The sequence below is a fragment of the Halovenus rubra genome (genome assembly GCF_026586665.1).
Classification (GTDB): Archaea; Halobacteriota; Halobacteria; order Halobacteriales; family Haloarculaceae; genus Halovenus; species Halovenus rubra.
On sequence record NZ_JAODIY010000010.1, the window covers coordinates 226,381 to 282,576 of the forward strand.

At 56.3% G+C, this 56,196-nt stretch carries 62 protein-coding genes and 1 pseudogene (1 of these 63 only partly in view); 31 read left to right on the forward strand and 32 right to left on the reverse strand.

The annotated features are described in order from the left end of the window. The 4 genes in view from N5098_RS10385 to N5098_RS10400 are tightly spaced (each overlapping or abutting the next) and all read right to left on the reverse strand, a layout consistent with a single transcriptional unit that may run on beyond the window. On the reverse strand, positions 1–190 hold the start of the coding sequence (locus tag N5098_RS10385; protein WP_267637796.1) for an ABC transporter ATP-binding protein. 647 nt of this gene lie to the left of the window's left edge; the window shows 190 of its 837 coding nt (coding positions 1–190); it begins with the start codon at positions 188–190; its stop codon lies off the left edge, out of view. Beyond that, the gene (locus tag N5098_RS10390) at positions 187–1,008 is read right to left on the reverse strand and encodes an ABC transporter ATP-binding protein (RefSeq protein ID WP_267637797.1); all 822 of its coding nucleotides are present in this window, start codon (positions 1,006–1,008) and stop codon (positions 187–189) included. Before N5098_RS10390 ends, N5098_RS10385 begins: the two co-directional genes overlap by 4 nt. Continuing rightward, positions 1,001–2,344, reverse strand: a complete 1,344-nt coding sequence (locus tag N5098_RS10395; RefSeq protein WP_267637798.1) for a branched-chain amino acid ABC transporter permease — start codon at positions 2,342–2,344, stop codon at positions 1,001–1,003. The genes N5098_RS10390 and N5098_RS10395 overlap by 8 nt, the downstream gene beginning before the upstream one ends. Beyond that, complete coding sequence (locus N5098_RS10400; RefSeq protein WP_368408016.1) at positions 2,341–3,498, reverse strand: branched-chain amino acid ABC transporter permease; 1,158 nt, start codon at positions 3,496–3,498, stop codon at positions 2,341–2,343. The genes N5098_RS10395 and N5098_RS10400 overlap by 4 nt, the downstream gene beginning before the upstream one ends. Before the next feature lie 153 nt (positions 3,499–3,651). On the opposite strand from N5098_RS10400, the gene N5098_RS10405 reads away from it, so the two are divergent. From N5098_RS10405 to N5098_RS10420, 4 genes are all read left to right on the forward strand, one after another. Beyond that, positions 3,652–5,481, forward strand: a complete 1,830-nt coding sequence (locus N5098_RS10405; protein ID WP_267637800.1) for a HAMP domain-containing protein — start codon at positions 3,652–3,654, stop codon at positions 5,479–5,481. 174 nt (positions 5,482–5,655) lie between these two features. Further along, the gene (locus N5098_RS10410) at positions 5,656–7,953 is read left to right on the forward strand and encodes a methyl-accepting chemotaxis protein (protein WP_267637801.1); all 2,298 of its coding nucleotides are present in this window, start codon (positions 5,656–5,658) and stop codon (positions 7,951–7,953) included. A 52-nt stretch (positions 7,954–8,005) separates the two neighbouring features. Beyond that, positions 8,006–8,140: a hypothetical protein gene (locus N5098_RS10415; protein WP_267637802.1), complete on the forward strand. Its 135-nt coding sequence runs from the start codon at positions 8,006–8,008 to the stop codon at positions 8,138–8,140. A gap of 52 nt (positions 8,141–8,192) precedes the next feature. After that, positions 8,193–8,723, forward strand: a complete 531-nt coding sequence (locus tag N5098_RS10420; RefSeq protein WP_267637803.1) for a type IV pilin domain-containing protein — start codon at positions 8,193–8,195, stop codon at positions 8,721–8,723. A gap of 11 nt (positions 8,724–8,734) precedes the next feature. On the opposite strand, the gene N5098_RS10425 is transcribed toward N5098_RS10420, so the two are convergent. Both N5098_RS10425 and N5098_RS10430 read right to left on the reverse strand, forming a co-directional pair. Then, positions 8,735–10,195: an RtcB family protein gene (locus N5098_RS10425; RefSeq protein ID WP_267637804.1), complete on the reverse strand. Its 1,461-nt coding sequence runs from the start codon at positions 10,193–10,195 to the stop codon at positions 8,735–8,737. Between the two features lie 165 nt (positions 10,196–10,360). After that, positions 10,361–10,687, reverse strand: coding sequence for a hypothetical protein (locus tag N5098_RS10430; RefSeq protein ID WP_267637805.1), 327 nt, complete (start codon positions 10,685–10,687; stop codon positions 10,361–10,363). Between the two features lie 272 nt (positions 10,688–10,959). Between N5098_RS10430 and N5098_RS10435 the strand changes: the two genes are divergently transcribed. From N5098_RS10435 to N5098_RS10475, 9 genes are all read left to right on the forward strand, one after another. Then, the gene (locus tag N5098_RS10435) at positions 10,960–11,754 is read left to right on the forward strand and encodes a GIDE domain-containing protein (RefSeq protein WP_267637806.1); all 795 of its coding nucleotides are present in this window, start codon (positions 10,960–10,962) and stop codon (positions 11,752–11,754) included. A gap of 64 nt (positions 11,755–11,818) precedes the next feature. After that, positions 11,819–12,412: a chemotaxis protein CheC gene (locus N5098_RS10440; protein ID WP_267637888.1), complete on the forward strand. Its 594-nt coding sequence runs from the start codon at positions 11,819–11,821 to the stop codon at positions 12,410–12,412. A gap of 150 nt (positions 12,413–12,562) precedes the next feature. Further along, positions 12,563–14,458, forward strand: a complete 1,896-nt coding sequence (locus N5098_RS10445) for a 2-oxoacid:acceptor oxidoreductase subunit alpha (RefSeq protein WP_267637807.1) — start codon at positions 12,563–12,565, stop codon at positions 14,456–14,458. 30 nt (positions 14,459–14,488) lie between these two features. Next, positions 14,489–15,421 (forward strand): thiamine pyrophosphate-dependent enzyme, encoded by a 933-nt coding sequence (locus tag N5098_RS10450; RefSeq protein WP_267637808.1) that lies wholly within the window; start codon positions 14,489–14,491, stop codon positions 15,419–15,421. A 104-nt stretch (positions 15,422–15,525) separates the two neighbouring features. Further along, positions 15,526–15,954 (forward strand): HTH-type transcriptional regulator LrpA1, encoded by a 429-nt coding sequence (lrpA1, locus tag N5098_RS10455; RefSeq protein ID WP_267637809.1) that lies wholly within the window; start codon positions 15,526–15,528, stop codon positions 15,952–15,954. 189 nt (positions 15,955–16,143) lie between these two features. Further along, positions 16,144–17,682: a DHH family phosphoesterase gene (locus N5098_RS10460; RefSeq protein ID WP_267637810.1), complete on the forward strand. Its 1,539-nt coding sequence runs from the start codon at positions 16,144–16,146 to the stop codon at positions 17,680–17,682. Between the two features lie 81 nt (positions 17,683–17,763). After that, positions 17,764–18,564: a CBS pair associated ParBc domain-containing protein gene (locus N5098_RS10465; RefSeq protein WP_368408013.1), complete on the forward strand. Its 801-nt coding sequence runs from the start codon at positions 17,764–17,766 to the stop codon at positions 18,562–18,564. Between the two features lie 54 nt (positions 18,565–18,618). After that, positions 18,619–20,319 (forward strand): acyl-CoA mutase large subunit family protein, encoded by a 1,701-nt coding sequence (locus tag N5098_RS10470; protein ID WP_267637812.1) that lies wholly within the window; start codon positions 18,619–18,621, stop codon positions 20,317–20,319. Between the two features lie 76 nt (positions 20,320–20,395). After that, entirely contained in the window at positions 20,396–22,735 is a 2,340-nt protein-coding gene (locus N5098_RS10475; RefSeq protein ID WP_267637813.1) for a DUF7527 domain-containing protein, read from the forward strand. A gap of 74 nt (positions 22,736–22,809) precedes the next feature. Here N5098_RS10475 and N5098_RS10480 read toward each other — a convergent pair whose 3' ends face one another. Further along, entirely contained in the window at positions 22,810–23,115 is a 306-nt protein-coding gene (locus N5098_RS10480; protein ID WP_267637814.1) for a hypothetical protein, read from the reverse strand. A 255-nt stretch (positions 23,116–23,370) separates the two neighbouring features. On the opposite strand from N5098_RS10480, the gene N5098_RS10485 reads away from it, so the two are divergent. From N5098_RS10485 to N5098_RS10500, 4 genes are all read left to right on the forward strand, one after another. After that, entirely contained in the window at positions 23,371–24,738 is a 1,368-nt protein-coding gene (locus N5098_RS10485; RefSeq protein ID WP_267637815.1) for an adenylosuccinate synthase, read from the forward strand. 120 nt (positions 24,739–24,858) lie between these two features. Then, positions 24,859–25,224, forward strand: a complete 366-nt coding sequence (locus tag N5098_RS10490; RefSeq protein ID WP_303651904.1) for a dihydroneopterin aldolase family protein — start codon at positions 24,859–24,861, stop codon at positions 25,222–25,224. A 16-nt stretch (positions 25,225–25,240) separates the two neighbouring features. Continuing rightward, entirely contained in the window at positions 25,241–25,924 is a 684-nt protein-coding gene (locus N5098_RS10495) for a lipoate--protein ligase family protein (RefSeq protein WP_267637816.1), read from the forward strand. A gap of 24 nt (positions 25,925–25,948) precedes the next feature. Continuing rightward, positions 25,949–27,253 (forward strand): dihydroorotase, encoded by a 1,305-nt coding sequence (locus N5098_RS10500; protein ID WP_267637817.1) that lies wholly within the window; start codon positions 25,949–25,951, stop codon positions 27,251–27,253. A gap of 21 nt (positions 27,254–27,274) precedes the next feature. On the opposite strand, the gene N5098_RS10505 is transcribed toward N5098_RS10500, so the two are convergent. Genes N5098_RS10505 through N5098_RS10515 form a run of 3 tightly spaced genes read right to left on the reverse strand, consistent with a single transcriptional unit; the run spans position 27,275 to position 28,661 of the window. Then, on the reverse strand, positions 27,275–27,877 hold the full coding sequence (locus N5098_RS10505) for a uracil-DNA glycosylase (RefSeq protein WP_267637818.1): 603 nt from the start codon (positions 27,875–27,877) through the stop codon (positions 27,275–27,277). A gap of 59 nt (positions 27,878–27,936) precedes the next feature. Beyond that, positions 27,937–28,485 (reverse strand): endonuclease dU, encoded by a 549-nt coding sequence (locus N5098_RS10510; protein ID WP_267637819.1) that lies wholly within the window; start codon positions 28,483–28,485, stop codon positions 27,937–27,939. Beyond that, positions 28,482–28,661, reverse strand: coding sequence for a DUF5786 family protein (locus N5098_RS10515; protein ID WP_267637820.1), 180 nt, complete (start codon positions 28,659–28,661; stop codon positions 28,482–28,484). The genes N5098_RS10510 and N5098_RS10515 overlap by 4 nt, the downstream gene beginning before the upstream one ends. Positions 28,662–28,911: 250 nt before the next feature. Between N5098_RS10515 and N5098_RS10520 the strand changes: the two genes are divergently transcribed. Further along, positions 28,912–30,063 carry an aminotransferase class V-fold PLP-dependent enzyme gene (locus N5098_RS10520; protein WP_267637821.1) on the forward strand — a complete coding sequence of 384 codons (1,152 nt, stop codon included), beginning with the start codon at positions 28,912–28,914 and terminating at the stop codon, positions 30,061–30,063. A gap of 163 nt (positions 30,064–30,226) precedes the next feature. Here N5098_RS10520 and N5098_RS10525 read toward each other — a convergent pair whose 3' ends face one another. The 3 genes from N5098_RS10525 to N5098_RS10535 all read right to left on the reverse strand — a co-directional run bounded on the left by N5098_RS10525 (position 30,227) and on the right by N5098_RS10535 (position 31,839). Next, positions 30,227–30,490: a hypothetical protein gene (locus N5098_RS10525; RefSeq protein WP_267637822.1), complete on the reverse strand. Its 264-nt coding sequence runs from the start codon at positions 30,488–30,490 to the stop codon at positions 30,227–30,229. Between the two features lie 531 nt (positions 30,491–31,021). After that, positions 31,022–31,591 carry a DsrE/DsrF/DrsH-like family protein gene (locus N5098_RS10530; RefSeq protein WP_267637823.1) on the reverse strand — a complete coding sequence of 190 codons (570 nt, stop codon included), beginning with the start codon at positions 31,589–31,591 and terminating at the stop codon, positions 31,022–31,024. A 2-nt stretch (positions 31,592–31,593) separates the two neighbouring features. Then, a complete protein-coding gene (locus N5098_RS10535; protein WP_267637824.1) occupies positions 31,594–31,839 on the reverse strand; it encodes a sulfurtransferase TusA family protein in 246 nt (81 codons plus the stop codon). 235 nt (positions 31,840–32,074) lie between these two features. Here N5098_RS10535 and N5098_RS10540 point away from each other — a divergent pair, with 235 nt between their 5' ends. From N5098_RS10540 to N5098_RS10565, 6 genes are all read left to right on the forward strand, one after another. Next, positions 32,075–33,268 carry an MBL fold metallo-hydrolase gene (locus N5098_RS10540; protein WP_267637825.1) on the forward strand — a complete coding sequence of 398 codons (1,194 nt, stop codon included), beginning with the start codon at positions 32,075–32,077 and terminating at the stop codon, positions 33,266–33,268. Between the two features lie 8 nt (positions 33,269–33,276). Next, positions 33,277–33,828, forward strand: coding sequence for a YeeE/YedE family protein (locus N5098_RS10545; RefSeq protein ID WP_267637826.1), 552 nt, complete (start codon positions 33,277–33,279; stop codon positions 33,826–33,828). A gap of 1 nt (position 33,829) precedes the next feature. Further along, positions 33,830–34,288, forward strand: coding sequence for a YeeE/YedE family protein (locus tag N5098_RS10550; protein ID WP_267637827.1), 459 nt, complete (start codon positions 33,830–33,832; stop codon positions 34,286–34,288). Between the two features lie 24 nt (positions 34,289–34,312). Then, entirely contained in the window at positions 34,313–35,494 is a 1,182-nt protein-coding gene (locus tag N5098_RS10555) for an inorganic phosphate transporter (RefSeq protein WP_267637828.1), read from the forward strand. 582 nt (positions 35,495–36,076) lie between these two features. Continuing rightward, on the forward strand, positions 36,077–36,430 hold the full coding sequence (gene trxA / locus N5098_RS10560) for a thioredoxin (protein WP_267637829.1): 354 nt from the start codon (positions 36,077–36,079) through the stop codon (positions 36,428–36,430). A gap of 49 nt (positions 36,431–36,479) precedes the next feature. Next, positions 36,480–37,088, forward strand: coding sequence for an MBL fold metallo-hydrolase (locus N5098_RS10565; RefSeq protein WP_267637830.1), 609 nt, complete (start codon positions 36,480–36,482; stop codon positions 37,086–37,088). A 32-nt stretch (positions 37,089–37,120) separates the two neighbouring features. On the opposite strand, the gene N5098_RS17800 is transcribed toward N5098_RS10565, so the two are convergent. The 4 genes from N5098_RS17800 to N5098_RS10580 all read right to left on the reverse strand — a co-directional run bounded on the left by N5098_RS17800 (position 37,121) and on the right by N5098_RS10580 (position 39,966). Continuing rightward, complete coding sequence (locus N5098_RS17800) at positions 37,121–37,507, reverse strand: DUF8106 domain-containing protein (RefSeq protein ID WP_465261600.1); 387 nt, start codon at positions 37,505–37,507, stop codon at positions 37,121–37,123. 157 nt (positions 37,508–37,664) lie between these two features. Then, positions 37,665–37,814: a 50S ribosomal protein L40e gene (locus tag N5098_RS10570; RefSeq protein WP_267637831.1), complete on the reverse strand. Its 150-nt coding sequence runs from the start codon at positions 37,812–37,814 to the stop codon at positions 37,665–37,667. Between the two features lie 61 nt (positions 37,815–37,875). Further along, positions 37,876–38,940 (reverse strand): alpha/beta fold hydrolase, encoded by a 1,065-nt coding sequence (locus tag N5098_RS10575; protein ID WP_267637832.1) that lies wholly within the window; start codon positions 38,938–38,940, stop codon positions 37,876–37,878. Positions 38,941–39,243: 303 nt separating this feature from the next. Continuing rightward, entirely contained in the window at positions 39,244–39,966 is a 723-nt protein-coding gene (locus tag N5098_RS10580) for a sensor domain-containing protein (RefSeq protein WP_267637833.1), read from the reverse strand. A gap of 359 nt (positions 39,967–40,325) precedes the next feature. Between N5098_RS10580 and N5098_RS10585 the strand changes: the two genes are divergently transcribed. After that, positions 40,326–40,799: an 8-oxo-dGTP diphosphatase gene (locus N5098_RS10585; RefSeq protein WP_267637834.1), complete on the forward strand. Its 474-nt coding sequence runs from the start codon at positions 40,326–40,328 to the stop codon at positions 40,797–40,799. 28 nt (positions 40,800–40,827) lie between these two features. Here N5098_RS10585 and N5098_RS10590 read toward each other — a convergent pair whose 3' ends face one another. Beyond that, on the reverse strand, positions 40,828–42,252 hold the full coding sequence (locus N5098_RS10590) for a sensor histidine kinase (RefSeq protein WP_267637835.1): 1,425 nt from the start codon (positions 42,250–42,252) through the stop codon (positions 40,828–40,830). 145 nt (positions 42,253–42,397) lie between these two features. Here N5098_RS10590 and N5098_RS17600 point away from each other — a divergent pair. Both N5098_RS17600 and N5098_RS10605 read left to right on the forward strand, forming a co-directional pair. Continuing rightward, positions 42,398–42,792: pseudogene (locus N5098_RS17600) on the forward strand (PaaI family thioesterase). A gap of 129 nt (positions 42,793–42,921) precedes the next feature. Then, positions 42,922–43,956 (forward strand): S1C family serine protease, encoded by a 1,035-nt coding sequence (locus N5098_RS10605; protein ID WP_382230946.1) that lies wholly within the window; start codon positions 42,922–42,924, stop codon positions 43,954–43,956. Between the two features lie 169 nt (positions 43,957–44,125). On the opposite strand, the gene N5098_RS10610 is transcribed toward N5098_RS10605, so the two are convergent. The 8 genes from N5098_RS10610 to N5098_RS10645 form a co-directional block, all read right to left on the reverse strand. Beyond that, the gene (locus tag N5098_RS10610) at positions 44,126–44,335 is read right to left on the reverse strand and encodes a hypothetical protein (protein WP_267637839.1); all 210 of its coding nucleotides are present in this window, start codon (positions 44,333–44,335) and stop codon (positions 44,126–44,128) included. A 70-nt stretch (positions 44,336–44,405) separates the two neighbouring features. Next, positions 44,406–44,903: an SHOCT domain-containing protein gene (locus N5098_RS10615; RefSeq protein ID WP_267637840.1), complete on the reverse strand. Its 498-nt coding sequence runs from the start codon at positions 44,901–44,903 to the stop codon at positions 44,406–44,408. Positions 44,904–45,165: 262 nt separating this feature from the next. After that, positions 45,166–45,315: a hypothetical protein gene (locus N5098_RS10620; protein WP_267637841.1), complete on the reverse strand. Its 150-nt coding sequence runs from the start codon at positions 45,313–45,315 to the stop codon at positions 45,166–45,168. Between the two features lie 13 nt (positions 45,316–45,328). Further along, positions 45,329–46,615: a phenylacetate--CoA ligase PaaK gene (gene paaK, locus N5098_RS10625; protein ID WP_267637842.1), complete on the reverse strand. Its 1,287-nt coding sequence runs from the start codon at positions 46,613–46,615 to the stop codon at positions 45,329–45,331. 69 nt (positions 46,616–46,684) lie between these two features. Further along, the gene (locus N5098_RS10630; RefSeq protein WP_267637843.1) at positions 46,685–46,906 is read right to left on the reverse strand and encodes a hypothetical protein; all 222 of its coding nucleotides are present in this window, start codon (positions 46,904–46,906) and stop codon (positions 46,685–46,687) included. A 29-nt stretch (positions 46,907–46,935) separates the two neighbouring features. Continuing rightward, positions 46,936–47,520: an HD domain-containing protein gene (locus tag N5098_RS10635; RefSeq protein WP_267637844.1), complete on the reverse strand. Its 585-nt coding sequence runs from the start codon at positions 47,518–47,520 to the stop codon at positions 46,936–46,938. A 2-nt stretch (positions 47,521–47,522) separates the two neighbouring features. Beyond that, positions 47,523–48,236 (reverse strand): EthD domain-containing protein, encoded by a 714-nt coding sequence (locus N5098_RS10640; RefSeq protein ID WP_267637845.1) that lies wholly within the window; start codon positions 48,234–48,236, stop codon positions 47,523–47,525. A 67-nt stretch (positions 48,237–48,303) separates the two neighbouring features. Then, on the reverse strand, positions 48,304–49,140 hold the full coding sequence (locus tag N5098_RS10645; protein ID WP_267637846.1) for a fructosamine kinase family protein: 837 nt from the start codon (positions 49,138–49,140) through the stop codon (positions 48,304–48,306). A gap of 148 nt (positions 49,141–49,288) precedes the next feature. On the opposite strand from N5098_RS10645, the gene N5098_RS10650 reads away from it, so the two are divergent. Further along, positions 49,289–49,810, forward strand: coding sequence for a gamma carbonic anhydrase family protein (locus N5098_RS10650; RefSeq protein WP_267637847.1), 522 nt, complete (start codon positions 49,289–49,291; stop codon positions 49,808–49,810). 162 nt (positions 49,811–49,972) lie between these two features. Here N5098_RS10650 and N5098_RS10655 read toward each other — a convergent pair whose 3' ends face one another. Both N5098_RS10655 and N5098_RS10660 read right to left on the reverse strand, forming a co-directional pair. Beyond that, positions 49,973–51,688 (reverse strand): radical SAM protein, encoded by a 1,716-nt coding sequence (locus N5098_RS10655; RefSeq protein WP_267637848.1) that lies wholly within the window; start codon positions 51,686–51,688, stop codon positions 49,973–49,975. Between the two features lie 47 nt (positions 51,689–51,735). Then, complete coding sequence (locus tag N5098_RS10660) at positions 51,736–52,533, reverse strand: ZIP family metal transporter (protein ID WP_267637849.1); 798 nt, start codon at positions 52,531–52,533, stop codon at positions 51,736–51,738. Positions 52,534–52,620: 87 nt separating this feature from the next. Between N5098_RS10660 and N5098_RS10665 the strand changes: the two genes are divergently transcribed. After that, entirely contained in the window at positions 52,621–52,860 is a 240-nt protein-coding gene (locus N5098_RS10665) for a hypothetical protein (protein WP_267637850.1), read from the forward strand. 108 nt (positions 52,861–52,968) lie between these two features. Here N5098_RS10665 and N5098_RS10670 read toward each other — a convergent pair whose 3' ends face one another. The 4 genes from N5098_RS10670 to N5098_RS10685 form a co-directional block, all read right to left on the reverse strand. Further along, positions 52,969–53,256, reverse strand: a complete 288-nt coding sequence (locus N5098_RS10670; RefSeq protein WP_303651905.1) for a GIY-YIG nuclease family protein — start codon at positions 53,254–53,256, stop codon at positions 52,969–52,971. Next, a complete protein-coding gene (locus N5098_RS10675; protein WP_267637851.1) occupies positions 53,249–53,497 on the reverse strand; it encodes a hypothetical protein in 249 nt (82 codons plus the stop codon). Before N5098_RS10675 ends, N5098_RS10670 begins: the two co-directional genes overlap by 8 nt. Before the next feature lie 47 nt (positions 53,498–53,544). After that, positions 53,545–53,760, reverse strand: coding sequence for a DUF7561 family protein (locus N5098_RS10680; RefSeq protein WP_267637852.1), 216 nt, complete (start codon positions 53,758–53,760; stop codon positions 53,545–53,547). Between the two features lie 77 nt (positions 53,761–53,837). Continuing rightward, positions 53,838–54,014, reverse strand: coding sequence for a hypothetical protein (locus tag N5098_RS10685; protein WP_267637853.1), 177 nt, complete (start codon positions 54,012–54,014; stop codon positions 53,838–53,840). A 259-nt stretch (positions 54,015–54,273) separates the two neighbouring features. On the opposite strand from N5098_RS10685, the gene N5098_RS10690 reads away from it, so the two are divergent. Further along, complete coding sequence (locus tag N5098_RS10690) at positions 54,274–55,143, forward strand: MBL fold metallo-hydrolase (RefSeq protein WP_267637854.1); 870 nt, start codon at positions 54,274–54,276, stop codon at positions 55,141–55,143. Between the two features lie 61 nt (positions 55,144–55,204). Further along, entirely contained in the window at positions 55,205–56,113 is a 909-nt protein-coding gene (locus N5098_RS10695; protein WP_267637855.1) for an acyltransferase, read from the forward strand. Positions 56,114–56,196 lie beyond the last annotated feature (83 nt).

Genomic DNA, 56,196 nt, shown 5'->3' on the forward strand with positions numbered 1-56,196 from the left:
CGAGAATCTGGAGGTCGCCGTACCCCGCATCAAGATCTCGTACTTCGAGAATCGACTCCTCGGGCGCGGCCGCAATTGGGTCCGTCTTTGCTGATACGTCTTCACCAGTGTCGGTTGTGGCCGTCTCGTTTGTATCTTCGATTGTCGACGCCGCTTCAGTCGGTGACTCGGTGGTATCCTGTTCGCTCATATATCTTCACCCAGGTACGCTTCAATAACCTGATCGTTCGATCTGATATCTTCTGGGTCACCATCAGCGAGTAACTTCCCTTGGTGCATGACGAGCACTCGCTCACAGTTCTCCATAATGATGTCCATGTCATGCTCGACCAGCAAGAACGTATAGCCATCTTCACGGAGAGAATGAATCCGGTCGAGAAGTTTTTCTTCCAGCGTCGGGTTGACACCGGCCATCGGCTCGTCGAGCAACAGCATCTCTGGCTCGGTCATCATCGCTCGTGACATCTCAAGGAGTTTTTGTTGCCCGCCAGACAGGTTTCCAGCCTCCTCGTAAGCGAGATGGTCAATTTCGAAGAATTCGAGTGTCTCCCAGACACGCTCGCGCACCTCGTATTCTTGCTCGACGACACCACTTCGTGCACCCGGCATAACAGAGCGCCACAGTGTCTCGCCGCTCTGTGCTTTCGGTGCGAGCATCAAATTCTCAAGCACGGTCATCTCCGATAACGCACGCGCAATCTGGAACGTTCGGACCATGCCGCGGTTCGCAATCTGTTCGGGCCGCATTCCGGTAACCTTCTCGCCCTGGAAGTAAACCTCTCCACCTGTCGGATTGAGTGCACCGGTGATACAGTTGAACGTCGTCGACTTGCCGGCACCGTTTGGCCCGATAAGTCCGGTAATCGTCCCACGTTGTACGTCGAAGCTTGTGTCGTCGACCGCGACGATACCGCCGAAACGTTTTTCGAGGTTCTCCACCCGAAGCGGTGCATCCTGATCGACGGTGGTTGTCTCCGTATCTGTCGTTGTTTCTACAGTTTCACTCATCGTTGCCCTCCTGTTTGCCGAGGTTGACTGCAGCGGCGGTTTCGGTCCGGTCACCGAACATGCCGTTTGGCCGTTTCTGAATGATGACAATCAACACAACTCCGAGCAACACGAACTGGAGTGGTGCGATGTTATCAATGGCGTACGCGAGGAACGGCTGGAACGAGAAGTCTGCCAGTGGCGCGATGGCCCCGTCGAAGGTACCGGGCGCATTACCAAGGTTGAACCGTGCGCTGATAATCGCACCAACTTGGCGTGGCCCTTCAAACAGCAGCCCCACGAACAGAAGCGAGCCGACGACGCTGCCAGTGTTTGATCCCGACCCACCGATAATCAGTGCGATAAACGCGTAGAACGTGATGACCGGCCGGAAAGAGTTTGGATTCGCAAACCCTTGGCTCCCCTGCCAGAGAATGCCGGCAAGGCCCATCAACGCACAGCCAACCATGAACACCTTGATTTTGAACCGCCGGGTGTCCTTGCCAAGCGACTGGGCGACGAGTTCATCTTCACGGATTGCCTTGAGTACTCGTCCAAACGGCGAGTAACCGATGCGCCGAACCAGCCAGTACACCCCTGCCATAACCAGCAGCATGATCAACGACCAAAGAAAGTCGCTGAGTATCGACGAGCTGACCAGTGTTACTTCTTCGCCGCCGATTTCAAACAGTAACAAGTCGATTCTACCGGGATCGATGACGAACAACTCGGCGAATGATTCGCCAATTGAGGTATCAAGGATGGAATCCGTTGGTCGTCCGGGCAAGTCCATGCCACTGCCGCCGCCGGTACCGAACCCGAACGTGTTGGTCGTCCATTTCGAGAGCGTCCGGGAGCCTGCAGCGAGCCGGATAATCTCGGAAAGACCGAGCGTGACAATCGCAAAGTAGTCCGAGCTCACCCGGAGTGCAGGAATCGCGGCAAGTAGCCCGACAAGTGCCGCAGCAATCATTCCCCCGAGAATGCCAATAGGGAGTGGCAACCCAAGTCCCTGTCCGGAAAGAGCATCCGGAGATGTGCTCAACATCCCCATCGTGTAGATGCCAACAGCCATGAATCCAGCAATACCGATGTTGAACATGCCGGTGTACCCCCAGTGGAGGTTCAGCGCCAGCGTGATTAGCGCGTACGCGGCAAAGAGGAACGTGATGGTCCGCCAAGCACCGAAAATCGAGTTGACGGTCCCCAACCCAAGCCCCTGTTCAAGCACAATCAGTATCGCGAACAGTCCGTAAACAAATGCTACCGTTGACGCGATGAAACGACGGTCTGTTTTTTTGACCCAGCCAGAAATCCGTGCACGCGCGGTTGCCGAGCCGGTTTCACTGGCTGTCATGCAGTTGTCACCCCCCCGAAGATACCCTCTGGACGGTACAGTAGAACGAGAATCATGATGGCGAACGCGGCAGCAGCGTTAAAGTCCGAAGAGATCCAGATCAATGAGACCTCCTGAACCATACCGATGACGAGTCCGCCAGCAATTGCCCCGTAAATCGACCCGATACCACCGAGAATGACTCCCGCGAAGATGAAAAGCAGGAGGAACCAACCGACGTTGAAGTTCATCGTTCCACGCTCAAGGACGTACAGGAAGCCGGCGACGCCAGCGAGACCGGCACCGAGAATCCACGTTGCACGGACGATCCGCTCTGTCGGGATACCGGTGACCAGTGCAAGGTCTTTGTTGTCGGCCATCGCGCGCATTGCTTTCCCTAGTTTCGTTCGTTGGAGCAACAGGTGCATCCCAATCATCAGTGCCAGCGAAACGACCAACAGCGTGAGCTGGTGGAGGTCAACCGACATGCCAGTCCCAAGGAAGTTCTTTTCTTGAACACCCTCGATTGCGGTCACACCACGTGTCTGTGGACCATATACGAACTGGATGAAAGAACGGAGTGCAAGCGCGACACCGATAGAGGCAATAAGCAGTGAGATTCCCTCACGGTCCCGCATCGGTCGATAAACGAAGCGGTCGGCAAGCAACGCGACAGCGACCGTCACGACTGCCGAAACGACGACACCAATGAGGATTGCCAGCGGTGATGCCACGATTGATGCCCCTATCTCGTTTGGATTCGGTCCTGTTCCCGAGCGTGCCAGCAACAGGTAGCCTGCGTCGCCAGCCCCCCAACCAGCGATTAACAGTGCAACGCCCCACCCGGTGAATGCCCCTGTGGTGAATAGGTCACCGTGTGAAAAGTTCGCGAAGTTGAGTATGCTATACGTCATTGAAAGACCGATACCTGCGAGACCAAAGATCAGACCGACAATCAACCCGGTCCGCAGCCGATCTATGAGTGTGTCCAGTGCAATATCGCCGCCGAGTGTTCGACCACCGACTTCAAGCAGTTCGACCCCCGCCAAGCCGGCAATAAGGTCGATGATTAACGTTACGAACACACCGAGAGCGAGTAGTAGTAAGACCCGCCCGCGGATTGCATTTATCACTGGGTTCTCAGATTCCCCTGGAAGCCACTGAGAGCTTGCCATGCTGTTTGCTAAATCATGTTCATCCTGTAAATAGTTCACGTTGTTGAGTGAGTATATCATGTCTCATGTTCACACATATTATCCTAAATAATAGTGTGACAGTTTTCGAAGAAGTACATAGATTAAAGTGACATCCAGAAAACAGAGCATATCATGGGTGAAAGTGCAGCAACGGACCCAGAAAGTCCAGAGGCAAGCGCGGATGCTAATATGTCTCAATCTGGGGCGCGGAGAATTGTTCCATCTGTAGTAGCTAGTAATCTCATAGTAAAGCTGGTTGTCGGGATCTTACTCATCGTGCTTTTGGCAGGGGGTATTGCGTTCTACTTCCAGAGTGGGATTGCTGACGAGCTCGATTCACAGGTCAAGACACAGGTCGAAGAGACCGCCGGCCTGCACTCGGATATTTATACAGCTTGGGAAGGCAATCGATTCGACGAGCTGAGATCAATTGCAGGTGAGGAGGTGCTCGACCAGAGCGCCGAACGCCCTCGGAGCGACCGACTCACACGGGCTCGAAATAACCTGGATAGTTTCCAACAGTTGCATCTTGTCGATACCGAGAGTGGCGAGGTGATTGCAAGTTCTGCCGAGGAAGCAGTCGGTGAGAATATGTTCGAGATGGTTGACGAGAGTTTCATCGGCGAATCAGGCGCGTTTACCACACCGTATCAGTACACATCGCTAACAGGAGAGACTGTCGTCGGCTTCGGACGACAGCGACTTCTTGACGATACGCACGTGCTACTCGGCGAAGTGCCGGCTACGGGCGGCCCCAACTTCAGACAGACTATCGAGGGATCAAACACCGTTATTGCAAACCAAGAGGGTGATGTTGTCTTCGGAGAGAGTGGCGTCGACCCGGCAGTCGTCGGGGAAGGATTAAGCATCACCGTCACACGGAACGATGGCGAAATTCATGCAAGTACGACGTTTGGCGAGCGCGGGCTTACCGTCGTCACGAGCAGTCCAGAGAGTGAAGCGTTCGCACTCAGGGATAGTGTTCTCCGGAGTTTCGTCATCATGCTTGTGTTAGTGTTTGGCGTCTTGATTATCAGTACCGTCATCGGTGGCCGCTCAATCGCTAGCTCAATTACGAAACTCAACGACCGTGCAAAAGAGATGGGAGAAGGAGATTTGTCTGTCGATCTTGAAACAAGTCGGAGAGACGAAATCGGCGAACTCTACGCCGGGTTCGCTAGCATGCGTGACTCACTCCAAGAACGCATCAGCGAAACAGAAGACGCACGTGACGAGGCCGAAACGGCCCGAAAAGAAGCAGAGGTCGCACGGGCAGAAGCCGAAGAGCTAGCGTCGTACCTCCAAGAGCGCACTGAGGAGTATTCCGAAATTATGCGACAGGTGGGAATGGGTGATATGACCCAGCGGATGACTCCCGACGGCGAAGAGGAGTCGATGGATACCATCGCAACGGAGTTCAACGACATGATTGAGGAGTTAGAGAAGACAACAGGCCAACTCAAAAGCTACGTCAATGAGGTTGAGGAGGCTGGCGCTGAAGTCGAGCAAAGTGCCCAGACTGTGCGCGACGCCAGCGAACAGGTGGCGGACTCGATTCAGAAGATCTCCGACGATGCCTACAATCAAAAAGAACGTCTGCAGGCAGTCTCGGAAACAATGGATAAGGTGACGACAGAACTCGAATCTATGGCAACCGTCGAAGGTGTCGACATCCAAGAGCCACTCGCAAATCTCCAAACGATGGCGAGCAATATCAACGAGATTGCGGAGTTGAGTGAGGAGACGATGGCCGAAGCTGAAGATGTCGCCGGTGCTGCTGAGGAACAGGCCGCAGAGCTTAACGAAGTCTCCAAACGGGCAAACGACCTCCAGCAGTACGCACAGCCACTCCGAGACATCCTTGGGCGCTTCGAAACCGAAGCCGAACACGAGTTTGTCTTCTCGGTTGGGCCGACCGGCGGCGCTCAGAGTCCAACCTCACGCTCACCGGACGAAGAATAACACAGTCGTCTGGGTTTGTCCCAGCTTTTTTACGGGTATTTGTTTTCGGATGGTCCGCTCAGCCACATCCAGCGCGGTGAAACGGCCGAGAACGACCTCAATTGTTCGCTGGAAATATCGATTATGAATATAGTACGCCCAAATTAAAGTTTGGGGGTAAATATCATACAACACATGACCCAGAGTGAATCGGCCAAGGGGCAAACTGACGAGAAGACAACCGATAGTATCACGCAACGGTTGGACGGAGCGAAAAGTGTTGTTCCGGCTGTGATAACAGACAATTTGTTGGTGAAGTTCATTGTCGGTATTCTTCTTATCGTCCTTCTTATCGGCGGAATCGCCGTATATTTCGAGAGTGGAATTGAGAGCGAACTCGATACACAAGTGACAACACAGGTCGAGGAAACCGCCGGTCTGCATTCGGATATCTACACGGCCTGGGAGGGTAACCGCTTTGATGATTTGCAGTCTATCGCGGGCGATGAAGGATTAGATATCAATAACGAACGGGTACAAAGTGACCTACTGGTACGGGGACGCGACAATCTCGATAGCTTCGAGCAGCTACATCTTGTCGATACCGAAAGTGGTGACGTTCTTGCAAGTTCTGCTGAGGAGGCAGTCGGCGAGAATATGTTCGACCGAATCAACGAATCTCTTGTTAGTGAGTCACGCGAGTTTACCACACCATACCAGTATACGTCGCCGACAGGGGAGACTGTTGTTGGCTTTGGACGACAGCGACTCCTTAACAATACACATCTTCTTGTCGGAGAGGTGCCCGCCGACGGCGGCCCAAAGTTTAGACAAACTATCGAAGGGTCAAACACCATCATTGCAAACCAAGATGGCGATGTTATCTTCGGAGAAGAAAGTGTCAACCCATCAGTCGTCACGGACAGCACACCTGCCGACTCGGATTCGAACGTCACAGTCACACAGATGGGTGGAGAAATACATGCAAGCAACACGCTCGGTGAGACAGAGCTAACGGTTGTCACGAGCAGTCCAGAAAGCGAAGCGTTTGCGCTCAGAGACAGTGTCATCCAGAGTTTCATTATCATGCTCGTGCTGGCTTTTGGAGTGCTAGTTGTCGTCGGCGTCGTCGGCGGTCGGTCTATTGCCACCTCAATTACAGAGCTTAACGACCGTGCAAAGGAAATGGAGAAAGGCAACCTATCGGTTGACCTCGAAACGAGCCGGACCGACGAAATTGGCGAACTCTACGACGGGTTCGCCAGCATGCGTGACTCGCTCCAGAGCCGGATTACGGAAGCTGAAGACGCCCTATCAGAAGCAACAAGTGCAAAAGAACAAGCCGAAGATGCCCGCGAAGAGGCCGCTACTGCCCGCGAGGAGGCAGAGACAATTAACGACCAAATCGAGTCCTCGGCAGACAGGTACAGCAACGTGATGCGGCAAGCCGCAAACGGTGACCTCACAGTCCGGATGAATACTGACAAGGACAACGAGGCGATGGCAGCGATTGCAACCGATTTCAACGCGATGCTCGACGAGTTCGAGACAACCATCGATGAGATAACGACCTTCGCAGATGAGGTGGAAACGGCGAGCGAAGGCGTCACCACCTCGAGCGAGGAGATTCGTATCGCCAGCGAGGATGTGAGTCAAGCGGTTCAGGAGATATCAAACGGGGCCATGGAGCAAAACGACGCCCTCCAACAAGTGACAAACGAGATGAACGATTTGTCCGCGACCGTCGAGGAAATTGCGGCGTCCTCAAACGAGGTCGCATCAGTCGCCGAGCAAACTGCCCAAACAGGTCGCGACGGTCGTGAGGCCGCTCAGGCCGCAATCAATGGGATGAATACCGTCCAGACCGAATCGAAGCGAGCAGTTGAGGAGATAGAACAGCTCGAAGAGCAGGTCCAACAAGTCGACGACCTGATTGCCAGGATGGCCGACATTGCCGACCAGACGAGCATCCTCGCACTGAACGCAAACATCGAGGCAGCCAGAGCTGGCGGCGGCACAGGGAACAGTGGTGATGGCTTTGCGGTGGTCGCAAACGAAGTCAAGGTGCTCTCAGAGGATGCTAAGGCGGCCGCGGACGAAGTCGAGAACCGCCTCGAAGCAATCCGGGGACAGACACAAGAGTCGGCACAAGCCGTTCAGGCAGCGAGCCAGAACGTCGACGAGCACACGCAGTCGGTTGAGGACGCTGCAGAGGCATTCTCGGAGGTTGCTAACTATGCCACCGAGACCAACAACGGGATTCAGGAAATTTCAGCAGCGACAGACCAGCAGGCAACGACGACCGAACGAGTCGTGGCGATGGTCAACGAGGTCGCTTCGATTGCAAACAGCACGACGACACAGGCAGAAAGTACCGCGGCGACCGCAGAGGAACAGTCCGCATCGATGAGTGAAGTTTCCGAGAGCGTCTCTGACCTTGCCGAGCAAGCCACACAGCTATCTGAGACGCTCGACCGATTCGAGACTACCTGACCGAGTGTACTCCCAGCGATACTGTTTTTTGGCTCCGCCCGGAACCGTGGGTATGAACCTTCCAGCACAGCTTGACCATCCATCGTTTGCAACTGCGGTGGGAACAATAGCCGGCTATCTGCTCATTTTGTCTGTTATGACTACGCTCATCTTCCTCGTCCCCTACGCATTATTCTTCCTCCTCTAAGAACAACCCAGCCGAGCCACATTTATCTGTTCGCCGAGTAGTAGCAATATGTATGTCATTCTCGACGGACAACCGGGGTGTCTCCGAGGGCGCAGGTGTACTCGCGCTCGTGGTGATAACCGTCGTCGCAACGGCGTCAGTCGGGATGACGGTCACATTGATATCGGACGACGGCCCCGGGTCAAACCCCTATAATGCGGAGTTTACGTTTGACCACAGCAAGGACCTCCAACAGCTTCTTATCTTCTACGACGGTGGGAAAGAGCTACGTGCCGGAAGTATCACGATTACTGGACCCGAAAATGAGGTGACGTGGGCAGAAATCGAAGAAATAGAGCCCGGTGAGATGGTCTCACCGAGCAATCTTCCGACCCGCCTGAGTAAGGAGAACGCATATGGCTCTAAAGTCGGCGCACAGGACTTCATCGAAATTACTTACACCCCCCCAAGTGACGGTGAGGGTAGCGGAGACGGTGAGGACAGTGCCGAGCCAGTTGTACTCGGGACGTGGAACAAACCCGGCGGAGGCGAGAGTGGAGGCGAGGGCGAAGAAGACGGCCCGGTTGAGGTGCCCGAGTCCTGACTGATACGTCGCTATCCTTTGATGTTACAGACGGGATAAGTTCGGGCAACCTTGTCACCGATACCGAGCGTATCAGAGACTGTGACTACGTCGTCGATATCTTTGTAGACGCCCGGAGCCTCCTCAGCGACGGTCGCACCGCTTTCAGCTTTGACGTATATCTGGTTTTGCTCGCGTAAATCATCCATCACGTCTTCGCCCCAGTATTCGCTTTTCGCCTGCGTACGGGACATCAGCCGACCAGCACCGTGGGCAGTCGAGCCAAACGTCTCATCGAGCGATTGCTCGCCGCCACGGAGAATATAGCTTCCAGCGCCCATGCTTCCGGGGATGATGACCGGCTGGCCCACGTCACGGTAGGCTGGCGGTAGTTCGGGACGTCCGGCTGGGAATGCGCGCGTCGCCCCTTTGCGGTGGACAAACAGCTCTTTTTGTTCCCCGTCGATGGTGTGGAGTTCTTTCTTTGCGATATTGTGGGAGACATCGTACAGCAGCTCCATCTCCATTTCCTGCCAGGAACGGTCAAAGACCCGCTCGAACACCTGCCTGGTCTGGTGGGTGATAAGCTGGCGGTTCGTCCACGCAAAGTTGATTGCCCCACACATCGCGCGGTAATACTCCTCGGCGAGCCGTGAGCCGGCGGGTGCGGCAGCGAGTTCTTTGTCTGGGAGCTGATTGAGTAGCCCCTCGTGAGTCTGTTCGATGTCGCGCAGATAGTCTGTACAGACTTGATGGCCAAGACCCCGTGAGCCACAGTGGATGAGGACGACAATCTGGTCTTTTGAGAGGCCGAACTCGGCGGCAACGTTGTCGTCATAAATGTCAGTGACGCGCTGGACTTCGAGAAAGTGGTTGCCGCTGCCGAGGCTCCCTGCTTGGTTGCGCCCGCGATCTTTGGCCTTCTGTGAGACTGCGGTGGCGTCAGCCTCAGCTCGGAACCCTTCGTCTTCGCAGTGAGCGAGGTCTGTTTCGACGCCGTACCCTTCCTCGACGGCCCACTCGACACCGCGTTCGAGAATCTCTTCGACAGGTGCGTTGTTGACGACCCCACCACCCCCCAGACCGGTCGGTACGTTTGCAAAGAGCGCGTTTACCAGGTCTTCTTCGGTGCCCTGGATGTCTTCGTACCGTAGATTGGTTTTCACCATTCTCACGCCACAGTTGATGTCATATCCGACCGCACCGGGGCTGATACACCCGTCTTCGGCGTCGATACCAGCGACACCACCAACAGGGAACCCGTACCCCTGGTGGCCGTCGGGCATGCAGAGAGCATACTCCTGAATTCCCGGGAGCTGTGTAGTGTTGTGGAGCTGTGTGAGCGTTTTGTCCTCTTTGATTTCTGAAAGGAGTTCCTCGCTTGCGAGGACACGTGCCGGGACGCGCATATCTCCCTCCTGTGGCATCTCCCAGACGTACTCTTGAACCCGTTTGAGTGTAAATTCGCCAATTTCGATCGTTTTCGTGGTCATGTGACAGTATGCGCCGCGGACGCTCAAGAATGCTTTCGTGCACAACTGAGAGCTAGTCAAAGAGCGGCTACAGTCGAGAGGGTTGCCTTGGTGTGAGGTCCCGTGAGCACAATTAGTGAGCTATGGAGATAGCGGGTTGGGGTGACAACATCATAACGGTCCGTGTCAGTCCGCCTGTTGCCAGTACGGATTCGACACAAGACTAGAGAGGGCGGATTCACACTCAATTTGTGTCGTGCTGTAGTATCGTTCTCGTTCCACAGGCGTACGGAGGCAGAGAAGCACCGTGTTGCTCGTCGCCTCGTAGATGTCGAGGTCCCAGCTACTGCTCGTGTGTGACCAGCTACTATGAAAAACGGTTTCGTTGTCATTGTCGACGACGCGCGTGCCGAGTTCCCAACTCACTCGCGTATAGCCCGTAAGTTCGAACGGAACAGCATCTGGAACACGAGATTCACTTTGCTCACTGTTGTGCGCTCCATGTGCACCCATACCAGGGCACTCGGTGTCCACAACTAAAAGTACACTCATTCCGTGTCAACTGTTTACTGTTAAAATACCCCTAGCAATCACAACACACGGTGGAGAACGGGACACTTTGGTCAGGAGGGTTGTGCCAGCGAGTGAGTCTCTTTTATCACGGGCTTACGTTCCGAGGTGCTCGATCTGAACTTGGAGGCTAACTTGGATATCGGCTGCCGGTGAGCAAACACCGCCCAAGGAATACCAACAGTATTTATTCTCGTCTGTGTCTGTCGACACGTATGGACCCGACAACCGCGGCGGGGTACGGAATCGTTCTCACTCTCGTCGGTGGTATCGTACTGGGATACGGTATGAGGGAGCTGCGTCCGGTCTACCACATCCTCACGAACGACCCAATTCCAGTCAAAGACCTGGTCTATCACGACGGGCCAGCGGAGGTTGAGGGGACAACGGCCCCGACTGAAGAAGAGAAACGAGTTACTGCGCCGTTTTCGGATGTCGACTGTCTCGCTTGCGAGTACAAAGCTCAAGAACTCCGCTCTAATGGCAAGAGTAACTACTGGAAGACACTAGATGAGGGTGCCACAGCAGCTCCGTTTCTCGTCGAGGACAGAACCGGAAGTGTGAGAGTTGACCCAGCGGGGGCTACGCTCAAGTTTGCACAGCAGGAAGTGAAAGTTCCAGGGGGTGAGGAACCGCCTGAGACGATAGCCCAGTATATCCGGCAAACCGACGAAGTCGAACCACAACACGACGAAACGGTTGATATCGTTGTGACAGAGCTTAACGTTGGCAACGACCAGCGCTTCATTGAGCGCCGTCTCGATATCAATGAGTCCGTCTACGTGTACGGTGACGTTGAGCGTGCGCCCCCGGGCGAATGGGGAGCCACTCTCGTTGATGCGATACTAACGCGAGGGCCATCGGACATTCTGATTATCTCGGATACATCCGAGCGTGGGACCGCCTGGCGTCTTGCCAAGGGGCCACTGGTATGGGCGGTCGGCGGGCTCGCAATGGTTGGCCCGGGGATTGGCTTGCTTGGCTACTGGCTGTTGGCTTCCTTGGCCTGACAGGGGCACGTATTATATATGCGCGGCCTAAATACAGGAGTAACGTGTATCCATGAGTTCGTTGATGATCGACATCCGAAAACTTGGGCTGTTTAATAAGATGGCAAAAGAGGGGGGTAATACGGTTGCAGACCACCTGAGCCAGATGACGGGAATGGAAACCGAGATGGAGATTACAAAGATTAATTTCATCGATATCCCGGATATCCGTGCCCACGTCGGTGACCAAAAACAGATTGGTATCAGCATCGAAATGGTTGAACGACCGTACGGACATATCCTCTTCCTGTTCAACGCACCGGACGCCAAGAAGCTTGCTCACGGGATGATGGGTGACATGGCGGGTGCAGAGGAGTCCGAAGATGGGTTCACAGACATGGAGCGGTCGGCTGTTCAAGAGATTGGCAACATCATGACCAGCGGGTTCATCGACGGCTGGGCAAACGTGTTAAATACGACAATTGATATGTCGACGCCGACGTTCACATTCGGTCCCGGGAGCAGTATGGTCAACGACCTCGTCGGCGACCGTGAAGACGAGATGGCACTCATGTTCGACTCGCGGGTGCAGGCACTCGAAGAAGATATCAATGTCACCGTCTACACATTCCCTGAGCTACAGGAACTTGTCAGTTTGATGCAAGAGATAGAAGTCTAAAGACACGCGAAACGCTGTCTAAGCTGAGAACCGACGGATTTTTGAAATTGCTAGTGATAAATCATGTGGGTTGTTATAGTGTGACAAGTATTTAGTGGTGAAGTTCGTTCTTCTAACTATGGGAGCCACACCCGAGTCGAGGTGGTATCGATGACAGGGAGCGAACTCAAGTGGCGAATCGCTGGCGGGTCGGGCGACGGTATCGACTCGACGAGTCAGAATTTCGCTAAGGCACTGATGCGTGCCGGCCTAGATGTGTTTACGCACAGACACTACCCATCGCGGATTCGCGGCGGCCACACGTATGTCGAGGTACGCGCACAGCCTGACGATGTTCGGTCGCGCGGCGACGGGTTCGACTTCCTCCTCTCGCTGGGTGACAGTTTCGCCCGGAACCCGGACGACGAGGCTTACTACGGCGAAGAGGAGCTAAAACCGCTCTACGAGCATTTCGATGACCTCAACGAAGGCGGCGTTATCGTCTATGACAGCGGTCTCATCGACGACGAGGCTGTCGAAGAGATCAATCTCTACGAGCGAGCTGAGGAGAACAACTGGCACGTCTACCCAGTTGACCTGCGCGGACTCGCCCGTGAGCACGGGCGCGAAGTCATGCGGAACACAGCTGGTGTGGGTGTCAGTGCGGCACTGCTTGGCGTCGACACAAGCTATTTCGAGGAGTTGATGCAGGAGGTAATGGGCGGCGACATCGCCGAAGCGAACATCGAGACGCTGAATGCGGCCTACGAGCAGGCCGCCGAATTCGACCACACCCACGACCTCGAAGTGCCAAAAGGAGACCACGACAGTGAGCAGGCACTCGTCACCGGGAGCGACGGGATTGCCTACGCGGCACTAGATTCGGGCTGTCGGTTCATCTCGGGTTACCCGATGACCCCGTGGACCGACGTGTTCACAATTATGTCACAGAACCTGCCCCACTTTGGCGGTATCGCCGAGCAGGTCGAAGACGAGATTGCGGCGGCATCACTGGCAATCGGTGCCTCACACACTGGTGTCAAAGCAATGTCTGGCTCGTCTGGCGGCGGGTTCGCACTCATGTCCGAGCCGCTCGGTCTCGCCGAGATGACAGAGACACCAGTCGTGCTGATTGAGGCGATGCGGGCCGGACCTTCGACAGGGATGCCGACCAAGCCAGAGCAGGCAGACCTAGAGCACGTCCTCTACACGAGTCAGGGAGATTCGTGTCGTGTCGTGTTCGCGCCGGGCAACCCACAGGAAGCCTACGAGCAGACCCGGAAGGCCTTCGAGTACGCGTACGATTATCATATCCCAGCGATTGTGCTCTACGATCAGAAACTCGGCGGCGAGATGCGAAGTGTGCCTGCCGAGTTCTTCGACCGTGAACCCGACTCGGACCCGGGTGCGGTCCTCACTGAAGACGAACTGTCCGAAGCAGCTCACGACGCCGCAGGGAAGTTCAAGCGCTACTCACACGACGGTGAGGATGGCGTTGTCCCGCGGTCAGTACCCGGACAGGAAGGCGGTCGCTTCCTTGCGACCGGTAACGAGTCACAGGAGGTCGGCCATATCAGCGAAGACCCCGATAACCGCAAACACCAGATGGATCGCCGGATGGAGAAACTCACGTCTATCCGTGAGGACCTAAACGCGGGCGACGATTCGAACCAAGCGTTCCACGGTCCCGCCGATGCCGACTACGGCATTCTCGTCTGGGGGAGTCAGCAGGATACCGTCTTCGAGGCAGTCGACCGGCTTAACGCTCGGGGCAGTTCAGTCAAGGCACTGGGCGTCAGCGACATGATGCCCTATCCCGAGAGCGAGGTGACTGCGTTCCTCGAAAGCGTCGAAGAATGCCTTGTCGTCGAGATGAACGCGACCGCCCAGTTCCGTGGGCTCACCCAAAAGGAGCTTGGACGGTTCGGGCCGAAAATGACCAGCCTTCTGAAATACGACGGCGAACCGTTCGAGCCCAGCGAAATCGTCGAGGGCTTCGAGGCTACCGTCGAGGAGACCGACCTCCCCGGCGGCAACATGGAACTCCGCCCTGCGGCGGGTGACTGACATGACCGCAACCACACAAGGTGACCCACGATGACAGCATTCTCCGCTATCCACGAGGAACACGAATCGGACAAAGAAGATTTCACACCCGGCGTCGAACCACAGCCGACATGGTGTCCTGGCTGTGGTGACTTCGCCGTACTGAAAGCGCTGAAAGGAGCGATGCCCGAGCTGGGCCGCTCGCCTGAAGAAGTCATGCTCGTGACAGGCATCGGCTGTTCGGGCAAGCTGTCCAGTTACTTCGAGAGTTACGGTTATCACTCCATTCACGGGCGTGCCCTGCCGATTGCCCGTGCATCCAAGCTTGCCAACCCCGGCCTCGAAGTTGTCGCGGCCGGCGGTGACGGCGACGGCTACGGTATCGGTGCAAATCACTTCATGCACACGGCCCGCGAGAACCACGATATGACCTATATCGTGTTCAACAACGAAATCTTCGGGCTAACAAAGGGTCAGACCTCGCCGACGAGTCCGAAGGGTCACAAATCGAAGACCCAGCCGTCGGGAAGCGCAAAAGACCCCGTTCGGCCACTAACGCTGTCGTTGGCCTCGGGCGCATCCTATATTGCCCGGACAGCCGCGACGAACCCGCGGCAGGCCCAGCAGATTATCGCAGAGGCAATCGAGCACGACGGGTTTGCGCACATCGACTTCCTTACACAGTGTCCAACCTGGAACAAGGACGCAAAAGAGTATGTTCCGTACACTGATGTCCAAGAGGAGTACGACTTCGACAAGACTGACCGCCGCGAGGCCGCCGACATGATGTACGAAGCCGAGACGAAACTCTACGAGGGCGAGGTCCTGACTGGGCGATTCTTCCGCGAGGAGAACCGGCCATCGTACGGACAAGAAAAGCGCTCGACCGGCGAGATGCCCGAAGACCCACTCGCCGAACGGTATTACGACGATGACGACGGATTCGAGCGCGTCGCAGACCACCTTATCGAGCGTCACAAATAACTCAAACGGCCGCTTCGGGCCGTTTTAGCGGCTCTGACACGTAAGCCGAGAATACTTTTCCAGTTCGGAAGGTATTTTTTCCTTTAGCGTAAAGATAACCATATATGAGCGTCGAGGCGACCGAAGAGCGAATCTTATCCGTGTTGGAGGAAGACGCAAAGGCGTCGTATGCGGAGATAGCAGAGCGAGCAGACGTCTCAAAACCAACTGTCCGCAAGTATATCAAAAAGCTCGAAGACGAGGGTGTTATCGTGGGGTACTCCGCCGATGTAGACCCCAAAAAGCTCTCAGGGCAGTCCATCGCAATTGTGGGCGTCGATGTCGAAAGCGAGAGCTACGTCGACGTGACCCGCGAGCTCAAACAGTTCGACTCCATTGAAGAGCTGTACACCTCTAGTGGCGACCATACGTTGATGGCCGAAACCCGCGCCCCCGACGGCGACGCGCTCGGCAAAATCATCAACGAGGAGATCATGGGCTTAGACGGCGTCAACGCGGCACATCCTTCCTTCCTCCAAGAGCGGTTGAAGTAACGCACCCAGACTGGCGAGGTTCCACGCTGTTATCACTGTGACTCGACGACAGCAACACACCCAAGCGTGAGAATCGTGTCGTTCGACGCTAAGCAACTGTTATCTAGTAGTGATTATCAGTTCGGCAGACTCCAATTGTGTGTGTACTGAAACACGTGTTTTTAGAAGGCGTGTCCCCGAATGGCGAATATGGTAGACCGACTGGTTCTGGGAAGCGGGAAACTTGTACAGACCATCGTCGGGTCGCTCCGAGACCAGTCCGGTTCGGTTCGCGTCGTCACCGACGACGGGGCACTGGCAACGACGCTACAAAACGAGGGGACAGCAGTCGAAGAAAAAGACCCATCGAATCCGGACGCCCTCGATGAGCTTGCTGCCGAGTTTGTGGTTGTGTTCGAAGAGACAACAAAACACGTACTCGCCACGACTCGCGCCGCACGGGAAGCCTTCCCGGAAGCGTACCTTCTCGCCTACGTCGGCAAAGAAGCCCCCCAATGCGAAGAGTTGGAGACCCTTACAGACCGCATCGCCAATCCGTATCGTGAGACGGCAGCGCATATCCTTGAGCGGGTCGGCGACGCGGGCCAGCAGATGCAACAACTTTCGCGGGTTCTCCGGGATATCGACCAGTTGGCAATTGTGGCTCATAACAACCCGGACCCCGACGCCATTGCCAGTGGGACTGCGCTCGCTCGCCTCGCGTCGGCTGCGGGCTGTGACGCCCAAGTGTGTTATCACGGCGAGATTACCCACCAAGAGAATAGAGCGTTCGTCAACGTGCTCGACCTCGACTTGCGACAGCTAGCCCCCGAGGAAACGTTTGAGGCATTCGATGGGCTGGCACTAGTTGACCACTCGCGCCCGGGCGTCAACAATCAGATACCGGTCGACAGCACCGTCGACGTTGTCATCGACCACCACCCACCGCGTGCTCCTGTTGACGCGCGGTTCGTCGACCTTCGAAGCGCCGTCGGAGCGACGAGTACACTACTCGTCGACTATCTCGACCGCTTCGGGGTCGCACTCGACGAAACCGTCGCGACGGCGCTTCTCTTTGGCATTCACGTCGACACACAAGCGTTTACTCGGGAGGCATCAGCCGTCGACTTCGAGGCAGCAGCGGCGCTGACATCAGATGCTGACCTCGGGGTGCTCGAACGGATCGAATCGCCATCGTTCACGTCGACAACCCTCGAAACCATCGCCAGCGCAATCCGGCATCGGCACATCGAAGGAGAACTGTTGATGAGTGGCGTCGGTGAGTTACACGAACGAGATGCACTCGCACAGGCCGCCGACCGTCTGTTAACCCTCGATAACATCACCACAACGATGGTCTATGGCGTCAAAGACGGGACAATCTACGTTTCCGCTCGCTCTCGTGGGGTCGATGTCGATATCGGAGAGACGGTGCGAGAAGCGTTCGATCAAATTGGGAGTGCAGGCGGGCACGTCGATATGGCCGGCGCACAAATTGATCTTGGTATCCTCGATGCAGTCGAAGAACGCGAGCAATCCCTTCTGGAGGTTGTCAAACACGTTATCGAAGACCGGTTTCTCGATGCAGTCAAGGCAACGACAACGCTTCAGACAACGGCAGTGTTCGAAGAGTTCGACAGCGAACAGTATCTCGTCCGCAAAGAGAGAACAACAACAGAAAACGTCTCACTTGACAGGCTATCAAACTCTGGAGAAGACAACAACACAAGTCGAGAAGAAGAGACATAGCCGCCCGTGTTGACCGGCCAAATCGAACCACAGCGGTGTGTGAATAGACAGACGAGAGGTTTTTGCCAGTACCACCCTTCGATGCGGGTAATGACAGCGGACCGAAAGCCCAGGGTAGAGGACTACATGACGCGGGACGTAGCGACGGTCTCCCCAGACGCGACCGTCGGTGAGGTTTCCCAACGTATCGCCGAAAGTGACGGTCACAGCGGGTTCCCTGTCTGTGACGGACGACACGTTGAGGGGTTTGTTGCCGCTCGGGACCTGCTACTCGAAGGAGATACTGAGCCGATTTTTAAGATTATGACGCGGGAGCTGCTGGTCGCACACCCGGAGATGAAACTCGACGACGCCGCGCGAGTCATTCTTCGGTCCGGTATCCAGCGTTTGCCTGTGGTTGACGATGCCGGCAACCTCGTTGGTATCATCTCGAATGCAGACGTGATTCGGAGTCAAATCGAGCGAGCGACACCGGGTAAAGTCGACAAGCTGATGCGGACACTCGAAAACATCCACGAGGTCGGCGCTCGCGAAGAGCGCCGCGATATCGAACTAGAGAAAATCACGCCAACACAGGGGAAAGTGTACGCGGACGAACTCAAAGGTCGAAAGTACGAACTCCAGCGGGGGCTAGCAGAGCCATTGGTCGTCGTCGAGACCCCCGATGACTGCCTGCTTGCGGACGGCCACCACCGCGTGAAAGCTGCGACTGATCTCGATATCGAAGCAATGGACGCCTACGTCATCGTCATCGAGGAGGCAGTCGATATTGGCATGGCCAAAACCGCAAAAAAAGAGAATCTTGAAGAAATCTCAGATATCGAAGCAGTCGATTACGCCCATCACCCGCTTATCGAGACGACACAGCGCTTACAAGAGTAAGGAAGCATATGTTTCATCGGAATTTTCATGCGGGACCCCTACATACAGTAGCGTATGTTCGACGAGGATGAACTCGACACAATCCGCGAGTCAGCCGCTGACTGGGAAGACGAGCGGCTTGACCCGGTGCTCGACGCCTACGGGGAACGTCAGGACCGGTTCGCGACAGTCTCCAATCTCGAAGTAGACCGACTCTACACGCCTGAAGACACCGCGGACATGGAGTTCGACGAGGAGTTAGGGTTTCCCGGTGAGCCGCCGTATACGCGCGGTGTCTACCCTACGATGCACCGTGGCCGGTCGTGGACAATGCGCCAGTTTGCCGGCTTCGGGACCGCTGAGGAGACGAACGAGCGCTTTCATTACCTTATCGACGAGGGCCAGACCGGACTCTCGACGGCCTTCGACATGCCAACCCTGATGGGTATCGATTCCGACCACAAGATGAGTCGCGGCGAAGTCGGCAAGGAGGGTGTGGCCGTCGACACGCTGCGAGACATGGAAATTCTGTTCGATGGTATCGACCTTGCTGAAGTCTCGACTTCCTTTACTATCAACCCGAGTGCAGCAGTTATCTACGCGATGTATATTGCGATGGCGGACAAGCAGGGCGTTCCGCGCGAGGAGATTCGTGGGACCCTTCAAAACGACATGCTCAAGGAATTTATTGCACAAAAAGAGTGGGTCATTCCGCCGGAGCCGTCGCTGCGCGTCGTCACCGATATTATCGAGTTCTCCGTCGAAAACACACCAAAATTCAAGCCGGTTTCCATCTCGGGGTACCATATCCGGGAAGCCGGCTCAACCGCAGTTGAGGAGCTTGCGTTTACGCTGGCCGACGGGATGGCCTACGTCGAAGACTGTCTCGACCGCGGTATGGCTGTTGACGAGTTCGGCCCCACGCTGTCGTTTTTCTTCAACTCACACAACTCCTTTTTCGAGGAGATTGCCAAGTTCCGTGCCTCCCGCCGCATCTGGTCGCGGGTCATGGACGAGTGGTACGATGCCGAGACCGACAAGGCTCGCCAACTCAAGTTCCACACCCAGACCGCAGGCCAGTCACTGACTGCACAGCAGCCACTCAACAACATCTCGCGGGTGACAATTCAGGCGCTGGCCGCTGTCCTCGGTGGGACACAGAGCCTGCATACAAACAGCTACGACGAAGCGCTGGCACTGCCAAGCGAAGAAGCGGTCCGCGTGGCGTTGCGCACTCAACAGATTATCGCCGAGGAGTCAGGTGCGGCCGACATCATCGACCCGATGGGCGGCTCCTTTGCCGTCGAGTCGCTCACCAACGAGGTCGAAGAAGAGGCCATGGAGTACATCACGGAGATAAAAGAGATGGGCGACGGGTCGATGAAAGATGGCGTCTTAAAGGGGATTCAGGATGGGTACTTCCAGCGAGAGATTCAGGAGTCAGCCTACGAATACCAGCAACGCGTCGAGCGCGGTGAAGAAACAGTCGTCGGCGTCAACAAGTACGAAATCGAGGAGGATACCGAGCCGGAGCTATTGCATGTCGACGAAGAGACCGAAAACCGTCAAAAAGAGCGGCTCTCGACGGTCAAAGAGGAACGAGACGAGGCAGCGGTCGAGGCGGCACTCGACACGCTCGATGAAGCGATTCAAAACGGCGATAACGTCGTCGGTCCAATTATTGACGCTGTGAAGGTGTACGCAACGATGGGTGAGGTTATGGGCGTCTTCGAGGACCAATATGGCTCCTATCAAGAAACACTCAACGTCGCGTAATCGATAACTCCGTCTCGGATTCGAATTCGTTCTGTGGCCGCAAAGTATATAGTCCGCTTGGGGCTTGTGAAAGACAATGAGCACACGCGTGGTCGACCGCGTTGACGAGTGGAGCGAGCGGCCCTTTACTGACGGCCACCGCACGCTTCACAAGTTCGCAGATGAAGAATTCTCCGGTGTCGTCCGAGCCGGCGGTGCAGAACTCTACATGACCAAAGGTACCGTTGTCGGGGTTCGTCACGGTAGCATTGAAGAGTTCACAGAGTCGGGCACCGCTTACGAAGCGCCCTCTCCAGCCCTCCCATTACTCGCTGAGATGCAGGAGGCCAACGACGACGTGCGCGCGGAGTACTACAGCGAAAAAACGTCGATTGCCGAGGTCGATTCGACACTTAGCGACGGCGGCTTTACTGGCTTCGTCGAACTCTCGGATAACGTGTTGAGCGGTGACTATTATCAAGTATATCACGCCGGTCAATCGATGAGCGTCGGCTTCATCGGTGAGTCGAGTCGGCTTATCCACGGCGACGAAGCTTTTGAGACAGCAAACGACGAGGTTGGGATATATCAGGTTCGCCCGGCCGAGCTCTCTGTCATCGAGCTTCCGGACGTAGAACCGGTTCACGATGAGTCGGCTGATGCTGGCGCAGAGACCGAACAGACCGACGATGAGGACGAAGTAACAGAAACCGCGGCTGTGGAGGGAGCGACGACCAATGAGGAGGCCACAGCTACTAAAGAGACAGATGAAACGGACGCGACCAGCGAGACAGATCAAAAGCAAGACGACGAAGAGACAACGGACGAACCGACTACTGGAGACCGGTCACGCGAAGCAAACAGCAACCAACAACACGACGACACTGCGGCGGCCGAGCAACTGCAGACAGAGGCAGATACCGAGTCAGGTCGTACTGAGAAAGAAGACGAGTCAGCCCAAACAGAGGTTGCCGCGAACAACACGGCCAACTCAACGGTTCAGGGAGCACAAGTAGCGAGCCAGTCACAGCCGACAGCGGGCGACAGTGAGAGTGTCGAGCGGTCGACAGATCAACGCGGAGCCAGCAGGCAACAAAAAGAGCAGTCGGCAGAGAGCCTTCATGGCACCTCTCAGAGATCGTCAGCACAAAGTGGCCGCTCAACTGGAACGGCAGATGCAGACGTTGACCTCGAAACTCAGGCAATTCCATCCTTAGATCCGAGCAAAACAGAGGAACCCGAAAACAGTGGTACCAGCAGTCCGGCGGACTCGTTTGTGGACACACAAGAACAGCAGTCGTCGGGAACAGGCACAACACACGAAAAGCAATCAGTCCAGTCAGCCCAGCCAGTGGGGTCACCACAGGCAACACAAACAGTAGAGCCCACCCAGACGACACAGTCGGAGACAACCCAAACAAGAGAGCAACCAGAGAACACGCCAGACAAGTCCCAACAGAAGACAACAGACGAACCGTCAGTTGATACCGAGCGAGTGTCCGAGCTTGAGGCAGAAATCGAAGAGCGTGACGAGGAAATCGACCGTCTGGAGTCAGCACTCGACCAGAAGACGACGGAGTACGAAGATGTAAAATCTCAGCTCGAATCGGCCCGCACAGAGCGTGACGAGCTGGCGGCCGAAGTTGAAGAGCTAGAAGCGGACCTCGAACGGCTAGAAACAGAGCTTGGAGCAGCCACCGACGCTGAGCGACGGATGACAGCAGGTGAGGCCCTCTCAGGGACAGATATCTTCCCGCGGTACGCGTCGAAAGGTGACGCTACCCTTGAGAAAGCGCACAACGGGAGCAACCGCCGTGAGGATGTACTCGGGAATCTGCGACTTGAGCAAAACACGCAGTTCGATGCAGACGCTGTCTCGGTCGGCGGCGAGGTATACGACACGTTCCTTGAATCCACGCTCGAATATCGCTTTGTCAACTGGGTTGTGGGCAACCTCTTGTTCGAGATCCGCGAGACCGGGCATGAGAAACCACTCAAGGACCTCTACGATTCGTTGCCGGTTATCGACTGGGCCGACCTGAAAGGGACCGTCGACGTGGTATACAGTGAAGACGGACAAGAGACGCGGTCACAGGAATCGTTCGACATCGTCCTGCGCAACCGGATGGGCGAGCCGCTTATCGTTGCAAACCTGAACGACGCCCGGAAAGGTGCGACGGAGTCAATGATGGAAAACCTCGTACGCTCGGCCAAGCGCGTCGGCCAATCGAGTGATGCCTTCGCCGGTGCGTTCTTGGTCACGCGCAGTTTCTTCGAGCCGCCAGCGCTGGAAACAGCCGACGAAGCGACAAAAAGTGGGCTTCTCAGCCGGAGCAAACGCAAGAGCTTCGTCAATATCTCTAGAAAGAACGGCTATCACCTCTGTCTCGTCGAGGCGCGCAACGAAAACTTCACGCTGCTTGTGCCCGAGTTGTAGAATTGTCGGTAGAACAAAGCAAACGCTCTTGACGGCCAACTGACCGAGAAACGGTACGATATCGCTGTCTTGGTCTAGTTTTCAGCTTCTGGAGCGCTCTCGATTTTCATGCCGTCAAGCTTCTCGACGATATGGTCGATTTTGCCGTCGAGTTCCTCAACGAAATCATGAGTATCTTCAGTGGTGATGGCACCTTGGCTCGATGGCTCGATAAGGTTCTCTTCTTCGAGAACACGAAGCGAGTAGCGAACCTTGTGATGAGGGTATCCAGTTTCGTTTGACATTTTCACAATCCCAATGGGCTCGTTTTCGATCACCATTTGCAATACCTGCAGATGGCGCTCCAGCATATCGACTTCTTTCTCAAGCCTATCTATCATGGCATTTGTTAACTAGTATTGGGCTCATTTAAAAGTTATTGTCGTATGAATGCCTTTCCGATTTCGGCGGCATTCTGTACCATCAGGCGACGAGGCATGGTATGTGGTGTCGTTTAATGGAAGTGGTTTGAATCCGCCGAACTGTACCATGACATTTCACCTAACAGGTATTTAACGGTTGGGAATAGTTGACAGCACAGCAGACAGGAGAACGGACCGTAATCTGTTTAGCCCATTGGTGGGAATGTGGCTGTGATGACCGTAACAATCGTCGGCGCACAGCTCGGTGACGAAGGCAAGGGCGGAATCGTCGACCTGTTCGGCGAGCCCGCTGACGTTGTTGTCCGTTACCAGGGTGGCGACAACGCTGGACACACCGTCGTTCACGAAGGAGCGGAGTATAAACTCTCGCTCGTTCCCAGTGGCGTCGTCCGTGATAAAACGGGCGTGCTGGGCAACGGCTGTGTCGTCAACCCACGGACGCTGTTCGATGAACTCGAGATGCTCCGTGACCGGGAGCTCGACCCTGATGTCCGGGTCGCTCGACGTGCGCACGTTATCTTTCCATATCACCGCGTACTCGACGGTATCGAAGAAGAAGCCAAAAGCGATTCCGACCAAGAAGTCGGAACGACCGGGCGAGGCATCGGGCCGACTTACGAAGACAAAGCTGCACGCCGCGGCGTCCGCATCGGCGACCTGACCAACCGCGAGGTCCTCCGCGAGCGATTAGAGTATGTTATTCCACAGAAGCAGGCTGTCGCCGAAGAGATATTTGGCGTCTCAATCGACGAGGAGGCGTTCGACACGGATGCACTCGTCGAAGAGTTCAGCGAGTACGGCAAGCGCTTCGAGCGTGAAGGGATGCTCGTCGAGGCTGGAGAGTATCTTCGTGGACGGCTGGACGATGGTGCAAATGTCGTCTTTGAAGGTGCACAGGGGACGATGATCGATATCGACCACGGAAACTTCCCCTATGTCACATCCTCGAACCCGACCGCTGGCGGCGCAGCAACCGGTTCCGGTCTTGGCCCCGGTGTTATTGGGGATGGTGAAGTTATCGGCATCATCAAAGCCTACCTCTCGCGGGTTGGCAGCGGCCCAATGCCAACCGAGCTCGCCGGCGTAGAGGGTGATACCCCCGGTTACGACGGCGACGCGGGCGAGCGCGAGGAGGAACTTGCTGAGCTGATTCGGGAGAAAGGTGGCGAGTACGGCACAGTAACAGGCCGGCCTCGTCGCGTTGGCTGGCTCGATATGCCAGTCCTCCGTCACGCCACGCGAGCAAGTGGGTTCACTGGTCTCGCTATCAACCACATCGACACGCTCGCCGGGATAGACGAACTGAAAGTCGGCCATTCGTACACGCTCGACGGTGAGAAACGAACGGCAGTCCCCGCAACGACCGAGCGCTGGGCCGGCTGCGAGCCGAACTACCGGACGTTCGATGGCTGGGGGGAGGTCGACTGGGAAACAGTCTCAGAAGACGGGTACGACGCCCTGCCAACGAACGCCCAGACTTATCTCGATTACGTCAGTGATGAACTTGAGACACCAATCTACGCCGTAGGTGTCGGTCCCGGCCGCGACGAGTCTATCGTCCTCAAACACCCATTCGAGTGACTGCGTCGGTAGAACCTATTTGTTGCGTTCAGGTGTGAGATATCGCTTGCGTCAGCGTGTGTTCTTTGCCGCGACCGACGAGCAATTACGACCCCGAAACAAGTCTCCGACGAGACACCAATGTCAGATATCACACCAACAGACCCACAAGAGGCCTGCTTTGAAGCGGGGATTAAATTTGGCTCACTGTACCACCAGTTCGCCGGGACACCGGTGTCGCCGTCGAGTGCAGCCTCAGTCGCACAGGCAATGGAGGAGGCAATCGAGAACCAGCCACACTGCGTCGACGTAACTGTCGACGTAGACGGCGACCGTCTCGCGGCCGACATCGCAGAGGGGTCGGCCAGTTACACTGAACTTACGGGTCGCTTTCTCGATGTCACACTAGTCATCGAGTACGAAGGAGTCCGTGCTACCGCCGAGATGGAACTCGTCGACGGCTATCCGCTAATGCAACTCACAGCCGTCGAAGATATTGCGCAGTAGGCCAAAGGTGTAACCGATGTACGTCCTTCGTGGCCGCGGAAAGACGCTTGGGACGGACCGAGAGGCGACTGATGAGTTCGTCCAGCGAACACGTAAGACAGGCGAGGCGGGCGTCCGGGTCTGGCAACCCCCCAAGAACGTCGCCTTCGGACGGCGTGATGGAAACCGCGACGGGTACGAACAGGCACTAACTGTTGCAAACGAGCGTGGATACCCAGTTGCCGACAGAAGCGTCGGCGGACACGCCGTCGCGTTTACCGGAACGACTGTCGCCTTCGCGTTCGCGGAGCCAGTCGAAGATTCGCGGTCGGGTATCACCGAACGGTACGACCGCGTTACCAAACGCGTCGAGGCGGCCTTGCACGCTCTTGGCGTCACCGCCAACGAGGGCGAACCTGCCGGCGCGTTCTGTCCGGGCACACACTCACTCTCTGCCGAAGGGAAGATTGTCGGCCTCGCACAGCGAGTCCACAGCGATGTTGCCGTCACCTCAGGCATCCTCATTGTTGCTGACCATAAGGCGATTGCAACGGTACTTGAGCCAATTTACGACTTGCTCGATGTGTCCTTTAACAAGAGCGCAGTGGGCAGTATCGCCCGCGCAGACGGAGACACAACACGGGAAACGGTCATCGAAACGTTCATCAAACATCTCACCAGCGGCGGACACGACACGACCGAGGTCCTTCGAGAGACTTAGGGACGCTCGGCGTAGAGCGTGGGTATGCTCATTCGGAACGCGACGCTTGCGGACGGCGACACCTGTGATGTCCGTATCAGCGGCGACCGCATCACTGCCGTCGCCGGCGAGGGAGAAAGCCTCAGTACGAGCGACGACGACCATGACGAGGGCGAACCACGTGTTATTGACGCGAGTGGTAAACGGCTGCTCCCGGGAATGATTGATGTCCACGTGCACTTTCGTCAGCCCGGATTCGGGCACAAGGAAACGTGGGAGACAGGAACAAAAAGCGCCGCCGCCGGCGGTGTGACAACTATCGTTGACCAGCCCAACACGGAGCCACCGACGGTCAACGAGGCGGCGTTTGCAAAGAAACACGAATACGCCGACCAGGCACATATCGACTTTGGCATCAACGGCGGCGTCACCGGCGACTGGGACCCCGACAGCCTGTTCGACCAGCCGCTTTTCGCCCTAGGAGAGGTTTTCCTCGCAGATTCGACCGGCGAGATGGGTATCGATACGTCACTGTACGTAGACGCGCTCGAACGCGCCAGCGAGGCCGACGTGACGGTTACCGTCCACGCCGAGGACGAAACGTTGTTCAACGAAAGTTCGAAATCCCGGACGGACGCTGATGCCTGGAGCGCTTACCGGCGACCAAAAGCCGAAGCGAAAGCAGTCGAGCAGGCGTGTACACTCGCCGCCGAGCGTGACAGTCAGATTCACGTCGCCCACACAAGCACGCCACAGGGTATCGATGCTGCTGCCGACCACGGGATGACCTGCGAAGTGACACCACACCACCTCTTTCTCTCGCGAGATGACTACCCCGAGCTCGACACGCACGGCGTAATGAACCCGCCGCTGCGCCGAGAGGGACTCCGGCGTGATGTCTACGACCGGGTTGTCGATGGCACCGTCGATATGATTGCGACCGACCACGCTCCACATACCGCCACAGAAAAGCAAACAGGCGTCTGGGATGCCCCCAGTGGAGTTCCCGGCGTTGAAACTGTCTTGCCGTTGTTGCTCGCCGAGGCCGAACACGGCGGCTTCGACTACGAGCGCGTTCGTGACCTGACGGCGACGAATCCCGCCGACACGTTCGGGCTGCCCAACCGCGGACGAGTACAGGAAGGAAACTACGCCGACCTTGTGCTGGTCGACCCAGATACGATAACGGAGATTACCCCCGACCGATTGCATACGAAATGTACGTGGACCCCCTTCGAAGGCCGGGACGCAATCTTCCCAGAGTGGACGATGCTCCGGGGCGACTACGTCTTTGAACGCGACGTAGACGACCCATTCGGCGAGCCACGCGGCAAGAATGTCCGAAGCTAACGCGCGTCGAACGCAAAGCCGTTAGAACTCATCAAGTGCAGACTGGCCGCCATCACCAGCGTGTTCAGCGGCGGCACGGAGCGTTTTTTCGAACACGTCGCTTTGATTCGGGTCATACAGCGTTGCAGCCGGGTGGACACAGATAAGTACCGGGTAGCTCGTCTCACCGGCGTCAATCTCGTCGATGTTTCCCGCTTCGCTGGTAACAGCAACCGAACGGTCGAGCAGGTGCTCGGCCGGGACTTTTCCGAGAGTGACTACGAGTTCTGGGTCGACAGCAGTGATTTCCTGATTAAGATACGTTCGACAGTGCTCGCGTTCCGTGACTGTCGGGTCACGGTTTTCTGGGGGCCGACAACGGACACAGTTAGTGATGCGAACATCCGCCCGAGGGATACCAGCATCACGAAGCTCCGTGTCGAGGACGGTACCGCTACGGCCGACAAACGGTTCACCCTGTTCGTCCTCGTTCGCGCCGGGGGCCTCACCGACAAACAGCAAGTTTGTGTCAGTCGGGCCAACCCCGTCGACAATCTGGCTTCGTGACTCGACCAGCGAAGAACAGCGCTGGCAGCCGCTCACGCCGAGTGTCTCTCTGTCCCAGCAGTCAGTCGCGTCGTTCATACAACCAGAGACGGCAGCCGAAAGTAAAGGTGCTATTGTCCAGGGTTCTCGGGTCGCTGTCAACGAAACCCATCAGCACCGCGGGCAGCCAATCGTGCGACGCGCAGCGGCTCTGGACGGCTCCCTTCGGGCATAAAGGCACGGACAACATCGGCTGCTTTCGCGTCGTCGATACCGACGCTACGGAGATAGACCGTCGCGTCGTCAAGGGAAATAGAGCGGCGGTCAGGCTGCGCGCGGTAGGTTTTGAGTCGTCGGGTTGCCGCCTCGCCGTCAAACGCCTCACGAATCGCTGACACCAACCCGTCGCTTGCCTCGAAACTGACCGAGAGCGCAGGAACACTAGTCTGCTCAAACAGGCGTTGGAGGTCGATGATATTGTACCAAGCGGGAGCGATTCCTGCTACCAGCAGGTACCGAATGTCAGCACGGTCAAGCTCATCGAAAAGAGAAAGAATCGCAGTTGTTGCGTCAGTGCCGCCAACGGTACAGGTCGTGAACGCGAAGCCGTCGACGACTCGGTCCGCGCGGACGACGGTGCCAGCCAGCGTACTCGGAGTACCCTGATACGACTCTGCGACACCCAGCGCACGAACCCCTGATTTCACGTATTTTCTTTGATATCCTCGAGTTTATCGAGTAGTTCGTCGTTTGATGCCGTGAACTCGAAATCGACAGATCCGTCGTGGTCAGTCTCGCCGGCAGTAACAGCTTCATCATCGTCAAGGTCAGCATCGAGTTCCTGATTATCCTGTTCGGATTCGTCGTAGCTCCCGAACCCCATACATTTGGTTCAACGAGATTCAGGCTGAAAAATGACTCGGCCGAAAAGAGTTGACACGGACCAAGATGGCTAATAGCCAGTTGGTCGACACCGACTAGCCGAGCGCGAGACTACTTGGCGAACATATTCGATCGAGTGGGTGTTCTAAATATGTCCACACTCCATAGCGGTGTATCATATCGGACGGGTTTTGATAATATTGTATATAAACCACAAAACAGTTACATCGAACTGCCGTACCAACCGTATGGTGGCACGAAAAGAGAGTGATGAGCCAGCACAGCCGACGACGCTATCAGAGCTCCGGGCAGTGACGCCTGCGCTGTCAGACGGTCACTACTTCAACTTCGGTGCTCACGGACCCAGTCCACGTCCCGTCGTCGAGGCGGCCGAAGCCGCCCATCACGCCCACGAGTACGAGGCCCCAATCCACGACGACCCGTACGGTATGGCAGGCCACGAGGCAGAGAAGACACAGGAACGTATTGCGGCGTTTGTCGGTGCCTCGCCCGACGAGATTGCACTCACAGAAAGTACAACAGCAAGTGTCAATGCAATCGCAGGTGCAATCGACTGGGGACCAGGCGATGTCGTCGTTAGGACCGACATCGAACACCCGGCAGGAATCCTTCCGTGGCGGCGCCTCAAACGGAATGGTGTCGAGGTCCGGGTTGTCGAAACCAAGAGAGGGCGTCTTGACAGGGAGGCGTACATCGAGGCTGTTTCAGACGCGAAGCTCGTCTGTTTCAGTGCACTCACTTGGACGCACGGGACGGTACTCCCCGTCCGAGAGCTCGTAGATATCGCACACGACGCCGGCGCACTCGTGCTTGTCGATGCTGTTCAGGTCCCCGGTCAGCTGCCACTTGACGTTACCGAATGGGGTGCAGATGCCGTCGCGGCCGCGGGTCATAAGTGGTTACTCGGCCTCTGGGGAAGTGGGTTTATGTACGTCGACAGCGACGTTGCGGACAGGTTTCACCCCCGTTCGGTTGGCTACCGCAGTGTTACGGAACCAACTGGCGACGGGTTCGAGTTTGCAGCTGGTGCCCAACGGTTCGAGGTCAGCACAACAAACACAGCCCCCAACGCCGCGCTCCGTGAAGCAATTGGCATTATCGACACGATTGGTATCGACCGGATAACACAGCGGGTCAAACAGCTGGCAACCCAACTCGCTGACAGCGTCCCCGAGAAGCGACTCTACAGTCCAAAATCACCCGAATCGGGGCTGGTAACTATCGACGTCGACGACCCCGAAGCGACGGTCGCCCGGCTTGCCAAAGAGAATATCATCGTCAGATCTCTCCCCGAGCCAAACGGGATTCGGGCGTCTGTTCATGCAGTGAACACACCATCAGACATTGAGGCACTTGTCGACGCACTTCGCTCGGAGTGGTAAGGCAAGTGGACCCATTGCGGTAGTGACCCGCTCTCACAAGGAGAACGGCGGTCAACTAACTCCCACCCTGATTGAGCGGACGTATCCGTGATGGTCAGCTCTCGACGACCAATAGTATCGATATGCAATCCTAAAATGCTCCGAAATCGGGCCTTCGAGGCAGTCACACTGTGGTATTGTACCAATCGATGACGCGAGAGACGAGATGGATTACGACCGCGCCAAGGCCCATGTAGTAGAGTAGATAAATAAAGCCATACCCAAGCCAGAGTGGGTCTGACGTAAATATCAACCCGATAATACTGCCGGCAACAATGCCCGGGTGAAACAGCATATCGACTGGAAGCGAAGAGAGTATCGTCAAAATGACGGCCGGTATCATCAGAACACTGCCGGTAGCAGCGTCCCTTCGGTCCGGTGTATGCATAAAATATTCTTGATAGGAAGCCAGTATAAATTGTATGGGTGTTGGTCGTTCAGATATCACAAGAGCTCGGTATGTAGACGACAGCCCCTCACTGTTGTACGCAACTGGGCCCGGTCACGGTACACATCTACTTCATCATTCATCGATACGTCGTAGCTATGCGTACTGTCGTTTCACATACCAGTGAGAGGCTCCACAAATGAAAACCAAAGGAAAATAGCCCCATATCGGTCCTCGGATAACTGCGGGAGCTGTATATATACCAGTTGTACTGAAGACGACCTCTGCTTGAATTCCGATGATGACGACGACGGCAATAAATCCCAATATCGATTGATTTGGTTCTCACTCGATGTGTTGTTCGAATACGTCTCTGAGTGGAATTGGCGAGTACCAATATCCAACCCCCATCCCAAGAGCACCAATCCAATATAGCCCCAAGCCGGCAAAGAGCACAAGCTCGTTTCCTCGGCAGATGCGTATTTCAGACCGCGACTGCCTGGTCAAGAATGTCTCTCGAAGAACCGACTGCTAGACGAGAAGTTGAATGTCGGCATCAGCCATCTCCTGCAGTGCCGTCGCAGCACCGACGCCGGTCGTGACCTCGTCGTAGAAGTCATCTTCGTCGTACTCCATCAACTCGATAGTCATCTGGCAGGCCTGGAACTCCACGCCCATATCAAGGCTCGTCTCGATGAGTTCGGCGATGCTGGCCGTGTCGTTGTCGTCGATTCGTCGCTCCATCATCTTCGTTGTCACCCGGTCCATACCGGGGATTGCAGCGACGACGTTGGGGACTGGCATGTTTGGGTTGCCCACAGAGCTGAGTTTGAGGTCTTTTGACCGCTCTTCGTGGAGAATTTCGAGCCCCCAGAACGTATGAAAGACCGTCACATCGTACCCGAAGGCGGCCGCAGTGCTCGCGAGGATGAGCGGCGGGTACGCCATATCGAGGGTCCCTTTCGTTGCGATAATCGACATTTTCTTTGTGTCGTCCTCGGTGGTCGCCCCGAGAGACTCCTCAAGGTCCTCGATACGGGCGGCAAGCTCCGCACGCGAGGGAGCATCGTCAATCGACGCGTCGGATGTGTCCGTACTCATCGTTACTCCGTCTTGCGGATGTAATGCCTGTACACGTCACCATCTTCTATCTGGTCGACAAGTTCGACACCGCCAGTCCCTGAGGCCCACCCGTCGATATCGCTCATGCTTCCTGAATCGGTCGCAAGAACTTCGAGTATGTCGCCAGGGTCGAGGCCATCAGTTGCGGACTTTGTCTTTAGGACTGGCATGGGACACGATGCACCTTTCACGTCGAGCGTCTCCGCCGTATCGAATTCTGCACTCATGATTGATCTGCTCCAGTCGTTTGTATTGGAGCTATTGCACAATATTATCTCTGCGGTTAAAAGTATAGTGATTATTGTACACAAAAAGAACATGCCTAAGTTCATATAACTCGTAAAGACGCCTAAAACAGTATTTGGAGACGTTATAGATTTATTGGCAGTATCTATATTGTACTGTTTTTGAATTACTATGCAAACCCTTTTGTATCTCAGTCCGGTAGAAGGGAGTACACATATGGAGCCAGAAGACTTCCCGACTCCTGACGCCAACATCGAAAGCGTCGCCCCGGCGGTCCTGAAAGACCGTATCGATACTGGCGAAGCTATCACGCTTCTTGACGCCCGCATGGAATCAGAGTACAAGGAGTGGCGCATCGACGGGAGCACCGTCGACTCAATCAATATTCCATACTTCAAGTTCCTCGAAGACGATATCGACAGCGACGTCTTCGGGCAGATCCCCAAGGACCGTGAGGTGACCGTTCTCTGTGCGAAAGGTGGGGCAAGTGAGTTTGTTGGAGGCACACTTGTCGAACATGGGTACGATGTCAACCATCTTGAAGACGGAATGAACGGCTGGGCGAGCATCTACGACGCAGTCGAAGTCACCAGATACAACGGAGACGGGACACTCCGTCAGTACCAGCGCCCCTCCTCGGGCTGTCTTAGTTACCTCCTCTCTGACGGCGAGGAGGCAGCTATCATCGATCCACTTCGGGCGTTTACCGACCGTTACCTCGAAGACGCAAACGAGCTAGGTGTCGACCTGAAATACGCACTCGACACTCACGTCCACGCCGACCACATCTCGGGGGTACGTGCGCTCGACACGAAAGGCGTTGCGGGAGTTATTCCGGAACCGGCCGTCGACCGTGGAATTACCTACGCGGACGAGCTCACTGTTGTGGCAGATGGCGACACGTTCACCGTCGGCGATGCTACCATTGAGGCTGTTCACACGCCCGGACACACAACAGGGATGACCTCCTATCTCGTCGACGACAGTCTGCTCGCGACCGGCGACGGCCTGTTTATCGAAAGTGTTGCACGCCCCGATCTCGAAGAGGGTGACGAGGGCGCACCCGATGCTGCGGGCATGCTCTACGAGTCACTCCAAGAGCGCGTACTGACGCTGCCTGACGAGACACTTGTCGGCGGTGCACACTACAGCGCTGGAGCCGTTCCCGCCGAAGATGGGACGTACACGGCATCGATTAACGATCTCGTCAAGGAGATGGACACGCTGACGTTGGAGGAAGACGCCTTTGTCGACCTCATTCTTTCAGACATGCCGCCCCGACCGGCCAACTACGAGAGAATTATCGCAACAAATCTCGGTCAGGTTTCTGTCGATGACGAGGAAGCATTCACCCTCGAACTGGGACCGAACAACTGCGCAGCAAGCCAAGAGTCACTCGCAGGTGACTGAGGTAACAAATGCTTGAACACGTCCCACTGGTAACTGCCGGGTTGTTTCCCAACGGTGTGAGTCGCTACGCCGTCGGGGGCCTGTTCGTCGGTTTCGGCGTGCTCGTAATTTACGTTGGAACGGGTATTGCCGCTGGTGCGAGCACGTTTCTTGAATCGACGTTATCGTACGCCTCCGAACAGTCACGCTTCCAGCAGTACGTCGCTTCTCGAGACTGGCGTGTCGTGTTCACACTCGGTATCGTCCTCGGTGGGGCCGTGTTCGCAGCAACGGTCCAATCGGGCCTTATTACGACTGCGCTCTATGAGGCCGGGTCAACCGGCGAGTTGTACGAGGCCGGCGGTGTCACGTTCTGGTCGACCAGTATCCAGCCCTGGCGACTGTTCCTCGGTGGCATCTTCGTCGGTATCGGTACCAGAGTTGGCAAAGGCTGTACCTCCGGCCATGGCGTCTGTGGCGTCGGGTCGGCATCGCGAACGTCGATTATTGGCGTGATGACGTTCCTGCTGGTTGCCATTGCAACCGCTCAAATCGTTGCCGGACTAGGGGTGAGTCCGTAACATGGGAAATCGTCATCCGTTATTCAAGCCGCTGGTGTTCGTCGGTGGGCTGAGTTTCGGATTCGGTCTTGGCTTCAGCCAGATGGCACGCCCCGAGGTCGTATTGGATTTCCTCCAGTTCGAGGATTTCGGCCTGCTTTTTGTCATGTTCGGTGCAGCGATTGTCTCTGGAATCGGCTTCACACTGATACCGCGGGTTCGGGACGCCGCCCCATTGACTGGCGACCGGTACGAACGCCGGTTGAAGTCGTTTGACCGGAACGTCGTAATTGGGGGAGCTATCTTTGGCGTCGGCTGGGGGCTGTCAGGTATCTGCCCGGGTGCCGCATACGCGAGCCTCGGGACTGGGAATATCAGTATCCTCTGGGCGCTGGCCGGGATGTTTACCGGCGCGTACGCTCAGGGCTACTGGCGGAGTCTGTCAACAAGCACTGAACGGACACCCACGAGCGTGGACTGAACTGAGCTTCAGAGTACGTTTACAATGGAACCAACAGTCATCGGTCTGTTTCTCGTTGCTGGCCTTGCAAGCCTGTTTATGTCGTGGGTAATCGGTGCTGGCTCAAGCGGTGCGACGCCGTTTGCCCCGGCAGTCGGCGCGAATGCGATTTCGACGATGCGCGCTGCGTTCATCGTCGGCATCTTCGGGTTCACTGGTGCAGTCGTACAGGGAGCAAACGTCTCCAAAGCGGTGGGCCGTGGTCTCGTTGGTGGCACCAGCCTCCCAGCATCGGGAGTTATCGTGGTCCTGTTCATCGGTGCTGGGCTTATGACAATCGGCATCAAGACAGGGTATCCGATTGCGACGGCCTTTACAGTCACCGGGTCGGTCGTTGGCGTCGGACTCGCACTCGGGGGAACACCAGTTTGGTCGAAGTACCTGCAAGTCAGTGCTGTCTGGGTACTTACACCGTTTGTCGGTGGCGGCCTTGCATACGGTATCGCGAGTATTCTGCCGCGCAACGATGTCGCTGAGCGACACAGTGTTGCAGGGCTTGCCGGTCTTGTCGGCGCAGTCCTAGCAAATCTCGAATTTGCCTACCTTGGTCCGGGAAAGACCGCAGCGACGGTGACAGGTGTTGTCAAGCAAACGCTTGATACAGAGAGCACGATGGTGCCAGCCGTGGTTTCAATAGGTGTGGGTGTCTCGGTTGCCAGCCTTGTCTGGTTCGATATCCGCCGTGATCTGACTGGTGGCCTCCGTCGTGTCCTGCTTGTCCTTGGGTCACTCGTCGCGTTCTCGGCCGGCGGCAGTCAGGTTGGACTCGCTGTTGGTCCGTTACTGCCGTTGTTGGACGAGCTTGGCATGGTCTCAGTGACAGCGGTTCTTATTGGCGGCGGCATCGGAATTCTCGCTGGCTCTTGGACCGGCGCACCACGGATGATAAAGTCACTGGCGCGGGATTACTCCTCGCTTGGTCCGCGTCGCTCTATTGCGGCGCTCGTCCCGTCGTTTCTCATCGCACAAGTGGCCGTGTTGCTTGGCGTTCCTGTCTCGTTCAACGAAATCGTTGTTAGTGCCATTATCGGAAGCGGTGCCGCAGTCGGCGGCGGTGAGGCAGTAAGCGTACGGAAAATTCTCGTGACAGTCGGTGCGTGGGTCGGCTCGCTGGCGCTTGCGCTGGTCGTCGGCTACGTCACCGCATTCATACTTCCGATGAGTTAGCTGCACGGAGTTCTGTCCGTTGCTGGTTATAGCAGCGGCGTTGGCTCCGCTCTGCTTGTCAGCGGTGCTGTCGTCGATAGCACAGTAAGTGAACTCAGGGAATCAGAGGTAACGAGTTCCCCTGCTGCTGGGCAGTCTTTTTATATTGCCATAATTATACAATATTGTCCCACATACAACAGGCAACGTGTACAGAAGCATCCAAATTCCATGTCCAAGCAGTGACAGCAGGATTGGGAGAGTACACAGGATTGACGGCCAGACAGAGACGTATTCAGGCGCTGCTCGGGCCATAGCACCACTCACTACTGAGGGGATGAGATTCATTGTCAACAGCATGCTGCGTGATACAACGGTGATTCCGGACCGGGCTCGCTCAAAACGGATGCTTATCTAAGAGTTCGAGCGGAAAGACGAGGCTTTGGCGGCGTCAATCCAGTCCGGCAGTAGACTCTCTCTTAGAGTAGTGTCGGCTACTACTAGGAGTGACTCGTTAGGCGAGCCTGACGTTAGGCTCTCTTGATACAGTATTGTGCTTAACCCTCAAAACCCTTAACTGCATTCAGGCCATACCTGAGAGTGATGTCAACGCCTACGACTACTGAGGGTAGCGGGCCTGAGGAACCAATTCACGTCGACGGACAGACAGAACTAGATGCCGCCGTTTCCGACTATGATGTTGTTCTAGCAGATTTCTACGCCGACTGGTGTGGTCCGTGTCAGATGCTTGAACCGGTTGTCAAGACGCTCGCAGCTGAGACTGACACAGCAGTCACGAAGGTGGACGTAGACGCCAACCAGCAACTTGCCTCGACCTACGGCGTTCGCGGCGTCCCGACACTCGTGTTGTTTGCCGGTGGCGAACAAGTAGAAGAGATTGTTGGCGTCAAATCCGAAGACGAACTCCGCTCACTTATCGAGCGCTATACTGAGTAGGACCACCACGGAACCAACGTTCAAGAACGTGGCGGGCGTGGACGCTGGTATGGATGTACAGATGGTCACCGCGGATGCAGATGGGTTTACGTGTAACGCGTATCTCGCATTGGGGGAGCAAACAACCTTGGTGGATGCCGGTGCGATGGCTGGTGTCGAAGACGTGATTCAAGCGCAGACAGACACACTCGATAGCGTCGTCTTGACCCACCAGCACGGTGACCACGTTAGCGAACTTGATTCAGTTCTCTCGACGTTTGATGCCGACTGCTATGCCTATAACGACCACCCGAGCCGAACACACGAAGTTGCCGACGAAGACGAAATTCAGGTTGGTGATGAACTCTGTGAGGTCGTGTACACGCCAGGGCACGCTGATGACCACATTTCGCTTGTCGGTGAGCAGTCGTTGTTCTCAGGAGACGTGGTTGTTTACAACGACGGCGCGTTCGATGACGGCAGTTTCGGGCGCACTGACTATCCCGGCCAGTCACGCGAGCGACTCATCGAGTCCATCAAAGCGTTGCTCAACCGAATGCCTTCGGTTGAGGCGATGTATGCCGGCCACGGTGATGTCTACAAGGGAGATGTGCAGACAGTGATAGAGCGGGCGCTCGAACGGGCAACGCGTTACGAACCAAAGTATCCGGACGAGTGAATCGACCCCGTGCTGTCCAGAGAGATGGTGAGTTACGAATGACAGTCGGGTGACTCGGCCGCCGTCAATGGGGAGCACGACGTGCCGGTTTGGTTCACTGCCGGAACACACAGTCGCCAGCCCAGTGTGAGAAAACGGGTCGTCAGCCGCACAGCCGCGAGACAGTAAGCGACCACAGGGAGCGAGGTGGCTGTTGCCTTCGCAGTTACAGGCGGCCTGACAGTCACAGTTTCACCGCACGTCGGACAGTCAAGATGGCGACCCGATTTCGTCACTTGTACCTGCCAATCGCCGTCAACCCGGCTCTCGTGCCAGCATTCCGGACAGAAGAGTTGAGACTTTTCCGGGGAGGCACAGGAACCGGTCTGGGGTGTGGCAGTGGCCGGTGACATGCACTGACTGCTAGAAGATGGGTGCATATAAGTTTGGTGTCGGATGGTATTGTGTGGTAGAAGATGGGATATAGCGGTAATCAACTCAAGGCGCGAGCGAACGCTACCGCTGGAGACAAAGTAAGAAAGGACAGATAGAGCTAACGCTGGTGGGAATGCGAGACACGGTCGGGTGACCGGACGCTCAGGTACTACGGCTTTCGCGTGCCTTCGGACGGAGGTTACCGTAGCCACATTTCCGGCAACTGTCGGTACGCTGGGGGTTGCGAGCGTTACACCGCATGCAGACCTGCGCCGTGAAGAGTCGTTCTTCTGCTTCGTCGAACTTAGCCATACCCGCGCCTTATCGTGGGCGACGTTAAGTGTTTCCGGTTCGGGTTGTCGGCCTTCCCACGTCAGAGATGCCCGGCCCTACCGAGATGGTCGGTCAACGCTGACAGCACCTCGTCGTGTTGTTCGATATGGGGAGAGTGTCCCGCATCCTCGACGACGACCTCCCTGTACTCGCCGCCAGCGTCAGCGTACTCCTCGAAGATATCTCGGGTCTGTGTAACCATCGGCTGTGGCGGATAGGTGTCTTGGCCGGGCCAGTCGGGTAGTTCGCCGATTTTTCCAAGATAACCAGCATCGAAAAACGACGTGTCTGAAACGATACGGTCATCTGCTCCACGAACCCACAAGATTGGTGGAGAAGGGTCAGTATCGACGATACCAGTAAGGTCAAGATACTTCGGCGAAAGCGCATTGTTTGTGCCACCCTCACCCGGCGCGACGCCAGGCCAGTTCTCTGAAGACGTTGTATCTCCCGGATAGTAGTTGTCGCCGGTCTCAGTATTCAACAGCGCATCGACGTACACATCTTCGAGATCGGGATCAAGTTCAGTGTCGGGCGCGAGATAGAACGCTCGCATGACGTTGCGTGGTGAGGCGTCGGATTCGTCGCTCCGGTCGTTGGCCTCCAGTCGCTCGATAAACTCGTCGTTTGCCATCCCGCCACCAGTCCCTGCGTAGTCGGGCTGACAGGGCGTCCCGTCACGCAACGTGCCACCGTACCCGTACGGCGACACCGGATTTAGCAGCGTAAGCGAGGCGACCGCGCCCGGCTGTTCAATTGCGTATCGCATCGCGACGCCGCCACCAGTCGACCAACCGACGAGCGCCGGCTGAGTTAGCCCAAGTGTAGTCACCAGCGAAGCAATATCCTCAGAAAAGTCACGGAGACCCCGAGTGGCGTCGATTGGACATCGTTCGGAGTGACCATACCCCCGCAGATCAGGTGCAACCGCGCGGTAGCTATCGGGCAGGTCCGCAAGCAACTCTGCGTAGAAGCGCGCGGATGAAGCGTTACCGTGGATGAACACTACCGGGTCGCCGTCCTCACGACCAGTTTCGAGGAGATGTGTTTCGAGGCGGTCCGTGGACACTGTCCGGGAGCTGACACCCTCTGGGAGAGAACACATATGTTGTTGTACGTACAACTGGCGAATAAATGTGGGGCGTACTGAAGGTGATGTGCCAGTCTCTTGGTTCATTCGGTGCTGGTCGTGTCGTCGGGTGCGGTAGAAGCTCGGCGACGGGTACATACCCGCGTTCGTGTTGACTTGTTCTCTCTATTGCCAGTTTCAGGGCGTGATGACCGCCAGCCACGTCACAGACACCGCTTATCACGATTTGCTCACGTGGCCTCAAACCAATTACACTCAGTTGACGCCAGATTATCGACTAACTCGTCGGTCGTTGCGTGAAAGAAAAGTATTCGCTAGTCAGAGTGGGCCAGTGTCGGTTTCGAGGAGCGTTCTGGTATACTGCGCCTGAAGGCGAGCAAGGCCGTTCAGAAGGTTAAGTGAGACAACGAGGAACACAACTCCAACAGCTGCGACACCAATTGCCTCAGGGAGTGTATCGACGACCCAGGGACCGAAATTATACTGTGTAATGGACAGTTCACTCGCTGTGCCCACCGTCGCGTCTGGGTCGTCGTAGATGAACGGTGCTGCAAGCAGTGCCCCTGTGAGGGCACCTGAGGTGACCAGAGCAACCAGTGAAAGCAGTCCAAACACGAACTTCGAGAGGACGACAACGATGCTTGTCCACGTTGAGGTGGCAGTCACGAGGCGTTTGCACGCGGTAACGAACCCATTACCAGGGCGGGCGAACCATTCTTGCCAATCGAACGTACCGAGAGCCGCCGGCACCGAGGTCTGGACCCCAACAAGTCGAGTGGCGAGTGAGGCTTCGAGACCAGCGGCGAGAGTCGCTCCCGAAATTGTTACGAGTAAAATCGGGAGTCCGACAACCGTAATAAGTAGGCCCAGACCGAGCGCGCCGCCGCTGATGAAACACACAAAATACACAATTCCAAGCGGGAAGGCAAGCATGAGGTAGATTAGGTTCTTGTACGTCTGCGGTTCTACGGGTGCGACGACAAACCGACGAATCGCCGAAGCAACGCCCTGTGTCTGTGTTGATGAGCCAGTTCGATTCATTACTCAGTTGAACCTAGCTCTCGGGAGACCGTAATTTCCAGTTCAATGTTTCAACTACTGAAACAGACCCCACCTGTTTTGTGCTCTCTACGCTGTTCTTTCGGTGTTTCGGCTTGGATGGCAACTTCATCTAACGGGATATAGTCGTACTCTGTGTGTTGTGTCCGAACAGCAGTTGCCACGACCCTGTCTCGCCTCGGTTCTCACGCCAGAGCACTGTCTGCTCGGTCACCTCCATGTTCCACCGGTAGGGATGTGTGTTGAGACAGCGGGGTACAGCGACCCCGAGCTCGTGTAGACGACATGTTCAGGCTGCCCCGGACCACAACGGCTACCTGCCACGAGTGAGAGAGACAACTATGAACGAATCAACGCTATGTCACCCAATTATTGATGGAGAGTTACTGTTGATTCGAAAGCAACGAGGGCTTGGCGAGGGGAATCTCGTCGGGCCGGGAGGAAAACTCGAAGCTGGGGAAACACCACTCACAGCCGCCCGACGCGAAGTGCGTGAAGAACTACACGTCGAGGCGACCGGTGTCCAGAAGTGTGGCGAGTTCGGCTTTCACTTCCGAGATGAGGAACTCGACGAGGACTCGATGTACGTCCACGTCTTCACCGCCGACGGTATCGACGGAACGCCGGAGGCAACCGAGGAGGCGGTACCTGAGTGGCACGACGCTGATGAGCTTCCCTACGACGAGATGTGGGTCGATGACCGTATCTGGATGCCCCATATGCTGCAAGACCAGACCTTTACCGGGACATTCGTTCTCACAGACGACGGCGATGCAATGCATCGCTACGAGATGGAACTCGGTGTAGAGTTTTAGGACTGATTAACCAGTCTCTTAGATGTCCCTACTGCTCTGGCTCAGCTTTGGGAAGTTCGACGGTAAAGACAGAGCCAGCGTTTGCCTCTGATGAGTCACTGTCTTCGACCCATATTTGACCGTTGTACTGGTCAACTAGCGTCGAGACGAGAAAGAGACCGACACCGCTGCCAGGACTGTCTGCGTCCATCGTGCCCTTCTCGAAGATTGTCTCTTTGTTTTCATCGGGGATACCGGGTCCGTTATCCTCGACGTAGATTCGGACGTGTGTGTCGGTTTCTTCGACGGTAACGAACGCCTCGGGATTGTCGGCCTTGTTGTGCCGGATTGCGTTACTCAGCAGATTACCAAACACTGACGAAAGGAGTTCATTCGCCTTGACCGTCACCGACGGGATATTCTCAATGACGACGGTTCCCTCGGCGAACGCTTCACGTTTCTTTTCGATTTCAGTTTCGAGGACCGTCGCAATATCGACTGGTTCGAGTTCGAGATCACCTTCTCCCTCGATTGATTCAACGAAGTCGCGTGCAATCGTGGTGAACTCGGCGATATGGTTGCTTGTGTCCTGAATCCGGTCGACGAACTCTTGACCCGAGTCGTCGACGTGGGAACCAAGACTTCCGGCCCACATCATCAATAACTGGACATCGTTTCTGATGTCGTGGCTGACGATACGGTTGATCATCGCCAGGGTTTGAGTTTTCTGTTCGAGTTCGCGCTCGTTGTGTTTCTGGTGGGTCATCTCTCGCGTGACCAACTGTACCATTTCGTCACCGCCAGCTGAGAGTGGCACCGCGATGTTGTGGAAATGCCGGACGCCAATGCTGTCCTGAAACGTAACTGCGTTCCCGAGTGCGAGTGCCTGCTTGCACATGTCGAGTCGCCCCTCAGCAATTTCATCGGGAAGAAATGCCGAAATCTGCTGGCCGACGAGTTCCGACTGGGGGGCACTAAACTCGGTTGCCATCGAGTCGTTTGCTGCGATAATTTCACCATCAAGACGAAGTTGAGCAATAACATCGGGAGAGTTGGCAACCAGTTGCTCGTATTTCCGCTGTGTCCGGCGCTGCTCAACAAGGTTCCGAATGCGGTTGACCAAGAGGTCAAGTGACTCCTCCATTACCGACTCCTTGAGCAGGTAGTCGTCAATCCCAACAGTAATTGCCTGGCTCGCGACTTCTTCGTTTCCCTGCGCGGTAAGTAATACGAACGGGACCTCCATCTCTTCTTCGATCATCTCGTAGAGTTCTAGCCCCGAAGTGACCGGCATTTCGTAATCACTCACGATACAGTCAAAGGACTGTTCGCGCGCTTCGGATAGTGCATCGGCGGCGTTTTGCGCCATCGTCGTGGTGATTTCGTATTCAGTTTCGAGCTTGTCTGAGAGCATCGAAGCGAAGAAATCGCTATCGTCCACAACGAGTACTGAAAGTGACTCGCGGCTCACCATAGTTGTGACTGATGTACGTAATACAGTAGGCTGATAGTAATATACAATTGTTGGTACCGGAATCGTCACCCGACAGAAGAGAATTCTCCACTCTCTGCCGCTGAGACAGCCATTACGTATCTATCTACACTGTGCAACAAAAGGTATGCCAACGATAGACGCGGATATTCGTGCACGAATCGAATCGGACCCATTCTGCGAGACACTGGGCATCGAACTCGTCGCGCTCGAGTCCGGCTCTGCACAAACGACGCTTACAGTTACCGACGACCTGCTCAACTTTCACGGGACACCACATGGTGGGTCTACTCGCTCGCTGATGCCGCATTTGCGCCCGCCTCTAACTCCCATGGCAACACTGCAGTCGCACTAGAGGTGAATATCTCAGATCCCGATGCCGTCGACACCGGTGGGACACTGACTGCCACAGCCGAGGAAAGTCACCGCAGAGGCCACACCGCCGAGTACGAGATTGTCATCACGGACGGAGACGCGAACCGTATCGCAACATTCCGTGGACGTGTATATCGACCAGAGTGATACCCAACGAATAACAAAGAGCCATAAAATTCACAGTTCAGTCGTCCGTAGATTTATTTACAGATGTCTGAAGAGACATCTACTCGCCGACAGTTTCTCAAACTAGGTGGTATCACTCTGACAGCCGGCATGGCGGGTTGTAACACGCCTCTTTCTACGGCCAAAGAGAGTACGCCTTCGATGCCCGCCACACCGCGTCAAGAAACACAGTTGGTTTCCCAAGGAAAGAACAGTTACGCGGCAGTATACGATGAGGTTATTTCATCGGTTGTACTGGTGGATACGAGACAGGGACAGGGAACTGGCTTTCAGTACGACGACGAACACGTCGTCACAAACGCTCACGTCGTCAGTAATGCATCTTCAGTGCAGCTTCGATACCATGACGGTACCTGGACTGAAGGCACCGTACGGGGCACCGACAGCCACAGTGACCTCGCGGTTATCGCCGTCGACGAAGTCCCCGGCCAAGCAACACCACTTCCGTTTACCCAAGGTCCGCCAAGCGTCGGTCAGGAAGTCGTCACTATCGGAAATCCCTACAATCTCGACGGGACGGTCTCCGCAGGGTTAGTCAGCGGACTCGACAGGCTAATTCCATCGCCCGCGGGCTACCGGATTCCGGACGCCATCCAAACCGACGCAGCGGTCAACCCCGGCAACAGCGGCGGCCCATTGATGTCTCTGGATGCCACCGTCCTCGGAGTCGTCAACTCCAAACGCGGGGACAATATCGCCTTTGGCATCTCGGCCGCACTGGCGCGACGTGTCGTCCCACAACTCATCGCAGACGGCGCGTACGAACATGCGTATCTAGGAGTTACACTAGAGAGTGTCACGCCGACTGTCGCCGCGGCCAATGGGATGAACGAACCACAAGGGCTAGCAGTTGTTCAACGTGTCCGTGGGAGTCCAGCCGATGGCGTACTTCGGCCTGGGACTGTCGAGTTTGTCGACGGCTCTCGGGTACCAGTAGGTGGTGATATCCTCCTCGCAATCGATGGCGGAGCTGTACACACCATCGAAGACCTGGCAAGCTATCTAGCACTGCAGACGAGACCAAACGAGACAGTTGAGTTGACAGTTCTGCGCGATGGAACGAAAGAAATCGTCGAGACGACGCTCATTGCTCGTCCAGAACGTTCACGGTCCCCGCTGGGATGAGAGGAGATAAATAGCGGCAAAAAGCCACAGCTGCAGCCATAGACCAACTTTAGACGCTATTGAGACGCTGTATCACCAAATGATAGGTTTCCTCTCTAGTAACAACCACAGTACAACAGCACGTACCGCTGGCCACAAACAGAGGTGTGTCCAGTTCGTTCCGCTCTACTTACTGTGGGGAGTACCACGACGGATTCCAGCGCTTGATTGCGATGAGTCCGACAACGAAACTCATGAGCGTCACGACTGCGGCGATAGTGGCGTTCGTCGCTCCCTGAACACCGCTGGGGCCAGTGTACCAAGCTATTACTGCCACCGTCAGCGTAACGGCTGCCGCGCTGAAATGCTCCGTCTGTGAGAAGTGAGTTTGTGCTGTCATGTCACACCATTCGTTGAAGAGCAATAAGAACGACACGCTCAGAGGCGCGGGCTAAGACCGTGAGAAAGCTTTATTTTTCGAACTCAATCCCAGTACGCTCACGCGACTGCGATGACTCCGTATCCTCGTCAAGCAGTTGTCCCAACTCGCGTTCGAACTCCTCATCGCTAATTTCGCCTTCGAAGTACTGCTCTCTTAACTCTGCTTTTCGGTCTTCAGTCGTCGGTTCGACCCGCTCAGAGGCATCGAACTCCTGCAAGATTGGGTACTCGTGTTCGAGGCGCTCGACAATCGAGACGAGACGGTCACTCCGGTGCATCGACGTGTTCCGGAGAACCGAGACGATAGTTGCTGTCAGGAACAACGCCGCGACCGCTGCCAGTACGAGGAGAACAATCACCCACTCGATGACCTCCCCGAGTAACGTCAGAACGATGAGTTCCTCGCTAGCTGGAACGCCACCCGCCAGTACCGAGAGCGCATCGACCACACCGAGCAACCCGGCACCGACAAACAGCACGCTCGTTATCACAAAGCCCGTAAAGTAAATCCAGTGACGAGATAGCATATTCAGCATTTGTAAGCGAAGCAACCTAAGTGAAACGAAGACGCTCCGTCCAGATGTTGTTCTAGAAGCGTCAAAAACTCGCGTCTGGTTCGCTGTGTCCGTATTTCCTGCTTCGCTGGGTGTTTACCACTCTTTGCGAGAGAGCCAACTGTCGAGACCGGCACCCGCTACTGTGGGCGCTGCAGATGAGCAGGCCGAGTGACTCAACGTCGCCCAGAAAGTCACAATTCTCAAAGACGTGGCCTCGAAGCAGGTTATCCTGCTAACACCAGATATTCAGGTACGTACAGCCGGCAAGATGAGACAAATACGCGAACACAGCGACCAGCACGATGAACTGGGCACGGAGGTCTTCGAGTGTATCAGTTGGCTCCAGAACGGTATCAAAGCCGTCTGAGACCGATGCCGTCAACAAACTATTGCAGCTATCGGTGGTCGTAAACGCGCTGAACTTTTCCGACTTCTGTCCGGGCAATAGAACCAGAGTGGACGATATCGAGTGAGTCAGGAGTAAACGCAAGCACTGCGTCGAGGCGCTCGGCGACAACCTCTTCGAGTTGGTCCCTGCCACGTTCGGCATCATCGGCTTGCTCAACGGTCAACTCGATGACGTCGAGATTATCTTTCTCGTAGAGGTCGATACGGTAGTGAGGGGCAACATCGTCGATTTCAAGGATGGTATCCTCAATCTGGCTCGGATAGAGATTGATGCCACGGACGATAAGCAGGTCGTCAGTCCGGCCTGTGACGTTGTCCATTCTGACCATCGTTCGCCCACACTCACAGGAATCATAGTTTAGTGTGGTCATATCGCCGGTCCGGTAGCGCAAGACCGGTAACGCGTCCTTGCTGAGCGTCGTAAGGACGAGTTCACCTTCTTTGCCTTCCTCGACAGGCTCACCAGTCGCCGGGTCGACAACTTCGGGGTAGAATCGGTCCTCCCAGACGTGGAGCCCATCCTGTGCTTCGTGACACTCGATAGAAACCCCGGGACCGACAATCTCAGAGAGACCATAGAGGTCGATACCGTTTACATCGAGGCGGCGCTCAATCTCGTCGCGCATTGGATCAGTACAGGGTTCAGCCCCGAAGATAACCGTCGAGATTGGCAACTTTGTCGGGTCCATCCCGCGGTCTTCGACGTGCTCAGCAATATACAGCGAGTACGAGGGTGTACAGGCCAATGCGTCGCTTCCAAGGTCAGTCATCATCTCGACTTGCTTCTCGGTGTCGCCACCGCCAATCGGGAGCAGCGCCGCACCCAACGTCTCTGCGCCCTGCTGGAGGCCTGCGCCGCCCGTGAACAGTCCGTAGCCGTATGCGTTCTGTACGAGGTCGTCTTCGGTAACGCCAGCGGCCGCCAGCGAGCGGGCCATCGCCTCCTTCCAGGCATCAAGGTCGTCCTCAGTGTAGGCGACGATTTTGGGCTTGCCAGTGGTCCCCGAGGACGCATGAATCCGACGGATTTTGGAGTGGTCGACCGCGAACAACCCGTCGGGATATTCATCACGGAAGTTCTCTTTTGTCGTTGTCGGTAGTTTCGTGATGTCGTCGACGGTTTCGATGTCGTCTGGATGGACCCCCATCTCGTCCATCTGCTCGCGGTAGAAAGGGACATTCTCGTAGGCGTTGCTCACCGTCTGGCGCAACCGCTGGGTTTGAACGTCCCGAATCTTGGAACGGTCTGCCGTCTCTATTTCGTTATATGCCATGATATACCAGTGGTATCGAAGCACACTAACAAAAATGATTATGATAGATTTCACCAAACTCGGCGCAACTCAGCCGTCAGTCAACCGGGTCCCGTCGACAGAGAGGTCTGTCGCCGACGGTCGTTGCGTACCGGAGTTATCGTGATACTCCACGAGTTGGAAGCGCGCCCCTGTCGGATTGGTCGGTGAGAGGAAGGCTTCAATCCAGTCTTCGAACTCTTTGGACTCGACAAATTCGACCCATTCACAATATCGGCTGTAAGTGTGACTGAAAGGATGTTTTATTGCCACGATAATCAAAATAGAGATCCTGACTCAGGTCAGGAGGTCTGTGAGTACTCGTCGACCCACTCTTGAAGCGTGATACCCATTGCAGCCTGTGTAATCGCGTTCGAAGACATCGAATTCGCACTTTTGACTAGTTCGGCTTCCAGTGTCCGTTTTGGCACCTCGCCGAGGAAATGCGGGATGGCACGCTGGACCGAAAGCGGACAGCCAACCTCGTGAGCGAGTGCGTACCCAGAGATAGAGTGGGGAATCTCTTCGCTCGCGTAGGTTGGGTCGGGGTCGACAAGGTCGTCGTCAACGTGGTCAGTGTACTCGTAGGCTTTGCCGACGTCGTGCAACAGCGCTGCGGCAAGAATCGTATCGAGGTCGGGATCGGCTCCATGGAACTCTCGTTGCTCGCGTGCGCCTTCACGAGCGATGCGCGTGACACCGCGAACGTGCTCAACGTTTGTGACCTCGTGAATGTTCCAAGCGTAAGGGATATCCTCGATATCCTGCCAGCCGCCGCGTTCGAGTCCTAGGACCCACGCCTCGACAACCTGCTCGCGCAACTGTTCGCTCTCGATATCGTCGATTTCGGGGAACGCCTCGCGAACCTGCGGTTCGTGATTAGACATACTCACTCCTCGGATTTGACGACTTTCTCCTCGCCGATGAAACGGGGTCGCTCCTCGATTGCGAGAAAGTTGTTCACGTCTTCACGGGCCTCGGCGGCAACCTCTTTTGTCGGGTCGTAGTCTCGTGACCCCTCACTGCCAAGCGCTTCGTGAAGGTCCTCAAGCGTCTCGAAGTAGAGTTCGGCGACGCCATCGAATTCAGCGTTTTCGGGGTCGCTCGGGTACACCGTGTGATACCGGACGACACCTTCGATATCCTTGGCGAGTGGCGAGTGATTCGACTCCCAGTACTCGCGGAACTCCTCGTGGCTCATGCCCTCCTGGCGGACGAGAAACGCAGAGTGTTTGTAGAGACCATCGGTGCTGTTGGCCTCCGCTTTCCAGACTTTTTCTTCCCCGATGAAACGGGGTCGCTCCTCGATTGCGAGAAAGTTGTTCACGTCTTCACGGGCCTCGGCAGCAACCTCTTTGGTCGGGTCGTAATCCCGTGATCCGGGACTCCCCAGTGCTTCGTGGAGGTCCTCAAGCGTCTCGAAGTAGAGTTCAGCGATGCCGTCGAACTCGGCGTGTTCGGGCTCTGTCGGCAGCACCTGCTGGTAGCGAACGACGCCTTCGATATCTTTCGCTATCGGCGTATGGTTGTGCTGCCAGTAGTCGACGAACTCCTCGTGGCTCATCTCGTCTTGACGGACAAGGAGTGCGATATGCTTGTACATCACTCTGTCATTCTCACGGACCGCTCATAAACGCGGTGAAACCGGGGAATTCGTCACACCGGTGAACTCACCCAGAGAGTTGGTCAAGTGTTTCCCCAACTGCCTCGTCGTATGGTTCCCCGAACAAGCGGAGATGAACGAGCAGCGGATAGAGACGGTACGCGTACCGGCGCGTCTCGAAAAATCCATCTTCAATACCACGAAGCGCGTCGTAGCGCTCGAAAAACGACTCCCCGAACGTCTCAGTCCAGTCGATATATGCCAGCTCGATTTCGGGGTGGGCGTAGTAACAGGCTGGGTCGAGAAACGCCACTACCTGGTCGCCGTCGGTCAGCAGGTTCGTCTCCCAGACATCGCCGTGAATCAGCGCCGGCTCGTCGGGTTCGATCAAGATGTCGTCGAGCCGGTCGATTGTGCCGGTCAGCCGGCGGGCAAGAGACGGGCCGAGCACACCGGCATCGAGACACAGGTCACGGACGTGTCGGAGTCGGTTATCGGCGTAGAACGGAATCCACTCCTCTGTCCACGGGTTGGGTTGTATGACCGTCCCGGTGAGGGTGTCAATAGAAAATCCGAATCCGTTGGCGGTTGTTTCATGCAGTGCCGCAAGGTACGCAGCCCCATCGCGAGCAACATCGGGTGTTATCTGTGCTGTCCCGTCGATATACTCCAGGACTAGCAACTCGTCAGAGGCGTGTATCACTTCGGGGACGGGCAATCCATGCGTGTCAAGATGCCCGAGCATCTGGGCTTCGATAGTCAGCGGCGTCTCACCAGTTTTCGTGACGACTGTCCGGCCGTCGGCAAGGGAAACACGGTGGACCGTGCCAATCATACCACCATCGAGTTCAGTCGTTGAGCCAACTGCCGTGCCCAGCGCTCTCTCGATGTGTCCTGTCTCCATCAGTTCGTCCACGTATGACAGGTCCGCCCAAAAGAATGTCTCGGATGCCTGTGCAGCCACTCACACAGGCATGGTGGGTGTAAGGCTGGCTTCGTCTGCTCGCGCCAGTGACGGCAGGCTTTTGCAAGCACTCTGAGAAGGGGTCGATATGGAACGCTCGTTTCACGACACGGAGCCGACGGTTGCCGAATCGGCCTACGTCGACCCAACGGCTGTCGTCGTCGGCAACGTCACCGTTGGCCCAGAGGCAACCATTCTGCCCGGTGCGGTGCTCCGGGGCGATGGCGGCGGGGAAATCGTCCTTGAGGCCCGCGCGAACGTACAGGACAACGTGACGATGCATGCTGATGCACCGGACCAGCAGGTTCACCTACAGGACAGTGCGGCAGTTGGCCACAACGCTATCGTCCACAACGCAACCGTTGGTAATCACAGCCTCGTGGGGATGAACGCGACAGTTCTCGACGAGGCGACAGTCGAACCGTACAGCGTTGTCGGGGCAAACAGTCTTGTCACCGAAGAGCAGGTCGTAGAATCAGGGACGCTCGTCGGCGGGACGCCTGCGACGGTACTCCGAGACGACGTGAGCAAAGATGCGACGTTTTTCGAGACAGCCAAACGCTACACCGAGCGCGTCAAAGGGTTAACACCAGAGGAAGGCAACCAGTAGTCCGTTACAGGCGTCTTCTTCGCCTGAGAGTTCAGTCATCTCGTCAGCAGACGGTGTCTCCTTTCCTTACTGTGTGACTCGTCTTTCGGCCTGTGTTTCTCCTTATTGAAGGTGCTTACTGCCTGAGCTTAGCTAACGGCCGGGGCTTCCGTTGGCTCTCCGTTAATCTGCACCGCCGGTCTGCTTGACGGTGGCAAACCGGTCGAGACCCTCGATATCAGGTATTGTCTCGTATGGTCTATCGACAACGATATCACCGGCACCGCTTTGACCGACACCCGGTATCGCCGTGAGTTCGTCCATCGACGCACTGTTGACATCCAGCGGATAGGGAACACCAGTCACCGAGCGGTAGCCGTGGTCGGTGATAGCCACGTCGATAACGTTCCCGAGTGGTCGTTCTCCGGGCACCGCGACCAACAGCGAGTAAGTCCCAAGCTGTCGCCCGAATGTCTTGCCGTCCTGGTGGTATTCTAGGTGGACGTCTTTCAACACTGCTCCCGGCGGCACGACACGCTGGAGCATCGGGTTGTCTATCTCCTCGCGGACTTCCTGTTTGTACTGCTTGAACAGTTTCTTGTGGTCGTGGGCGATCTCCGCGCCGGTATCAGACATATCGGTGCCTTCGAAGGACATGACCTGTCGAATGTTGATACGTCGGACCATTAGCCCCTCGTCGTAGAGGCGCTGGAGGAACTCCTTGTTATGTTTGAATGTTTCCTTGCGCTCGCCCTGAAGCCCATGGAGGAGGTTGATTCCCGGCAGGAGTTTCGGCAGTCGGGATGGTGCGCTTGACCCAAAGTTGGGGGCGCTCGCTTTGTCGCCTCCGGGTCGCCAGCCAGCTTCCTCGTTGACGATTTTCACCGCTTGGAAGCATTCTTGGGCGGTCACGTTGAGATTATTCTTGTCCTGAACAACCGGGTCGGCCGATTCGAGGCCAAATGCGGCGGTATCGCCGGGTGTATTATGCTCTGCGATAATACGAATACCTTCGCGGGATTTCTCGGGCCACCTGACGATGGTGATAGGGTTCATATTGTCGAGGTGTAACGTTCCGAGGTTGGGGACTGCGTCGCGGATGCCCCCATACAGTTCCCGCAACGCTTCAGGGTTCGGGGCCTCGCCGTCACCGCCGTAGGCGAGAATATCTGCCTGCCTGCCGAGCCGGAAATGTCTGAGACCGTGGTCAGCAAGTGCCGAAACTTCACCAACAACGGAGTCAGGCCGTCGGAAACTCGGGTCTGCGCCGTATAACGGTTCTGTACAGAACGAACACCGGTATGGACACCCGCGTGAGGTTTCCATCTCAGCGATAAGATACTCGGGGTGGTTTGGGTGTTGCTCAACGACGAACGCACCCTGTTGTGCCCAGCGGGTAATCTCGTCGTTGTCGCGCATGCGGTTGCCAAAGCCTTCCATCCCCCCGTGGACGAGGTCATAGGCAGCCGCTTCGACATCACCTTTGGCGACAAAATCGTAATCGAGGTCGTCGCGTTCGGTTTCGGTTGCTCCTTCGTTCTCGTCGCCGACGCCAAAGCGAACGGGCCCGCCCATCAAGGTCGTCCCCTCAGCCGTCCAGGCAATGCGACGCACCTCGTCAGGTTCGGCGGGCGTCCCACCGACGTACTTGCCGGGGACAGTCATGCCACCGACGTAGATTACGAGGTCAGCTGCGGTCACATCCTGCCAACGGTCGCGTTCCTCTCGGAGCGCATCAATGGTGTGGTACGTGATTGCGGACTTGGTGACGCCGGCATCGACGAGCGCGCCGGCAACGTAGCGCGGGTACGTCGAGATGTACGGTGGCACGCCAAAATGTGCCGGCTCGTCGACGTAACCGTCGACGATAGTCACGGAAAGTGTCGCCGGGTCTTGCATGGAACGCTGTAGCTCCTCAATACCCAAAACGGTGTCTACTCGCTGTGTCAGATGAACGCGAGCGGGATCATCAACAGCACTCCGAGAACGATACCGCCTGCAAGCTGAGGTTTCCCACCACGTGGCAATTCGGAGCCAAGGTCAAGCGCTTCGGGAATAAACTCAGTGAGAACAAGGTAAATCATCGCGCCGGCAGCGAAACCGAATCCAAACGGAAGAAGATCGCGGGCGACACTGACGAAGCCAAAGGCGATGACCGCACCCAGTGGCTGTGGGAGACTCGAAAAGACGGCCCACCAGACCATCTTCCACTCGGCGACATCCATCGACCGGAGTGGTATCGAGATGGCAGTCCCTTCAGGAATATTGTGAATAGAGATTGCGACAGTCATGAACACTGCAAGCAGCGGGACGGTAAACCCGAACACGGAGAGGCCACCGTCGAGTCCGAGGTCAGCAAACGAGACACCGACAGCGATTCCTTCAGGAAAGCTGTGAACTGTCAAGATGCCCAAAATGAGAACAAGTTTCTTGAAGTCGGCTTCCTCGTACTCGTGTGGGTCGATATCCGCGTCAACGAGCAGGTTGTGGGCCACGGTTACGAGCACGACACCAGCTGCCATGCCAGCCCCAATTTCGAGTAGCGACCCCTCAGCCAGCCCTTCGTCAATGAGGCCAAACAGCGACGCAGAGACCATGATTCCAGACGAGAAACCCCAGAGAACGACGTTCCGGCTATCATTTATCGACTCGAAAAAAAAGAACGGCACCGCTCCAAGGCCAGTCGCCAATGCCGTAATAAGCCCAGCTATAAAGACCAACACGAGGTTCTCGAAGAGGACCATCGTTACAAACAGTTTAGACGGGACGTACAAGTCGGCACCGACTAATCGAGAAATTAAAGTTACGCCTCAGGACGACCGAACTCTCTTATGACACAGCTACTCGGGGCTAATTACGGCCTGACAGCCCGGACACTCCGCGTAGACGGCTGTACCAGCGGCTGTCTCGTACTGAATCAGCACGTGATGGTCAACAATCTGTGTACGACAGGACGGACACTTGCCGAGCGAAGACGGACATTGGGCTGTCATGGGTGGGTGCGTGATAAGGGGGAAAGAGCGTGTGACACTCTTGTCGAGAGCGGGGGAGACGCCCTCTATCTATACTGAGAACGGTGGGACATAAATAGGCAACCCACCCGGAGTGAAAGTGAAAGTGCCAGACGGAGCGGGGAACAAATGAGAGAGCGAAAACGGGTCTCGTATTCTCGCGGCGAGTTACTGGTCGGGAGACAGCTGAACAGCAACCCTGTCATCGGTGGTTGCGACGAGTTGTTCTTTCTGGCTCCGGGACCGAGACTTGATTTCGTATTCGCGTGATTGCGCCATACTCCGGCTGTTGTGATACTCGACATACCGAAGCGTGACAGGCGTGCGGCCCGCAGTGTATTTCGCACCGGTACCGGAATCGTGTTCAGAGACACGACGCTTAACATCGGTCGTATAGCCGGTGTACAGGGATTCATCGCTACACTCGATGACGTAAACGTAGTGGATGTCACTCATCAAAATCCAGCTTGTTACTGCAATTCAACATCGTGTGAAGTATCTCGACAGCATCTGTGGTGTCCCCGGTGGGGCTGTCTCCTCGGTCGTGTGTAACTGTTAGGTCGGTGTCGCCGACATCGAACCGGAAGGTAGCCTCCAGGATACTATCGCCGTCGCCCCCTGGGCACCCCGCCAGCCCAATGGCCCCCACTGTTGTTGTCGCCGCGGCGAACCGCCGTCCTGTCAGTTGGTCTTGCATACATTGAGTGAGAGAGAGACTCGTTATGAGTTATTTGGTGTCAGCGGCTAGGTATCGTCTGAGAGTGCCACAACGTCCTCGGCAGTGACCTCACTGTCGTCGGGCAAGCTGTCGATACAGTCGTGACAGAGAAAGTGCTCGGTCCCGTCGGCGAGTTCGAGCACGAGTCCACCCGTTGACTCCCCCTCGAACGTCCAGAGATTGTTCGAGGCCGACCCGATTGTCACCTTCTCGCCACAGCCGTCACACAGTTCCCGGGACATACACTGGAGTAGGGGCCTGTCCGGCAAATCACTTTCCCGACGAACAGGGGTGAGGGTCATCGAGTGCCCGCGACGGCCTATCTCCCAGTCTCCGACGCCGAAAGCGCCGCGATGGACCCGCCAGCTATCGAGATGGCGCTCGAACCGATGATGACGCTGTTGTTGTCACCGTTGAACAGCCCAGTCACGACCAGTGCCCCACCACTTATCGCGACGAGACCGCTACCCAACATGCCAGCAGATTGATAGTCCATTGTCAGCGGGCAGTTCGAACGACGCTGACCTAAGAGTATCGCTCTGGGGCCCGCTGAGGGCGGTTCAGCCACGGAGAAGAACGACTTCACCAGCCACGTCAGTGGCTGATTCGCCCACAAACGTGACAGGGGACCGAACCTATGACGGCGCTTTCTGCTGTCATCAGCGTGCTCGTGTTCCCGAGCATACTGGGGCTGTGGGCACGAGCAGTCGCGTGCAGCCGCCACGCTCAACACCACCGCCGGTGAATACACGGCCATGACTCCCGAACCTGTCCCCGGTCGGCCAGACATCTATCGACTCGATGTGCCGATGTTCGAAATGAAGGGGACAACCTCTCCCTACGTCCTCGATACGCCCGAGCCAGTCCTCATCGATACCGGTCCCGCCGACGCTGCCGAACCAATTCTCGACGCGCTTGAAGCGGTCGGTATCGCCCCGGCAGACCTCACTTACATAGTTCCCACGCACGCACACCTCGACCACGCAGGCGGGGCTGGACACCTGACCCCACTCTGTGAAAATGCGACTGTCGTCTGCCACCCGGATGCGGCCCCCTTTTTGACGGACAAGGCGAAACTCGAACACCTCGCGAGGAGTGTCGAACGTGCTATCGGTATGCCCGAACCCTACGGTAAGCCGCGGGTTATCGACCGTAAGCGGTGTTCGGTGTTGGGTGACGGTGACTCACTCGACGTGGGCGACCGTGAATTACAGGTCATCGATGCACCGGGCCACGCTCCTCACCAGTTTTGTCTCTATGACCCCGTTGGCGACGTGTTATTCAGTGCCGACGCAAACGGCATGTCTCTCGACGACGGTCATCGACCGACCACGCCACCCCCAGATTTCGACCTCGGCAGCGCGGTCGAGACAATCGAGCGACTCCAAGAAATCGGCCCTGACACGCTCTGTTATGCACACTTTAGCTGGGGTGACCCCGGCGAAGGAACAGCGGAACTCCGGGAATACGCCGAGATGCTCGACACATTCGTCAAGCAGGTCGAAACTGCCCGTGACGAACACGGCGACGACGTGCCTGCCGTCGCCAATGCCCTCCGCGAGGGATGGGGCCACTGGACGCTTGAGACCGACGTTGCAGGCGTGCTTCGGTACCTTCGAACGTGACCGACACCGTTCGTCGTGTCCTCAACGAAAACCCCTTTACTGGCGCAAGCAAACGGCAAGTATGACCAAACGCCACGTCTCTCTCTCCGCGGAGATGGAAGAGAGTTTGCAGGAGTTTATCCACGAAGTGGACCGTCGGCTCGCGAGCGACGAGGACACCTGCGCTGTGGTCGAAGACGTTCTTGTTGATCTTCATGGGGACCGCGAGGCGTACGAGCAGTGGCAGTCGGGGGGCGACGTGTCGCCAGCAGAGCGGGTCCGGTTACAGAGTTATGACCCCTGTAACGCAACTCTCGAAAGCGAGTATTACGCCGAGCTCGAAGCCCAAGACACAGCGTTCCAGCGCTCGAAACATCTTCAGTGGCTCTGGCGACAGTTCGATGCGACGCCAATGGCCGACAACGTCGATTTTGCGCTCGAATTTCGGGCGATGCTCGCCGACCACCTCTTCGATGAGTGCGGTGACAACTGCCGCTTTTTCAAGGACATCTCGATGACTTACGGGCACAACATCTCCGTTGGAGACAACGTCGTGGTTCACGATGATGTACACCTCGACGATAGAGGCAAGTTGAGCATCGGTGACCGTGTCTCGATTGCTGACAGCGCTCACGTATACAGTCACGACCACGATGTCGTCGACCAGACGGACGTCAAAAACTACCACACAATTATTGAAGACGATGCTCGAGTCACCTTTGACTCGATGGTCAGAGCAGGTGTCCACATCGGGGAAAACGCTATCCTCGCAGCAGGCTCGATTGCCCAGCGGGACGTGCCAGACCACCATATTGCGGCCGGGTCACCCGCTGACTCTATCGCCGTCAAGCCCGGTTGGGAGTCGGTCGCCACGTCGATTGAGGATGCCAACATCGACCGCCGCGAACAGCGCCGTATCGAGTATGACCTGCCTGATGACCTGCACGTTTTCGACGAGTTCGAGCGCGACCTCTCGCCACCAGACAAGTAGTGTAGTTGTACACAGCGTGTCATGGGAACGTTCGCAACCTCTCTGGGGACATCAGAGAGCCCCAGTACAGGCCCTTCGCAGAT

Coding starts and splice junctions, on each gene's coding strand:
- N5098_RS10425 (WP_267637804.1), bottom strand. CDS start 10,195: ATGACCACGAAAACGATCGAAATTGGCGAATTTACACTCAAACGGGTT.
- N5098_RS10665 (WP_267637850.1), top strand. CDS start 52,621: ATGACACAGCTACTCGGGGCTAATTACGGCCTGACAGCCCGGACACTC.
- N5098_RS17800 (WP_465261600.1), bottom strand. CDS start 37,507: ATGCACCCATCTTCTAGCAGTCAGTGCATGTCACCGGCCACTGCCACA.
- N5098_RS10410 (WP_267637801.1), top strand. CDS start 5,656: ATGACCCAGAGTGAATCGGCCAAGGGGCAAACTGACGAGAAGACAACC.
- N5098_RS10640 (WP_267637845.1), bottom strand. CDS start 48,236: ATGTACAAGCATATCGCACTCCTTGTCCGTCAAGACGAGATGAGCCAC.
- N5098_RS10670 (WP_303651905.1), bottom strand. CDS start 53,256: ATGAGTGACATCCACTACGTTTACGTCATCGAGTGTAGCGATGAATCC.
- N5098_RS10580 (WP_267637833.1), bottom strand. CDS start 39,966: ATGAATCGAACTGGCTCATCAACACAGACACAGGGCGTTGCTTCGGCG.
- N5098_RS10685 (WP_267637853.1), bottom strand. CDS start 54,014: ATGGACTATCAATCTGCTGGCATGTTGGGTAGCGGTCTCGTCGCGATA.
- N5098_RS10485 (WP_267637815.1), top strand. CDS start 23,371: ATGACCGTAACAATCGTCGGCGCACAGCTCGGTGACGAAGGCAAGGGC.
- trxA (WP_267637829.1), top strand. CDS start 36,077: ATGTCAACGCCTACGACTACTGAGGGTAGCGGGCCTGAGGAACCAATT.
- N5098_RS10575 (WP_267637832.1), bottom strand. CDS start 38,940: ATGTGTTCTCTCCCAGAGGGTGTCAGCTCCCGGACAGTGTCCACGGAC.
- N5098_RS10635 (WP_267637844.1), bottom strand. CDS start 47,520: ATGTCTAATCACGAACCGCAGGTTCGCGAGGCGTTCCCCGAAATCGAC.
- N5098_RS10610 (WP_267637839.1), bottom strand. CDS start 44,335: ATGACAGCACAAACTCACTTCTCACAGACGGAGCATTTCAGCGCGGCA.
- N5098_RS10585 (WP_267637834.1), top strand. CDS start 40,326: ATGAACGAATCAACGCTATGTCACCCAATTATTGATGGAGAGTTACTG.
- N5098_RS10680 (WP_267637852.1), bottom strand. CDS start 53,760: ATGTCCCGGGAACTGTGTGACGGCTGTGGCGAGAAGGTGACAATCGGG.
- N5098_RS10515 (WP_267637820.1), bottom strand. CDS start 28,661: ATGGGGTTCGGGAGCTACGACGAATCCGAACAGGATAATCAGGAACTC.
- N5098_RS10605 (WP_382230946.1), top strand. CDS start 42,922: ATGGCGGGTTGTAACACGCCTCTTTCTACGGCCAAAGAGAGTACGCCT.
- N5098_RS10505 (WP_267637818.1), bottom strand. CDS start 27,877: ATGAACGACGCGACTGACTGCTGGGACAGAGAGACACTCGGCGTGAGC.
- N5098_RS10480 (WP_267637814.1), bottom strand. CDS start 23,115: ATGATAGATAGGCTTGAGAAAGAAGTCGATATGCTGGAGCGCCATCTG.
- N5098_RS10570 (WP_267637831.1), bottom strand. CDS start 37,814: ATGGCTAAGTTCGACGAAGCAGAAGAACGACTCTTCACGGCGCAGGTC.
- N5098_RS10430 (WP_267637805.1), bottom strand. CDS start 10,687: ATGGGTGCACATGGAGCGCACAACAGTGAGCAAAGTGAATCTCGTGTT.
- N5098_RS10565 (WP_267637830.1), top strand. CDS start 36,480: ATGGATGTACAGATGGTCACCGCGGATGCAGATGGGTTTACGTGTAAC.
- N5098_RS10530 (WP_267637823.1), bottom strand. CDS start 31,591: ATGAGTACGGACACATCCGACGCGTCGATTGACGATGCTCCCTCGCGT.
- lrpA1 (WP_267637809.1), top strand. CDS start 15,526: ATGAGCGTCGAGGCGACCGAAGAGCGAATCTTATCCGTGTTGGAGGAA.
- N5098_RS10615 (WP_267637840.1), bottom strand. CDS start 44,903: ATGCTATCTCGTCACTGGATTTACTTTACGGGCTTTGTGATAACGAGC.
- N5098_RS10590 (WP_267637835.1), bottom strand. CDS start 42,252: ATGGTGAGCCGCGAGTCACTTTCAGTACTCGTTGTGGACGATAGCGAT.
- N5098_RS10695 (WP_267637855.1), top strand. CDS start 55,205: ATGACCAAACGCCACGTCTCTCTCTCCGCGGAGATGGAAGAGAGTTTG.
- N5098_RS10445 (WP_267637807.1), top strand. CDS start 12,563: ATGACAGGGAGCGAACTCAAGTGGCGAATCGCTGGCGGGTCGGGCGAC.
- N5098_RS10440 (WP_267637888.1), top strand. CDS start 11,819: ATGATCGACATCCGAAAACTTGGGCTGTTTAATAAGATGGCAAAAGAG.
- N5098_RS10535 (WP_267637824.1), bottom strand. CDS start 31,839: ATGAGTGCAGAATTCGATACGGCGGAGACGCTCGACGTGAAAGGTGCA.
- N5098_RS10465 (WP_368408013.1), top strand. CDS start 17,764: ATGCGGGTAATGACAGCGGACCGAAAGCCCAGGGTAGAGGACTACATG.
- N5098_RS10395 (WP_267637798.1), bottom strand. CDS start 2,344: ATGACAGCCAGTGAAACCGGCTCGGCAACCGCGCGTGCACGGATTTCT.
- N5098_RS10655 (WP_267637848.1), bottom strand. CDS start 51,688: ATGCAAGACCCGGCGACACTTTCCGTGACTATCGTCGACGGTTACGTC.
- N5098_RS10660 (WP_267637849.1), bottom strand. CDS start 52,533: ATGGTCCTCTTCGAGAACCTCGTGTTGGTCTTTATAGCTGGGCTTATT.
- N5098_RS10550 (WP_267637827.1), top strand. CDS start 33,830: ATGGGAAATCGTCATCCGTTATTCAAGCCGCTGGTGTTCGTCGGTGGG.
- N5098_RS10555 (WP_267637828.1), top strand. CDS start 34,313: ATGGAACCAACAGTCATCGGTCTGTTTCTCGTTGCTGGCCTTGCAAGC.
- N5098_RS10675 (WP_267637851.1), bottom strand. CDS start 53,497: ATGCAAGACCAACTGACAGGACGGCGGTTCGCCGCGGCGACAACAACA.
- N5098_RS10405 (WP_267637800.1), top strand. CDS start 3,652: ATGGGTGAAAGTGCAGCAACGGACCCAGAAAGTCCAGAGGCAAGCGCG.
- N5098_RS10690 (WP_267637854.1), top strand. CDS start 54,274: ATGACTCCCGAACCTGTCCCCGGTCGGCCAGACATCTATCGACTCGAT.
- N5098_RS10415 (WP_267637802.1), top strand. CDS start 8,006: ATGAACCTTCCAGCACAGCTTGACCATCCATCGTTTGCAACTGCGGTG.
- N5098_RS10650 (WP_267637847.1), top strand. CDS start 49,289: ATGGAACGCTCGTTTCACGACACGGAGCCGACGGTTGCCGAATCGGCC.
- N5098_RS10400 (WP_368408016.1), bottom strand. CDS start 3,498: ATGGCAAGCTCTCAGTGGCTTCCAGGGGAATCTGAGAACCCAGTGATA.
- N5098_RS10495 (WP_267637816.1), top strand. CDS start 25,241: ATGTACGTCCTTCGTGGCCGCGGAAAGACGCTTGGGACGGACCGAGAG.
- N5098_RS10490 (WP_303651904.1), top strand. CDS start 24,859: ATGTCAGATATCACACCAACAGACCCACAAGAGGCCTGCTTTGAAGCG.
- N5098_RS10420 (WP_267637803.1), top strand. CDS start 8,193: ATGTCATTCTCGACGGACAACCGGGGTGTCTCCGAGGGCGCAGGTGTA.
- N5098_RS10500 (WP_267637817.1), top strand. CDS start 25,949: ATGCTCATTCGGAACGCGACGCTTGCGGACGGCGACACCTGTGATGTC.
- N5098_RS10545 (WP_267637826.1), top strand. CDS start 33,277: ATGCTTGAACACGTCCCACTGGTAACTGCCGGGTTGTTTCCCAACGGT.
- N5098_RS10460 (WP_267637810.1), top strand. CDS start 16,144: ATGGTAGACCGACTGGTTCTGGGAAGCGGGAAACTTGTACAGACCATC.
- N5098_RS10475 (WP_267637813.1), top strand. CDS start 20,396: ATGAGCACACGCGTGGTCGACCGCGTTGACGAGTGGAGCGAGCGGCCC.
- N5098_RS10435 (WP_267637806.1), top strand. CDS start 10,960: ATGGACCCGACAACCGCGGCGGGGTACGGAATCGTTCTCACTCTCGTC.
- N5098_RS10525 (WP_267637822.1), bottom strand. CDS start 30,490: ATGCATACACCGGACCGAAGGGACGCTGCTACCGGCAGTGTTCTGATG.
- N5098_RS10645 (WP_267637846.1), bottom strand. CDS start 49,140: ATGGAGACAGGACACATCGAGAGAGCGCTGGGCACGGCAGTTGGCTCA.
- paaK (WP_267637842.1), bottom strand. CDS start 46,615: ATGGCATATAACGAAATAGAGACGGCAGACCGTTCCAAGATTCGGGAC.
- N5098_RS10540 (WP_267637825.1), top strand. CDS start 32,075: ATGGAGCCAGAAGACTTCCCGACTCCTGACGCCAACATCGAAAGCGTC.
- N5098_RS10450 (WP_267637808.1), top strand. CDS start 14,489: ATGACAGCATTCTCCGCTATCCACGAGGAACACGAATCGGACAAAGAA.
- N5098_RS10390 (WP_267637797.1), bottom strand. CDS start 1,008: ATGAGTGAAACTGTAGAAACAACGACAGATACGGAGACAACCACCGTC.
- N5098_RS10470 (WP_267637812.1), top strand. CDS start 18,619: ATGTTCGACGAGGATGAACTCGACACAATCCGCGAGTCAGCCGCTGAC.